General features: G+C 55.0%; 48 protein-coding genes and 2 tRNA genes (1 of these 50 running past the window's edge). 24 read left to right on the top strand and 26 right to left on the bottom strand.

What is annotated here, in order from left to right:
• A protein-coding gene (dapA, locus tag AMR42_RS02560) for a 4-hydroxy-tetrahydrodipicolinate synthase (RefSeq protein WP_099531905.1) crosses the window boundary here: on the top strand, positions 1-825 show its 3' portion. The gene continues 63 nt to the left of window position 1, outside the view; the window shows 825 of its 888 coding nt (coding positions 64-888); its start codon lies beyond the left edge, outside the window; the stop codon is at positions 823-825.
• Between the two features lie 1,529 nt (positions 826-2,354).
• On the top strand, positions 2,355-4,607 hold the full coding sequence (locus AMR42_RS02550) for a ribonuclease J (RefSeq protein WP_234406524.1): 2,253 nt from the start codon (positions 2,355-2,357) through the stop codon (positions 4,605-4,607).
• 296 nt (positions 4,608-4,903) lie between these two features.
• Here AMR42_RS02550 and AMR42_RS02545 read toward each other — a convergent pair whose 3' ends face one another.
• From AMR42_RS02545 to rpaB, 3 genes are all read right to left on the bottom strand, one after another.
• The gene (locus AMR42_RS02545) at positions 4,904-5,524 is read right to left on the bottom strand and encodes a hypothetical protein (protein ID WP_099531903.1); all 621 of its coding nucleotides are present in this window, start codon (positions 5,522-5,524) and stop codon (positions 4,904-4,906) included.
• 177 nt (positions 5,525-5,701) lie between these two features.
• Positions 5,702-6,361: a cofactor assembly of complex C subunit B gene (locus tag AMR42_RS02540; protein ID WP_099531902.1), complete on the bottom strand. Its 660-nt coding sequence runs from the start codon at positions 6,359-6,361 to the stop codon at positions 5,702-5,704.
• Positions 6,362-6,384: 23 nt separating this feature from the next.
• On the bottom strand, positions 6,385-7,113 hold the full coding sequence (gene rpaB, locus AMR42_RS02535; protein ID WP_099531901.1) for a response regulator transcription factor RpaB: 729 nt from the start codon (positions 7,111-7,113) through the stop codon (positions 6,385-6,387).
• Between the two features lie 567 nt (positions 7,114-7,680).
• Between rpaB and radA the strand changes: the two genes are divergently transcribed.
• On the top strand, positions 7,681-9,198 hold the full coding sequence (gene radA, locus AMR42_RS02530; RefSeq protein WP_099531915.1) for a DNA repair protein RadA: 1,518 nt from the start codon (positions 7,681-7,683) through the stop codon (positions 9,196-9,198).
• Between the two features lie 35 nt (positions 9,199-9,233).
• On the opposite strand, the gene AMR42_RS02525 is transcribed toward radA, so the two are convergent.
• Complete coding sequence (locus AMR42_RS02525; protein WP_099531900.1) at positions 9,234-10,295, bottom strand: adenosine deaminase; 1,062 nt, start codon at positions 10,293-10,295, stop codon at positions 9,234-9,236.
• 26 nt (positions 10,296-10,321) lie between these two features.
• Here AMR42_RS02525 and AMR42_RS20155 point away from each other — a divergent pair, with 26 nt between their 5' ends.
• From AMR42_RS20155 to AMR42_RS02500, 6 genes are all read left to right on the top strand, one after another.
• Positions 10,322-10,489, top strand: coding sequence for a hypothetical protein (locus tag AMR42_RS20155; protein ID WP_158234326.1), 168 nt, complete (start codon positions 10,322-10,324; stop codon positions 10,487-10,489).
• A gap of 60 nt (positions 10,490-10,549) precedes the next feature.
• A complete protein-coding gene (locus AMR42_RS02520; protein ID WP_099531899.1) occupies positions 10,550-11,875 on the top strand; it encodes an adenylosuccinate synthase in 1,326 nt (441 codons plus the stop codon).
• A gap of 251 nt (positions 11,876-12,126) precedes the next feature.
• Positions 12,127-12,426, top strand: a complete 300-nt coding sequence (gene rplY / locus AMR42_RS02515; RefSeq protein WP_099531898.1) for a 50S ribosomal protein L25 — start codon at positions 12,127-12,129, stop codon at positions 12,424-12,426.
• A 312-nt stretch (positions 12,427-12,738) separates the two neighbouring features.
• The gene (locus AMR42_RS02510) at positions 12,739-14,283 is read left to right on the top strand and encodes a bifunctional aminoglycoside phosphotransferase/ATP-binding protein (RefSeq protein ID WP_099531897.1); all 1,545 of its coding nucleotides are present in this window, start codon (positions 12,739-12,741) and stop codon (positions 14,281-14,283) included.
• Between the two features lie 169 nt (positions 14,284-14,452).
• Entirely contained in the window at positions 14,453-14,761 is a 309-nt protein-coding gene (locus tag AMR42_RS02505) for a hypothetical protein (protein WP_099531896.1), read from the top strand.
• 171 nt (positions 14,762-14,932) lie between these two features.
• The gene (locus AMR42_RS02500; RefSeq protein WP_099531895.1) at positions 14,933-17,152 is read left to right on the top strand and encodes a CHASE2 domain-containing protein; all 2,220 of its coding nucleotides are present in this window, start codon (positions 14,933-14,935) and stop codon (positions 17,150-17,152) included.
• A 48-nt stretch (positions 17,153-17,200) separates the two neighbouring features.
• Here AMR42_RS02500 and eno read toward each other — a convergent pair whose 3' ends face one another.
• Positions 17,201-18,490 (bottom strand): phosphopyruvate hydratase, encoded by a 1,290-nt coding sequence (gene eno / locus AMR42_RS02495; protein WP_099531894.1) that lies wholly within the window; start codon positions 18,488-18,490, stop codon positions 17,201-17,203.
• A gap of 740 nt (positions 18,491-19,230) precedes the next feature.
• Here eno and AMR42_RS02485 point away from each other — a divergent pair.
• The 6 genes from AMR42_RS02485 to AMR42_RS02460 all read left to right on the top strand — a co-directional run bounded on the left by AMR42_RS02485 (position 19,231) and on the right by AMR42_RS02460 (position 26,309).
• Positions 19,231-20,946: an AarF/ABC1/UbiB kinase family protein gene (locus AMR42_RS02485; RefSeq protein WP_099531892.1), complete on the top strand. Its 1,716-nt coding sequence runs from the start codon at positions 19,231-19,233 to the stop codon at positions 20,944-20,946.
• Positions 20,947-20,948: 2 nt separating this feature from the next.
• Positions 20,949-21,512, top strand: coding sequence for a crossover junction endodeoxyribonuclease RuvC (gene ruvC, locus AMR42_RS02480; RefSeq protein ID WP_099531891.1), 564 nt, complete (start codon positions 20,949-20,951; stop codon positions 21,510-21,512).
• Between the two features lie 177 nt (positions 21,513-21,689).
• Positions 21,690-22,190: a tRNA adenosine(34) deaminase TadA gene (gene tadA, locus AMR42_RS02475; protein ID WP_099531914.1), complete on the top strand. Its 501-nt coding sequence runs from the start codon at positions 21,690-21,692 to the stop codon at positions 22,188-22,190.
• Positions 22,191-23,072: 882 nt separating this feature from the next.
• The gene (locus tag AMR42_RS02470) at positions 23,073-23,603 is read left to right on the top strand and encodes a Rab family GTPase (RefSeq protein WP_099531890.1); all 531 of its coding nucleotides are present in this window, start codon (positions 23,073-23,075) and stop codon (positions 23,601-23,603) included.
• 105 nt (positions 23,604-23,708) lie between these two features.
• A complete protein-coding gene (locus tag AMR42_RS02465; protein WP_099531889.1) occupies positions 23,709-25,784 on the top strand; it encodes an adenylate/guanylate cyclase domain-containing protein in 2,076 nt (691 codons plus the stop codon).
• A gap of 252 nt (positions 25,785-26,036) precedes the next feature.
• The gene (locus AMR42_RS02460; protein WP_099531888.1) at positions 26,037-26,309 is read left to right on the top strand and encodes a DUF3143 domain-containing protein; all 273 of its coding nucleotides are present in this window, start codon (positions 26,037-26,039) and stop codon (positions 26,307-26,309) included.
• Between the two features lie 154 nt (positions 26,310-26,463).
• Here the strand turns inward: AMR42_RS02460 and AMR42_RS02455 are convergent, their stop codons facing one another.
• From AMR42_RS02455 to AMR42_RS20150, 7 genes are all read right to left on the bottom strand, one after another.
• Positions 26,464-27,222, bottom strand: a complete 759-nt coding sequence (locus AMR42_RS02455; RefSeq protein WP_099531887.1) for an isoprenyl transferase — start codon at positions 27,220-27,222, stop codon at positions 26,464-26,466.
• Between the two features lie 288 nt (positions 27,223-27,510).
• Positions 27,511-28,350 (bottom strand): diadenylate cyclase CdaA, encoded by an 840-nt coding sequence (gene cdaA / locus AMR42_RS02450; protein WP_099531886.1) that lies wholly within the window; start codon positions 28,348-28,350, stop codon positions 27,511-27,513.
• Positions 28,351-28,463: 113 nt separating this feature from the next.
• Entirely contained in the window at positions 28,464-29,894 is a 1,431-nt protein-coding gene (lysA, locus tag AMR42_RS02445; protein WP_099531885.1) for a diaminopimelate decarboxylase, read from the bottom strand.
• Between the two features lie 146 nt (positions 29,895-30,040).
• Entirely contained in the window at positions 30,041-30,232 is a 192-nt protein-coding gene (locus AMR42_RS19720; protein ID WP_143472901.1) for a hypothetical protein, read from the bottom strand.
• A 567-nt stretch (positions 30,233-30,799) separates the two neighbouring features.
• Positions 30,800-30,873, bottom strand: a tRNA-Pro gene (locus tag AMR42_RS02430).
• 147 nt (positions 30,874-31,020) lie between these two features.
• Entirely contained in the window at positions 31,021-31,545 is a 525-nt protein-coding gene (locus AMR42_RS02425) for a GNAT family N-acetyltransferase (protein WP_099531882.1), read from the bottom strand.
• Positions 31,546-32,096: 551 nt separating this feature from the next.
• A complete protein-coding gene (locus AMR42_RS20150) occupies positions 32,097-32,234 on the bottom strand; it encodes a hypothetical protein (protein WP_234406518.1) in 138 nt (45 codons plus the stop codon).
• A gap of 147 nt (positions 32,235-32,381) precedes the next feature.
• On the opposite strand from AMR42_RS20150, the gene AMR42_RS02410 reads away from it, so the two are divergent.
• On the top strand, positions 32,382-33,101 hold the full coding sequence (locus tag AMR42_RS02410) for a hypothetical protein (RefSeq protein WP_099531879.1): 720 nt from the start codon (positions 32,382-32,384) through the stop codon (positions 33,099-33,101).
• 330 nt (positions 33,102-33,431) lie between these two features.
• On the top strand, positions 33,432-34,388 hold the full coding sequence (hetR, locus tag AMR42_RS02405; RefSeq protein ID WP_255407481.1) for a heterocyst differentiation master regulator HetR: 957 nt from the start codon (positions 33,432-33,434) through the stop codon (positions 34,386-34,388).
• Between the two features lie 4 nt (positions 34,389-34,392).
• Here hetR and AMR42_RS02400 read toward each other — a convergent pair whose 3' ends face one another.
• A complete protein-coding gene (locus AMR42_RS02400) occupies positions 34,393-35,685 on the bottom strand; it encodes a tetratricopeptide repeat protein (protein ID WP_143472900.1) in 1,293 nt (430 codons plus the stop codon).
• A 327-nt stretch (positions 35,686-36,012) separates the two neighbouring features.
• On the opposite strand from AMR42_RS02400, the gene AMR42_RS02395 reads away from it, so the two are divergent.
• Complete coding sequence (locus tag AMR42_RS02395; protein ID WP_099531912.1) at positions 36,013-36,711, top strand: N-acetylmannosamine-6-phosphate 2-epimerase; 699 nt, start codon at positions 36,013-36,015, stop codon at positions 36,709-36,711.
• Positions 36,712-36,990: 279 nt separating this feature from the next.
• Here the strand turns inward: AMR42_RS02395 and aroF are convergent, their stop codons facing one another.
• The 6 genes from aroF to moaC all read right to left on the bottom strand — a co-directional run bounded on the left by aroF (position 36,991) and on the right by moaC (position 42,743).
• Entirely contained in the window at positions 36,991-38,055 is a 1,065-nt protein-coding gene (aroF, locus tag AMR42_RS02390; protein ID WP_099531877.1) for a 3-deoxy-7-phosphoheptulonate synthase, read from the bottom strand.
• Positions 38,056-38,106: 51 nt separating this feature from the next.
• Entirely contained in the window at positions 38,107-38,247 is a 141-nt protein-coding gene (locus tag AMR42_RS20145; protein ID WP_158234325.1) for a hypothetical protein, read from the bottom strand.
• A 60-nt stretch (positions 38,248-38,307) separates the two neighbouring features.
• Positions 38,308-38,850 (bottom strand): PAM68 family protein, encoded by a 543-nt coding sequence (locus tag AMR42_RS02385; protein WP_099531876.1) that lies wholly within the window; start codon positions 38,848-38,850, stop codon positions 38,308-38,310.
• A 15-nt stretch (positions 38,851-38,865) separates the two neighbouring features.
• Positions 38,866-39,135: a 30S ribosomal protein S15 gene (rpsO, locus tag AMR42_RS02380; protein WP_099531875.1), complete on the bottom strand. Its 270-nt coding sequence runs from the start codon at positions 39,133-39,135 to the stop codon at positions 38,866-38,868.
• Positions 39,136-39,327: 192 nt separating this feature from the next.
• Positions 39,328-41,631, bottom strand: a complete 2,304-nt coding sequence (gene glgB / locus AMR42_RS02375) for a 1,4-alpha-glucan branching enzyme (protein ID WP_199858060.1) — start codon at positions 41,629-41,631, stop codon at positions 39,328-39,330.
• 533 nt (positions 41,632-42,164) lie between these two features.
• Positions 42,165-42,743, bottom strand: a complete 579-nt coding sequence (gene moaC, locus AMR42_RS02370; protein ID WP_099531874.1) for a cyclic pyranopterin monophosphate synthase MoaC — start codon at positions 42,741-42,743, stop codon at positions 42,165-42,167.
• A 59-nt stretch (positions 42,744-42,802) separates the two neighbouring features.
• Here moaC and AMR42_RS02365 point away from each other — a divergent pair.
• A tRNA-Arg gene (locus tag AMR42_RS02365) sits at positions 42,803-42,875 on the top strand.
• 332 nt (positions 42,876-43,207) lie between these two features.
• Here AMR42_RS02365 and AMR42_RS02355 read toward each other — a convergent pair.
• Positions 43,208-43,663, bottom strand: a complete 456-nt coding sequence (locus tag AMR42_RS02355; RefSeq protein WP_099531872.1) for a DUF2996 domain-containing protein — start codon at positions 43,661-43,663, stop codon at positions 43,208-43,210.
• Positions 43,664-44,086: 423 nt separating this feature from the next.
• Between AMR42_RS02355 and AMR42_RS02350 the strand changes: the two genes are divergently transcribed.
• On the top strand, positions 44,087-46,309 hold the full coding sequence (locus AMR42_RS02350; protein ID WP_099531871.1) for a tyrosine-protein kinase domain-containing protein: 2,223 nt from the start codon (positions 44,087-44,089) through the stop codon (positions 46,307-46,309).
• Between the two features lie 208 nt (positions 46,310-46,517).
• Here AMR42_RS02350 and AMR42_RS02345 read toward each other — a convergent pair whose 3' ends face one another.
• The 6 genes from AMR42_RS02345 to AMR42_RS02320 all read right to left on the bottom strand — a co-directional run bounded on the left by AMR42_RS02345 (position 46,518) and on the right by AMR42_RS02320 (position 54,013).
• A complete protein-coding gene (locus tag AMR42_RS02345; protein ID WP_099531870.1) occupies positions 46,518-46,718 on the bottom strand; it encodes a hypothetical protein in 201 nt (66 codons plus the stop codon).
• Positions 46,719-47,261: 543 nt separating this feature from the next.
• Entirely contained in the window at positions 47,262-48,068 is an 807-nt protein-coding gene (locus tag AMR42_RS02340) for a type 1 glutamine amidotransferase (RefSeq protein ID WP_190356168.1), read from the bottom strand.
• A 43-nt stretch (positions 48,069-48,111) separates the two neighbouring features.
• Entirely contained in the window at positions 48,112-49,755 is a 1,644-nt protein-coding gene (locus AMR42_RS02335; protein ID WP_099531869.1) for a tetratricopeptide repeat protein, read from the bottom strand.
• A gap of 60 nt (positions 49,756-49,815) precedes the next feature.
• Entirely contained in the window at positions 49,816-51,411 is a 1,596-nt protein-coding gene (locus AMR42_RS02330; RefSeq protein WP_099531868.1) for a tetratricopeptide repeat protein, read from the bottom strand.
• Between the two features lie 169 nt (positions 51,412-51,580).
• A complete protein-coding gene (locus AMR42_RS02325; protein WP_099531867.1) occupies positions 51,581-52,942 on the bottom strand; it encodes a Mur ligase family protein in 1,362 nt (453 codons plus the stop codon).
• Positions 52,943-53,098: 156 nt separating this feature from the next.
• Complete coding sequence (locus AMR42_RS02320; protein ID WP_099531866.1) at positions 53,099-54,013, bottom strand: GUN4 domain-containing protein; 915 nt, start codon at positions 54,011-54,013, stop codon at positions 53,099-53,101.
• Between the two features lie 222 nt (positions 54,014-54,235).
• On the opposite strand from AMR42_RS02320, the gene AMR42_RS02315 reads away from it, so the two are divergent.
• The 4 genes from AMR42_RS02315 (at position 54,236) to psbQ (ending at position 57,560) form a co-directional block, all read left to right on the top strand.
• Positions 54,236-55,135 carry a pentapeptide repeat-containing protein gene (locus AMR42_RS02315; RefSeq protein WP_099531865.1) on the top strand — a complete coding sequence of 300 codons (900 nt, stop codon included), beginning with the start codon at positions 54,236-54,238 and terminating at the stop codon, positions 55,133-55,135.
• Positions 55,136-55,203: 68 nt separating this feature from the next.
• Positions 55,204-56,025, top strand: a complete 822-nt coding sequence (locus AMR42_RS02310; protein WP_143472899.1) for a hypothetical protein — start codon at positions 55,204-55,206, stop codon at positions 56,023-56,025.
• A 130-nt stretch (positions 56,026-56,155) separates the two neighbouring features.
• On the top strand, positions 56,156-57,010 hold the full coding sequence (locus AMR42_RS02305) for an alpha/beta fold hydrolase (RefSeq protein ID WP_099531863.1): 855 nt from the start codon (positions 56,156-56,158) through the stop codon (positions 57,008-57,010).
• A gap of 109 nt (positions 57,011-57,119) precedes the next feature.
• Positions 57,120-57,560 carry a photosystem II protein PsbQ gene (gene psbQ / locus AMR42_RS02300; RefSeq protein ID WP_099531862.1) on the top strand — a complete coding sequence of 147 codons (441 nt, stop codon included), beginning with the start codon at positions 57,120-57,122 and terminating at the stop codon, positions 57,558-57,560.
• Positions 57,561-57,671 lie beyond the last annotated feature (111 nt).

Below are 57,671 nucleotides of genomic sequence, written 5' to 3'. Positions count from 1 at the left end.
AACTACACGATCGTCGAGCAACTGACGCGCAATCTCGTGGCGCACGGAACCGACACGCTGGTGGTGTGCGGCACGACCGGTGAATCGCCAACCTTAACCTGGGACGAAGAATACGAACTGTTTCGCGTCGTTAAGCAAGCGGCGGGCAGTGCCAAGGTGATGGCCGGCACGGGATCCAACTCAACCCGCGAGGCGATCGCCGCCACCGAAAAGGCCGCTAAGCTCGGTCTGGACGGTTCGTTGCAAGTGGTTCCCTACTACAACAAACCGCCCCAAGAGGGACTCGCCGCCCATTTCCGGGCGATCGCCGCCGCCGTGCCCGAGTTCCCCCTCATGCTGTACAACATTCCGGGACGCACGGGCCAAAACCTGCTGCCGGAAACGGTGGCCCAACTGGCGGAATTGCCAAATATTGTGGCGATCAAAGAAGCCAGCGGTAACCTTGACCAAGTGAGCGCCGTCCGCCGTCTGACTCCGCCCACCTTCAAGATCTATTCTGGAGACGATTCCCTGACCTTGCCGATGTTGGCGGTGGGGGCCTCGGGGGTGGTCAGCGTGGCCAGCCATCTCGTGGGCGATCGAATTCAAAGCATGATTCGCGCCTTTGAAGCGGGCCAGGTCAACGATGCATTGACAGAACATTTGGCTTTGTTACCCTTGTTTAAAGCCTTGTTCTTGACCACGAATCCAATTCCCGTCAAAGCAGCGCTAGAACTGTTAGGCTGGGAAGTGGGGGAACCGCGCCTGCCGTTGATCCCTTGCCCGGATCCTGTTCGCCAAGCCTTGAAACAGGCAATGGGGGAGTTAGACCTGCTGCCACAGTGAACTAGCAACAGTCGCTGACAACCAACGGGCGAGCGATCAGTGATTATTGGGTCACTGATGGGCAATTAGCGGGCGATGAACCCAGTGCGCGATCGACCCTTTCCCGATCGCCCCAAGCCAACAGGCGAAGGACAGCCCTAGGGCGATAACTGCACAAGCTATTGGGTCAAAGATTGAGCAAAATACTAGGTAGAAAGTACTGAGTAGAGTGTTGATCAACGACTGTTAACTTTGCTCAAAATCAGCAACACCAATCCGAAAAATTGCAAATTTGTTGCTTTGATGAATTTTTGAGTTAGTTTCAGATTGCTGATAGTTGAGTCACGGACTCTTGGACAAAATAAACTGCCCGATCGCTCCAGTCATTCACTCACCATCATCCCGATCGAGTGGCATAGGATTAAATCATCCAAATTAAGTCATCCAAATTCCAGAACTTGGATTAGACTGAGAGCAAATTGGCACTGCCCAGCCCTGCAACACTTGAAGGCAGCTTAAAATTAAAGAACTAGATTCCGGATTAACTAAAAGTTCTGACTAAAAATTTTGAATCAGCCGTTTGCTTAAGCAATGCAGTCCAGCAATGCAGTTCAGCCGGTTCATGAAACAGTCCCATTAAAAAAATCCCCTAAGCGGCTCAACTAAAATCTCGCTCAAAACCAATTGAAAAACCCAATTAACCCATTAAACAAGCCCATTGCCGTTAACCATGTTAAAAAACGCCCGATCGCTCAGCATGACTCAATTACCGTTTTCTGGACGACCTGTGAAATCCGCAAAATTTTCAACGGCTCATCGCGAGCAGGGAGCTGCAAGCTAATCATGAATCCGGAATATCCAACAGTGGCTTGTTTAATAAAGATGGGAGTCCTCGCATTTGATTGCTCTTAGGCCGGTTGAGGGGTTCGATTTTTTGAACAATCTTTTGAACGCTCTAAATCATCCTCATTTGGAATCCCCATTTGGAATCCTAATTTTGAGAGCAACCATTGTGTTGAATTTAGATTGATTGGCGGTGGTGAATTGGATCGATCGAACGGATCCACCGACTGATCTTGAAGCAAGTTTTTTCCCAGATGGTTACTCCTTGATGCAATCCATGAGTTTGGTGAATGTGTTGAGCCTAGAAAATTCGGCACAGCATTCCACAGAATTTTGCCCCGCAGATTTGCCCCGCAGAATTTTGTACGGCAGGATTTTGCGCCGCTTTTCAGAAAGCGTTTTCTTGAAGAATTTTTGAAAAACCTTCAAGAAGGTTCTGCCAGCTTCGGGCCCCAATCCCGACCCAAGTTTCCCGCAGCAGCAACCCACCGCCGATCGCGTGATTCGGCTGGGGACGACGGGTTGATTGAGACAACCAGCTCAATCGTTTAACAGGCTGAGTACCGCCCATCACTAACCATCACGAATCAGGTTTGCTCCTTTCCCGACGAGAGGACATGACGGTACTCCCCAATTCGTTGCTAACAGTCTGGTGACCGATTCCAACGCCAAGTAGTGCAATTTTTGAGTGAAATTTCTGGAGGCAAATGACTCAAGTCAGAAAGCGAATTCGTCAGCAAACAGATTCCGAATCTTCCGTGGCTAACGGTGGCGAGCTGGCCAGCGAGTTGGCCCGTGGAGTGAATCCCGAAGTTTCCGCAACCCCGATCGCCCCTGGAAGTAAAAACGTGGCAGCAAAAGACGTGAAAGATAGCTCCCGTGATGATGTTCGGCGCTCTGCCCCTAGCGTAATTCGCAAGCGAAATTCCAACTCCCAAGCCACTCCCAAGAAATTGTTGCAAGCAGATCATGCTGCGACCTTGGATCAATCGTTTGCTCAATCAACCGATCGCACCTTTTCCCCCTCTATCCCTATGAGTCAAAACCTCGTGACTGCTTCCCCCAGAACTAACTTTTCGGCCGCTCAACCTTCAACCCAATTCATCAGTAACGGCAAGCCCGGAACGCTGAAAATTATTCCCCTGGGTGGCTTGCACGAAATTGGTAAGAACACCTGCATCTTCGAGTATGAAGATGAAATCATGATGCTGGATGCTGGGCTGGCGTTCCCCACCGATGGAATGCACGGCATTCAAATTGTGCTGCCGGATATGACTTATCTGCGGGACAATCGCGAAAAAATTAAGGGCATGATTGTCACCCACGGTCACGAAGACCACATTGGCGGCATTGCCTTTCACCTGAAGCAAGTGGATATTCCGGTGATCTATGGGCCGCGGCTGGCGATGGCGCTGCTGTCGGACAAGTTGGAAGAGGCCGGCGTGAGCGATCGCACGGAAATTCGCACCGTGGGCCCGCGCGAATTTGTGCGGGTGGGAACCAAGTTTCTGGTGGAATTTATCCGCAATACCCACTCGATGGCCGATAGCTTTTCGGTGGCGATTCACACGCCGTTGGGTGTGGTGATTCACACGGGTGATTTCAAGTTTGATCACACGCCCGTTGATGGTGAATATTTCGATCTTCAGCGGTTGGCGGAATACGGTGAAAAGGGCGTTTTGTGCCTGATTAGTGATTCAACCAACGCCGAAATTCCTGGCTTCACCCCTTCGGAAAAATCGGTTTATCCGAACTTGGAACGGGCCTTTGCGAAAGCGCCGGGTCGCCTGTTGGTGACCACCTTTGCATCGTCGGTGCATCGGGTGAACATGATTTTGGACATTGCCCACAAGCAAGGCCGGGTGGTGTCGGTGTTGGGTCGATCGATGCTGAACACGATCGCCCATGCCCGCAATTTGGGCTATGTGAAATGCCCGGATGATCTGTTCGTGCCGATTCATGAGCTGCAAAATTACCCCGATCACAAGGTGGTGATTTTGACTACTGGTTCCCAGGGCGAGCCGCTGTCGGCCCTGACGCGAATTTCCAAGGGCGAACATCGCCAAATCAAAATTCGCAATGGCGATACGGTGGTGCTGTCGGCGAATCCGATTCCCGGTAACACGATCGCGGTGGTGAACACGATCGACCGGCTGATGATGCTGGGGGCGAATGTGGTCTATGGGCGCGACAAGGGCATTCACGTTTCCGGTCACGGCTCCCAGGAAGATCACAAGCTGATGATTAGCCTGACGCGGCCCAAGTTCTTCATGCCGGTGCATGGTGAGCACCGGATGTTGGTGAAGCACGCGGAAATTGCCCAGAGCTTGGGCATTCCGGCGGACAATATGGTGATCATCGAAAATGGCGATGTGGTGGAACTGACCCAGGATTCGATCAAGATTGGCGATCGGGTTCCTTCGGGGATTGAACTGGTGGATGCGTCTCGATCGGGCGTGGTGAGCGATCGGGCCCTGCGCGAACGGCAACAGTTGGCCAACGAAGGCCTGGTGACCGTTGCCGCCAGCATCTACAGCACGGGTCAGTTGGCCTGCGATCCTCAGGTGCATATGAGCGGTGTGGTCAGCAGCATTGACCCATCCAAGCTGACTGGGGCGATCGGGGCGACCTTGAAAAACTTCCTCAGCAACCGGTTTGAGCGTTTTGTCACCAACCCGGCTCGCCGCAGCGATGACGATATCGATTGGGGCGGTCTGAAGGTGGAACTGGAGCGCGAGTTCCAGCGGCTGTTGCGTCGTGACTTTGTGGGTACGCCTCAAGTGGTGGTGTTGGTACAGCCGATCGCGGCTCCGATTTCTGTGCGGCGCGATCGCCCGGCTCCGGCCGCTCCGACGGGCAACACTGCCGTTGCCGCTGCCACCGACTCGATCGCCCCTGAGTCTCCCGCCGCGCCTTCGGGTCGCCGCCGCCGCCGCACCGCTGCCAGTGTCGCCTCCTAAGGCCAACACCTGAAATCCGCTGATCGATTGCAATTGGTTGAAAGTTACTTGTTGAAAGTTGCTGATCGATCGCGGCAATTTCTAATTTCCTAATCTCCAGTAGCACAGCAAGCTTCAGTGGCTGAGTTCAAAAATCCTCCAATCCTTGATCAATGTTGGTTGAGAAATGGGATGAGCCAGCCCCCAAAGACTGCTGTGCTACTGCATTGATGAATCGGTTATGAATTTTTTATGAGCTTGTGTCAGTACCCCAAAGCACTTCTCAAATATCCAAATATCCTTTCAGGGGCTTCCATTTAGGGGGCTTTGCCAGTCACGCAGAACGTCAAAATTCCAAGAATTCGATCGAGCTGGTTGAGGTAATACTCATCTAAATCAATTTCTAAAATTAGTCTGCTGTCGCGATCATGTAGCCCTAAAAACTTCCAAGTGGTTCCAGTGGTCACCACTCCATAAACCGAGAAAATGGGATCATTGGCCTGCTGATTGAATCGCCAAGCTGCGACCATTTCAGCCACACATTGCCCCAAACCACTATTGATGTTTTCGCGCTTGGCTTCTACCAATATCGTCACAGGTGATTTCAGGAGCAATAGTTCGGGCGATCGTGCCACTAAAAAATCGCAACGGCCGTTCAATCCACAGCTCGGATCAATATCAAAATCAATCCCAGAAAACAGGCTAATTTGCCCTGCCAGTTGTCGCCGCAGCTCCACCAAGATAGGCGCAATAATCCATTCTGATCGGGCCTTTTCCGTATTACTGGCTAGGGCCAAAGGAACATTTTCTTGCAGCAGTTCCCGCAGGCGATCGCTCGGATGAATCGGCGGCACGGGCGCAAAATGATGAGGTCGATCGTAGAGATCCAGGGAAAATTGGTCGATCGCCTGAGCCAAACTAAAGTCGCTGTATGCCATAACCCGCTCTCGATCGATGAGGTATTACCGGCCGTAAGGGATTAGTTCCATCGCTCGTGCTGCCCCATGTGGGCTAGTTCTTTAATAGGGCATGGTTCCGATCGTACAGCGCTTCCCCATGGTTGCGAGCCACCGTTGATCGCGAGTCATTGCTATGCCTCAAGTCATTGCTATGCCTCACAAAGTTGCGGCTTCGATCGAGTTGGCGAGCTTGTCCGCAATGCCCGCAATCCAGCGCTCGTCTTGGTTGGTGTAACTGCGGGGGGCGTTGGCTCCCAAAATCAACACGCCCCGATCGCCCAAAGGCTGCACAATCACGCCCTGGGTATTTTCGGGTAAATAGTCAAACTCAATGCGGCCGGGATAAACCTTCAAATCCACGAGATAGATCGGTTGTTGTTTATCGATCGCCCGCTGGACGATCGGCCCCGGCTTGACGATCGCTTGCGGGCCCAAAACACCGCGCCGAAGCAACGTTTGCCCAGCCGTGCGATCGCCCCGGTAAACCACCACCGATCGGGTCACCGTGTTGGTTAGCAACAGGTGGGAAGCCCAAGCCAGTTCCACCTGCAACGGGCGATCGAGATCGGGCGCTAGCTCAAACCCTTCCGGCCCCGTTAGCTCCACCGCGTCCGGCAACTTGGGTTGCACCCGCTGCCAGAGCAACCCCGTCAAAATTAAGAAAGCACAGGCGATCGTCCCGGCCACGTCCGATCTCGCCTGCCACTCACTGATTTGAGGAGTCCAGAGCCGATTCACAAACAGCCCCACCCCGATCGCCATGCCCACCGCGATCGGCAAATTTTGCAGCCAACGATTGGTTTGCGATCGCGCCATAGCTGCCGAGGGCTGCCGGGCCCCTAAACCTCGTTTGCGTCCAGAATGCGTTGGAACAGGTAACCCGTGCCCCGCGCCGTCAGGATTAGTTCTGGATTGCTGGGGTCTTCCTCCAGCTTGGCCCGCAGTCGAGAAATATGCACATCCACCACGCGGGTGTCCACATGGCGTTCGGGTGTGTAGCCCCAAACTTCCTGCAAAATTTCTGCCCGCGAGAACGGTTCGCCCGATCGCGACACCAACAGCTCCAACAGGCTAAACTCCATTCCCGTCAGCCGAATTCGTTCATCGCCCTTGTAAACCTGGCGCTTGTTGGTGTCAATGCGGATGTTGGCCACCTGAATCACGCCAGAGCTGGGAATTCCAGAGGCGTGGTTTTTGTCCACTCGCCGCAACACCGAGCGAATCCGAGCTTCCAACTCCTTGGGCGAAAAGGGCTTCACCACATAATCATCGGCCCCCAATTCCAGACCCGTGATTCGATCGGCCACATCGCCCAGCGCCGTGAGCATAATGATCGGAATATCCGATTCCTTGCGGAGTTCCTGGCACACGCCATAGCCATCCAGCTTCGGCATCATCACATCCAACACCACCAGATCCGGCCCCGCCTTCCGAAACACGTCCAAGGCTTCTTCGCCATCGGCAGCCGTGACCACCTCATAGCCAATCATGGACAGGCGGGTTTCTAGAATGCGGCGAATGCTGGCTTCGTCGTCAACAACCAGGATTTTTTCTTTGTGACTATCCAAGGAGAGGCCTCCTCCAATGGCTTTAACTTCTGCGTGAACTTTTGCGTGTTTTTGAATCGCTATCTTTCGGCTTTTATCGCTTTATTGTACCGAGGACATTTAAAGAGGCAATTCTAACCGCCGTTTCTCTTCCGTTTTGGAGATTATCAGTCGATCGCGGCGCAGGTTGAGGGCTGATTTCGTCAAAATGGATTGACAAATTACCCGCTCTGATGTGCGATGGGAGCGCATTTGACCCCAGTTCTTTGGAGTCGGGAATTGTAACTGATTGGGAACGCACCCTTTATTAAAAACAAGCGGGGTGTTTGTCGCAATGTTGCAACGAAATTGAAACAATTGCAGAAATTTCTTAATTTGTTGCGCTTTTGTGGATTCTCCTTTCGGGGGTTGCCATTCTAGGGGTTGCCATCCTAGGGCAGAGGCTAATTAACGGCAATCGAGGGCTGGGAGCACTGAATTGAACCAGCACCAATTGGGGTGGAAAACGGCAGTCAAGGACTGGATCAACCAGGGCTGGATCAACCAGGGCCGAATCAAGAAGGGCCGGATCAAAGGGGAGACGATCGAATGGCGAAGGTAAAAACCCGCTACGTTTGCAGCGCCTGCGGAGGCGTGGAGGCCCAAATGTTCGGGCGCTGTCCCAGTTGTGGCCAGTGGGGCACTTTGGTGGAAGAGGTGTTGGCTGCGGAACCCAGCACCACGGGCCGGGCCGCCGTGGCCGCCACGACCCGATCGCGCAAGGGATCTCGCCCCCAAGAGCCGGCCAGCCCGATCGCGGCTCGCACCTTGGCCGAAATTCGCGATCGCCCCCGATCTCGCTGGGCTTCGGGGTTTCGAGAACTCGATCGAGTCTTGGGCGGGGGGATTGTGCCCGGCTCCTTGGTGTTAATTGGCGGCGATCCGGGCATTGGTAAATCAACCCTGCTGTTGCAAACGGCTAACCAACTGGCTCGATCGCGCCGGGTACTCTACGTTTGTGCCGAAGAATCGGGACAGCAGGTGAAACTGCGGGCCCAGCGATTGGGGGTACAGGCTCCGGCGGCGGAACCGATCTCGGGCCAACTCCCGGAGGAATCGCCGGACGATCGCGCCGATCTGTACCTGCTGCCGGAAACGGATTTAGAGCCAATTTTGGCGGAAATTGAAAGCTTGCGACCGGCCATCGCCATCATTGACAGTGTGCAGGCGATTTATCTGCCCGCGCTGGCTTCTGCGCCGGGATCCGTGGCCCAGGTGCGGGAATGTACTTCGGCCCTGATGCGCCTGGCCAAGCGGCAGGATGTGGCCATGTTGCTGGTGGGCCATGTGACCAAGGAGGGGGCGATCGCCGGGCCCAAGGTGCTGGAGCATTTGGTGGATACGGTGCTCTATTTTGAGGGCGATCGATTTGCCAGTTTTCGCCTGTTGCGATCGGTTAAAAATCGTTTCGGCGCTACTCAGGAATTGGGGGTGTTTGAAATGGTCGATCGGGGGCTGTTGGAAGTCGCAAACCCCTCCGCTCTCTTTTTGGGTAACCGAGATGAGCGCGTGCCGGGCACAGCGACCATTGTGGCCTGCGAAGGAACCCGCCCGATCGTGGCGGAACTGCAAGCCCTCGTCAGCCCCACGAGCTATTCCTCGCCGCGCCGCGTCACCACGGGCATGGAATATAACCGGCTGCTGCAAATTTTGGCGGTGCTCGAAAAACGGGTGGGCGTGCCCCTCTCTCGGCTCGATGCCTACGTGTCCACCTCCGGCGGCCTGAGCGTGGAGGAACCGGCGGCGGACTTGGGTGTGGCCGTGGCCTTGGTGGCCAGTTTCCGCGATCGCATTGTTGATCCGGGCACGGTGCTGATCGGCGAGGTGGGTTTGGGCGGCCAAGTGCGTCCCGTTTCCCAACTGGAATTACGGCTCAAGGAAGCCGCGAAATTGGGATTTAAACGGGCGATCGTGCCCAAGGGTTCCGATGTACGAATTCGGGGAATGGAACTGATTCCCGTGGGGCGGTTGGTGGATGCGATCGGGGCGGCCATGGCGCGATCGATCGCCGCCGATGCCGCCCCCGATCCGGAAACCAGTGATCCCAGTGAGCAGCCAGTGGGTTAACCCAAGCTGCTAACCCGAGCTGTTAACCCGAGCTGTTAACCCAAAGCGCCTAGGAGTTGGTTGCTGACCCGATCGCACGGAATTTTGCGATCGAACAAACTGCCCAAAACGGCCGCCGGGCGAGCACTGTGGGGCCAAGCAAACGCATGGCGAAATGCTGCTTCTTGGCAGGCTTCCAGTTGCTCAAAATCAATCACATCCAAGGTCAGCAGGGTTTCGTATTCAAAGGGCAACCGCACATTATGCAAACCCGCATTGTCGGTGCAAATAGCAATCTCAACCCCCGCCTCAAAGCAGCGATCGAACACGGTTTTCAGTTCCCGTAAATCGCTCATGGTTCCCGTTTTGAGATAGGTGGTGGGACATACTTCCAAACATTGTCCCCGGCGGGCCAAATCGGGCAGCAGCTCGGGATATTGCAAGGGAATTTGAATCCCATGGCCAATTCGCATCAACAGCGGTAAAAGGTCGGGACATTGCCCCATGGGAGTTTCGTAAACATGGCCCGTGGTTTTGAGACCCAGCGATCGCGCCAATTCGTATAGCTCAATCCACTCATGCAATCGATCGCCATACAAATTGTCACCGCCCGCCAGGTCGATCGCGCAAACATAGTCCCGCGACTGAGCTGCTAACTCCACGATCGCCCGATTCACCTCATAGGGCAACTTGACATGCATACATAAAATTTGGCTGGTGACGATCGGGCAATCCACCACCTGGCTGGCCTGGCCTACCGTTTGCACAATGTCAGCCATCCGATCGATCCGCTCTCCCATTGGCAAATGCTCAGGGGTGCGCAGATAGGGCGTGTAGCGCAACTCCAAATAGGCCAAATTTTCGAAAATGTAGGCCCCCCGAATCAGGCGATAGATGAAATAGGGCAACATTTCCTGGGTCTGCACACTTTCCACCAATGAGTGCAGCTCCAAATACTCCGCCAGGGTTTTGCGAGGACGGGTGTAGAAATCCTCAAATGCCCCATAGTCTGGAAATTGGGTCGTTAAGTCCGATCGATGCCGTTCAAAATAGCGCCACAGCACCCGAGGCACGACCGAACCACCCAAATGCCGATGCAGTTCTGCATGTAATGCCATAGAAGCGTCCCCGAGAGTACTGAGTCTTGCGAGCGATCGCGATCGAGGCTGGAAATCGTCCCGATCGGGCCCAAGCACCGACGATCATTTCGATATTTTTATTGTTGCTTAAGAAAATTAAATCGGGCGCGATCGCCCGAGCCTATATCCCCCCGAGCGATTTCACCCAGTCACCGCCTCGATCGCCCGGTTGACACCTTTACACCTCGATCCTGATAATCGTCGTTTGTGTAAACTCAAACACCGCTAAACCGTTGGCTAACGTCGTTGTAATTGGGGCCCAGTGGGGCGACGAGGGCAAAGGCAAAATTACAGATCTCCTCAGTCGGTCGGCCGACGTGGTAGTTCGCTACCAAGGGGGGGTCAATGCCGGACACACGGTCGTTGTTCAAGACCAAGTGTTCAAGCTGCACCTCATTCCGTCTGGCATTTTGTATCCCGAAACCGAGTGCATCATTGGCTCGGGCACGGTCATTGATCCGCAAGTGCTGATTGAAGAACTCGATCAGCTTGTGGCGTTGGGCATTTCAACGGACAACCTGTTGATTGCGGAAACGGCCCACGTGACCATGCCCTATCACCGGCTGATTGATCGCGCGGCGGAGGAAAAACGCGGTAACTACAAGATTGGGACGACAGGGCGCGGCATTGGCCCGACCTACGCCGACAAATCCGAGCGTACCGGCATCCGGGTCATGGATTTGATCGATCGCGAGGCGCTGCCAGACTTGCTGCGTTGGACGATCGCCCAAAAGAACGTCATTCTCGAAAAGCTCTACGACCTGCCGCCGCTGAACGCGGAAGCGGTGATTGAAGAGTATTTGGCCTATGGCGATCGACTGCGGCCCCATGTGATCGACGCATCGCTCAAAATTGCCGACGCGGTGAAGCAAAAACGGAACGTTCTGTTTGAAGGGGCCCAGGGAACCCTGTTGGACTTGGATCACGGGACTTATCCCTATGTCACCTCTTCCAATCCGGTGGCTGGGGGAGCCTGCATTGGGGCAGGCGTGGGCCCCACAATCATCGATCGGGTGATTGGCGTGGCCAAGGCTTACACCACCCGCGTTGGCGAAGGCCCCTTCCCCACGGAAGCCCTGGACGAAACCGGAGAACATTTGGGCGAACGGGGGGCCGAGTTTGGCACCACCACGGGCCGCAAGCGCCGTTGCGGTTGGTTTGATGCGGTGATTGGCCGCTATGCCGCCCGGATCAACGGCCTGGATTGCTTGGCCATCACCAAGTTGGACGTGTTGGATGAGCTGGCGGAAATCAAAGTTTGCGTGGCCTACGAAATTGACGGCCAACGCTGCGAAAATTTCCCCGCCGGGTCGCACCAATTCGCCAAGTGCCAGCCGATTTACGAAACCCTGCCCGGTTGGCAAACTTCCACCAGCGGTTGCCGCGACCTGGAAGATTTGCCCAAGCAGGCGCTGGACTACCTGAAGTTTTTGGCGGAGTTGATGGACGTGCCGATCGCGATTGTTTCCCTGGGAGCCAGCCGCGACCAAACGATCATCATCGAAGACCCCATTCACGGCCCCAAACGCGCCTTGCTGTACGAAAACGGCCAGGGTTAGCCCTAAGAACCAGCGGCCACAATCATCCCCATCAGGGTTAGTCGCAATTCGTTAACCCTGGGGGGTGTCTGGCTACGGGCCCTTGCCTGAAAATGCTCTGATTGTTCAGGCTCCCTTTCAACGGCTCAAGCCTGGGGAATGGGGTTGAATTTCTGTTAATATTCTTTGGCTTTCTACGCCGACGATAGCTCGATCGCCCGCCGATTCTTGCTTGACTGAGTGCGATCGATCCCACAATAGGAGAACCATCCATGAGCCTTACTTTTGAAGCCCAAGTCCGTCCCGAAGGCAGCAAGCCCGGTGCTCTGCGTCGCGAAGGTTTGATTCCGGCGAACCTCTATGGTCACGACGGCGCAAACTCGGTGTTGCTGACGATCAACGCCCGGGATTTGGGTTATATGCTGCGATCGGTTAAGGTGGGCGAAACTCCGGTTGAACTCACGATCGCTGATTTGAACTGGAAGGGTTCCGTGGTGCTGCAAGAAGTGCAAAAGCACCCCTGGAAGTCAACCATGGTCTATCACGTCAGCTTCCTGGCCGCGAAGGGCTAAATCGCCTAGCAATCTAACTGGATGCTTGATGAAGCGAGAGTAGGGCAATTGAGTTTCGATTGCCCTACTTTGTGTTTTGAACATATTTGGAGCGCATTTGGAACGTATCTGGAACGTATCTGGAACGTATTTTGGAACCCATCTTGAATTGGGAGTCCTAGGCGTTCAATTCGGCTGATTGAGGATGTGTTGAAAGCTTGTTAAGAGCTTGTTGAGCGCTTGTATTGAAAATTTGTTGCATTGCATTCGCTGCACTGAACCTGTTGAATGCAAGCAGCGAGATTGAGCCAGTCCCCCTCAGGAGTTTTGTGCATGGATTCGACGCTGCCGCCCTTGGTGCAACAGATGCTTCAGCCGGAATTCTATCCCCATCCGGTGCAGGAGCCGATCGCCCTGATTCAAACCCACGTTTCCTTTGTGTTTATTACGGGAGACTGGGTTTATAAACTCAAAAAGCCGGTGAACTTTGGCTTTTTGGACTATTCCACCCTGGAGCGGCGTAAGGAATTTTGCGCTCAAGAAATTGCGCTCAACCAACGCAGTGCAGCGGAACTCTATGTGGGCGTAGTTCCCATTATTCAAACGGGCGATCGCTACCAATTGGCGGAAGTGGGCGAAGCTGAAGCCAGTAATGGGGCGGTGGAATATGCCGTCAAAATGCATCAATTTCCTCAGGAAAATTTGATGAGCGCCCGGTTCGATCGCGGCGAAATCACCGAAGCGGACATCATTGAGTTGGCCCGGGTGGTGGCGGAATTTCACCGCACCGCTCCCACCAGCGATTACATCAATACCTTTGGGGAAATCCCGCAAATTAAAGTTTCCTTTGATGAAAACTTTCAACAAACCACGGGTTACATTGGCGGGCCCCAAACCCAAGCGCAATTTGACCTGACCCAAAGTTGGACAGAAGCTTTTTTTGCGGAAAATGGGGAGCTATTCCAAAGTCGTGTGACCGGCGGGTTCATTCGCAATGGCCATGGCGATTTGCACCTGGGCAATATCTGTTGGCTGAACGATCGCCCGCTGTTGTTTGACTGCATTGAGTTCAACGAACCTTTCCGGTTTGTGGACACAATTTACGATGTGGCTTTTTTGGCCATGGACTTGGAAGCTCGGGGCCGCATTGATTTGGCCAATGCCTTTGTCAATGAATATGCGGAGCGATCGGGCGATTGGGCTGGTTTGGCCCTGCTGCCGCTGTATCTGAGCCGCCAATCCTACGTGCGGGCCAAGGTCACCTCCTTTTTGCTGAATGACCCGGCGATTCCGGAGGCCGATCGAGCCGCTGCCCACGATCGGGCCACCGCCTACTATCGCCAAGCGGCCAGCTATGCCCAACCTCGATCGGGTCAGGTAATTTTGATGTGTGGCCTGTCGGGATCGGGCAAATCAACCGTGGCTCGGAAATTGGCTCGCCAAACCAACGGGATTCAGATTCGATCGGACGCGGTGCGCAAACACTTGGGCGCTGTGCCCCTGGACCAAAAAGGGCCGCAATCCCTTTACAGTGCCGAAATGACCGCCAAAACCTACGATCACCTGCTGCAATTGGGGCTGGATCTGGCCAGTCGGGGCGAAACGGTGATTCTCGATGCCAAGTACGATCGCCAAGCCTTGCGCCAAACGGTGATTGCCGCCACCCAAGAACGGGAATTGGATTTGGAAATTGTCCATTGCCAAGCCCCGATCGAGGTGCTGCGCGATCGACTCAATCAGCGAACCGGTGACATTGCCGATGCCACGGCTGATCTGTTGGCGGCTCAAGTGGCGGCCTTCGAGGCCTTCAGCAACGAGGAACGCCTTTGGGTGCGCGAGGTAGACACAGCCCGGGGGGGCGATTTAAAGTTGCAGTAGCTGATTTTCCCGGTGGCGGCTGTTGGCCCTGCGCAAGTTGCCTGCGGTCATTGGTGCTGAGTAAATTGGTGCTGAGTAAATCGGCGCTGAGTAATTTGGTTCCCAATTCGCACTCAGTACTTGGCAAATTTGGGCAACGGCCGCCCCGATCGCGACAATCCCCAGACCCGTGAGCTATCTGTATCAAGGCTTAGTTTGGTTCTTGCTGTTTTGGCTTGCCCTGGTGGGGGTGGGCTACAGCACACTGTCAGCTTTGGTGCTGGCGATTTTTGGTGGCGCTGCTGGATCAATTATTTCCGTGTGGTGGCAGCAGCCGGCCGCCGATCCGGTGGTGACGCGGCGAACGTTCGATCGGGTGGAGCGTGCGCCGCGTCCCTATCCTTACGAAACCCTGGAATCTTCGCGCCTCAAGCGCCAGGGCCGTCGCCGTCGCCAAATTGGCTGGCTAGATCAGTGGTTGCGGGTGCGGCCTCGCTAGGGTCGAATAACGGCTGATCGGTATTACCCTAGCGGCAGGAAATTTTTTTCAGGGTAAGTGCCTTGTTTTCAGGGTAAGTGCATTGTCTTAACCCAAGTGCTCTGACTGAGAGCTGACCGTTGTTACGGAGTTCAACAGTCGGCAGCACCCACCGAAGAGGAAACAAGCACCGTGTGGCAATGGGGTCAATGGCGCGATCAACGCCTGCCTTGGCAAACGCGCCAGGTCGCTGATGTTTTGTTGGTGGCGGCGGTGGCCGGTGGCTTGCTGTTGGCTCGCTCTTGGGGCTGGCTCCAGCAGGCGGAATTGGTGGCCTATGACTGGCTGATTCGGGCCCGATCGACCCCGCCTCTGCGCGATCGGGTGGTGATTGTGGGAGTGGATGAACCGGATATTCAATTTTTGAGGGTTTGGCCCGCCCGCGATCGAGACTTAGCCAAACTGTTGGAAACACTCGTGGCGGCTCGTCCCGTGGCGATCGGGCTGGATATTTACCGAGATTTGCCCCTACCCCCTGGTCAGGAACACCTAGAGGAAATTTTTCAGAACAGTCCTGTCCCGATCGTCGGCATTCGGCTGATGCCCGACTCGGAAAAAAAAGGAATCCTACCTGCAGCGTCCCTGGCTCGCTATCAGCAAATTGGGTTTAACAACATCATCATCGATCCCGATCGGCTGGTGCGCCGCCATATTCTCTATTGGTGGCATACGGATCCAAAAACGCGCCAACGCCAAATGCATCAGAGCTTTGCCTTTGTGTTGGCCCAACTGTATTTGCAACAGCGCCAAGTGACCCTGACCAAAACCGAAGATCCCAAACAACTGCAACTGGGGCGGCTGCGGTTGTCCCCGATCGACCCCAACAGTGGCGGCTACCAGGGCATTGATGCCGGTGGTTACCAAATTCTGGCCGATTGGCGGGGCCCCTCCAGAACCGTGCCGGTGGTTTGGTGGCGGGACGTGGTGCAGGGGAAGGTGTCGCCCGCGCAACTCAGTGGGCGAATTGTGGTCATTGGGGCCATGACTGAAAGCCTGAAGGACTACGCCTACACGCCCTACAGCAACCAAGGACGGGATTCGGCCCAACCCATCTTTGGGGTGGAATTGCAGGCCCAGGCGATCGAGCAACTGTTGGAATCCGCGATCGAGGGGCGGCCGCCCATTCGCACTTGGCCCGACTGGGTGGAACAGGTTTGGATTTTGCTGTGGACTGCGGCCGGGGCGATCGCCGTGAAGCGATCTCGCTCCATGGGCCAGGCGGCTTTTCACCTGGCCTTGGCCCTGTTGGGCATTGGCAGTTTCACCAGCCTGAGCCTGGGGTGGGGGTGGTGGATTCCGATCGTGCCGGTGGCCATGGGCACGCTGGCCAGCGCCGGGGGGCTGTGGCTGCTGGCCTTTCAGCGGCAACAGGAACAGACCCGATCGACCCTCTTTTTTCAGCAAGTTTTGGCCGCCATTCCCGAGCCACTGTTTGTGAAAGACCAAAATCGGCGCTGGATTGCCGTGAATCCTGCCTTTTGCAACTTCACGGGGCTAACCACCACCGATCTGTTGGGTAAAAGGGCAGAGGATGTGTTTTCTGCTGAGTTGGCCGCTGCCCTCTCGGCGGAAGATCAACGGGCGATCGACCAGTTGGGGCCCGCCGAAACCCAATTCGCCTGGCCCGATCCCTTTGGTCGAGAACGAATGGTGAGCACCAAGCGCACCCTCCACCGCGATCGAGCCGGGAATCAGTTCCTGGTGGGGGTGATGCGCGATATTACCGAGCAGTGCCGAGCCGAAGCGGAATTACGCCGCACCGCCGCCGAACTGCGGGACTATACCCAGCAACTGGAGCTAGCCCACGATGTGTTGCAATACCAAGCCCGCCACGATGGCCTCACGGGATTGGTGAACCGTAAATATTTCTATGAGCGCTTGGATGTGGCGCTGCAGCAAGCCCGCCAGGATCGGTTCATGAGCGCGGTTTTATATCTGGATTTGGATGGGTTCAAGGCCGTGAACGACACCTTGGGCCATCGGGCCGGCGATCTGTTGCTGATTGAATGTGCCCAACGCCTGACCCAAAACCTGCGAGGCAGTGACACGATCGCCCGATTTGGCGGTGATGAATTTGTGGCGTTGTTGCCGGCCATTCCCCAAGGGGACGTGGCGGCCAGGGTGGCCGAAAAACTCCTAGCCGCCGTCAGCAAGCCCTATCGCGTTGAGGGCTGTGATTGCCAAATTACGGTCAGCATTGGTGTGGCCCTGTTTCCCGACGATGCGGAAACGGCCGATCAGCTCATTGAATATGCTGATTCCGCCATGTTTGCGGCCAAGGGGATGGGAAAAAATGCGTTTTGTCTCTATGGCGAGCTGCCAGCCGAGCCTGATCGGGTTCTGAGAGGCTAGGCACAGCCTGAACCGATCGGCCAGGCTGCACCAGCTTTCAGGAGAGGCCTAGCTCGAGAACTTCGGGCCCAAGCCGATCGCCCCGGCATAAACCGCCCGATCGCCCAGTTGATCCTCAATTCGCAGCAGGCGGTTATATTTCGCCACCCGTTCGCTCCGACAGAGAGAACCGGTTTTGATTTGACCGGCGCGCGTGGCCACGGCCAAATCGGCGATCGTCGTGTCTTCCGTTTCGCCGGAACGGTGGCTAATCACCGAGCGCAGGCCGCTGCGGGTGGCCAGGTCGATCGCCTCCAGGGTTTCCGTCAGCGTCCCGATTTGGTTCAGCTTAATCAAAATGGCATTGGCCGCCTTCAGCTCAATCCCCTTTTGCAAGCGCGTTGGATTGGTCACAAACAGATCGTCGCCCACCAGTTGGGTGCGGCTGCCCAGGCTGGCATTCATCGCCGCCCAGTTGTCCCAATCGTCTTCGCTCAGGCCGTCCTCGATCGACACGATCGGGTACTGGCTCGCCAACTTGTCCAAATAGGCGATCGTCTCCGCCGGGCTGTGGGTTGCCCCATCAAAGGCATAATTCCCACCCTTGTACAACTCCGTCGAAGCCACATCCAGGGCCAGCGCCACTTGCTCGCCCGGTTTGTAGCCGGCCTTCTCGATCGCCGCAATCAGCAAATCGAGCGCCTCTTGGTTGGAACCCAAGTTCGGCGCAAAGCCGCCCTCATCGCCCACGCCCGTCAGCAGGTTTTTATCCTTCAGCACCTTGCTCAGGGCTGCAAACACTTCCGCCCCCCAGCGCAGGGCCTCCGCAAAGCTGCTGGCCCCGTGGGGCACAATCATGAATTCTTGGATGTCCACATTGTTGTCCGCGTGGGCCCCGCCGTTAATCACGTTCATGAGGGGCACGGGCAACACGTTCGACAAGGGGCCGCCCAGGTAGCGATAGAGGGGCAACCCGGCGGTGGCGGCGGCGGCCTTCGCCGTGGCCAGCGACACGGCCAAAATGGCATTCGCACCGATTTTGGACTTGTTGGGCGTGCCATCCAGCTCAATCATGGCCAGGTCAATGCTGGCCTGATCAAGCGCATCCATGCCGTAGAGTTCCGGCGAAATTTGCTCTTCAATATTTTCAACGGCTTTCAGCACGCCCTTGCCACCATAGCGGCCGGGGTCGTCATCCCGCAGTTCGTGTGCTTCAAAAGTGCCGGTGGATGCGCCGCTGGGAACCTGAGCCAGGCCGGTTACCCCCGATTCGAGGGTGACTTCGGCTTCGACGGTGGGACGACCCCGCGAATCCAAAATTTCTCGCGCGTGAATTTCGACGATCCCCGTGTCGGTCATTTCCATGCGTTTTCTCCAAATCCAAAAGCGAACTCGATGCGGGCCGTTGGGATGGGCATTGTGCCCCGCGATCGGGTGGCCAAGTGCGATCGCCCCATCCAGCGGTCAATTGCCAGAATCAGAATAAGTCTTCATGGGTCGTTTGCGCGGGTTTTGCGCGTGAGATCCCGTGAACCTGCTGTGATGCTGCTAGGCGGCTCTGGTGCTTTGATGGCAGCGAGCTTTGGGGTTTGGACTTGGACAGATCAAGGCCGGAGCACTTGAATCCCAAACTTAAACCTCAAAAGTCGGAACTCTCAAAACCTCAGCTCCGAGGTCTGAACACTGAAGCTGGCCATTGTTGACCTTGGGTGATCTGTTCTGCTGCATCAACCATTACGGCTTGGGCAGCCAATTGGGGTCTGAAATGGGCCTTGGTGGCACTTCCGTCAGTTAATTGAGTTAGTTGAGCGGTATCGGACTGATTCTGGCTCTGTCGTAACCGTAAGGTTGGCCGATCGCCCCAAAACTTTAGGGATCGATCGGGAGCTGATGCCCCGATCATCCTGATCGCCCCGATCGATCCAATTCCTCCCAATTCCTCCAGCCGTGACCTGCGTTAGTGCATGAACTGAGATTAGGGCTTGGATTAGGGCTTGCTGGAATTAATTGGCTGGAATTAATTGGCTGGAATTAGTTGGCTGAGACTGGCTTCGCCAAAATCCCCTACACTGAGACTGCTACTTTGCTCGATCGCTCGAATGCTGGTTAAAGCCAAGCCCCAGCCCCTAGCCCCCCGTTGGCAAAAACCCCGATATTCCAGTTGGGAACGGCAGAAGGACGTGACGATCGCAATCGGGCGATTTGTCTCGGCCCTGTGGTGGGATCGTGTTCGCAAACAAAACAGCAGTGAGCAACGCAGTCGCCGGGCCCAGTGGCTAGCCCAAACCCTGGTGAACTTGGGGCCCGCGTTTATCAAAGTGGGACAGGCTCTGTCCACCCGCCCCGATCTGTTGCCGGGGGAATATATCACCGCCCTCAGCCGATTGCAGGATGCCGTGCCGCCCTTCAGCACGGATCTGGCGATCGCCACGATCGAAGCGGAGCTGGGCCAATCTGTTCAAGAACTCTTTCTGGAATTTGAACCGGAGCCGATCGCGGCGGCCAGTTTGGGGCAAGTTCACCGGGCTGTGCTGCCTGGGGGCGATCGGGTCGTGGTCAAAGTTCAGCGCCCGGGTCTAGAGCCGCTGTTTGATCTGGATTTCAAAGTTCTGCGGCGTTTAATTCACTGGAGCGAGCTGCTCTTTCCTTGGACTCAGCAATACGATTTGGAGTCCATTTATCAAGAATTTTTTCGGATTCTTTATCAAGAAATTGACTACGTTCACGAGGCCCACAACGCCGATCACTTTCGCCAAAACTTTCAGGAATTCCAAAACGTCCGAGTTCCCAAAATCCATTGGCCCTACACCACTTCCCGCGTGTTGGTGATGGAATATCTGCCGGGAATTAAGGTGGATGACTGCGAAGCGCTGGTGTCCTGCGGCATTGACACCAAAAAGCTGAATCAGTTGGGCGTTTGTTGCTACCTAAAACAGCTTTTGCAAGATGGTTTCTTTCAGGCAGATCCCCACCCGGGAAACCTGGCAGTGACCCAAGATGGATCGCTGATTTTCTATGACTTTGGCATGTTTGTGGAAGTGAAATCCCTGGCCAAAGAACAGATGCTGCAAACCCTGTTTGCGGTTCTGAAAAAAGATAGTGAATCGGTGTTGGAATCCCTAATTTCCATGGGATTAATTGAGCCGGTTTCGGATATGCGACCGGTGCGGAAACTGCTGCAATTTACCCTGGAACGGTTTGCGGAGCGGCCGGTGGATGTGAATGCATTCACGGAAATGCGCCGGGAAATTGCCACTTTATTTGAGCAGCAACCGTTCCGACTGCCGGCCCAAATGACTTACATTTTGAAGTCGATTACAACGCTGGATGGCATTGCACGGCGACTGGATCCGGAATATAACCTGATTGCGCTGGCCAAACCCTTTGTGAAGCAGTTTGCGGGCATTGATCCCAATCGATCGCTCGCGGAAGGGCCAGGAGCCAACAAAACCCAAAAATGGCTTGGCTTGGCTAAGTTGGCTCTGGATACGGTGCAAGCGCAACTGAGCAAGCCGAATCCAACGGTGCTGGCAATTCAGCGGCTGGAGCAACGAATCGAACGGGGTGAGCTGGAGTTGCGGGTGCGATCGACGGAAACCGATCGGGCCCTGAAACGCCTGAACCTGTCGATCGAATGTTTGATGTACACCTGCTTGGCGGGCTGTTTGTTAATTAGCGGGGCGGTTTTGGTGACGGGGCCCTTGGCCCACTGGGCGGCCTTTGTGTTTGCGGGGTCGGGAGTGGCGGTGGTGTTGCTGGTGCGGGCGTTGGTGCGGCTGTCGGTGCGCAAGCGGCTCGATCGATTCATGGAGTAGCTATGGCCGATCGGGAACGGATTCTGGGTCTTGATCCGGGGCTAGCCATTTTAGGATTCGGGGCAATTAGCGTTCCCGCCGTTGGGGATCCGGTTTTGGGGGGTGATGGTTCGTTGGGTTGGCGATCGAGCGACCCGGTGGCGATCGATCCGGTGGCGATCGAATTGATCGACTTTGGCATCATTGCCACCCCTGCCGGCCAGCCCATTGGCGATCGGTTGGTGACCCTTCACGACGATTTGCACGCGGTCATTGACCAAATTGAGCCGGATCGGGTGGCGATCGAAAAACTCTTTTTTTATCGGATGGGCAACACGATCGCCGTAGCCCAAGCCCGTGGGGTGGTGTTGCTGGTTTTGGCTCAACGGCAACTTCCTTGGGTGGAATTCACACCGGCCCAAATTAAGCAAGCCCTCACCGGCTACGGCAACGCCAAGAAGCCCGAAGTGCAAGCCGCCGTGGCCCGGGAACTGAATTTGGCCACCTTGCCCAAGCCGGACGATGCGGCCGATGCGTTGGCCGTGGCGATCGCCGCTTGGGGGGCGGAAGCTGCTAATCGCGGCTAGGGGCCAAGCGGCTCACGGGTAGCGTTAATTGGCTAGAAACCAGTTGGTAGCAGGTTGTTGGAGTTGCAAAGTTGCAGGGCGAGAGCGATGTTGCGAATCAGTCAGGGGCTGGAAACACCACAACTGATCACCTCGGGAAACGCCGCTCGCAAAAGCTGCCAAATCGATCGCACGCTCCTGGAGCCGGAACACCCCCAACATCAACATTGGATGGGTCACGCCTTGCAATTGGCCGCCGCTGCCGGGGCCGCTGGGGATGTGCCCGTGGGGGCGATCGTGGTGGATGGACAAGGCCAGGCGATCGCGCAGGCCGAAAACCGCAAGCAACGGGACGGCGATCCCACGGGTCATGCGGAAATTTTGGCGCTTCAACGGGCCGGGCGATCGCGCCAAAATTGGCATCTAAACGATTGCGTTCTTTACGTCACCCTGGAGCCTTGCCCCATGTGTGCGGGGGCAATTATTAACGCTAGACTTGGGTTGCTTGTTTTTGGGGCGATCGATCCCAAAGCGGGAGCCATTTGTTCTGTGCTTAATTTGCCCGCCAGTGCCGCTTCTAATCACCGATTGCCGGTTATTGGCGGTGTCTTGGGCCAAGACTGTCAGCAACAATTACAAGCCTGGTTTCAACAGAAGCGTCCCGATCGATTCTGTACCCAGCCTTCGGAAAGTACCTGAATAGTATCTTGGAGTACTTGCCAAACACCAGTTGTTGTGAAATTAAAAACCGCAGCCTCTTATTTTTACTGCTAGATTCGTTGATTTATAAACTTTTGATATGTCAATTTTGATTTTTCAAATATCCCTATTAACACTATTGTCTCATTCATTTTAAAAATCTCCAAATTCATCATTTGATGAATAATTCAATCAATTAATTATCAATTAAACAAGTTAATTCCTCGGATCAATCTTTTAAATGAATGTTTAGGATTTATGTTTAAATCCAGAACTAGAAATTACATCTAAACCGATTATCGCGTTACATGACAAATGCCATCAAGCAGTTAGTTGGTATGCAATGATCACCCTCCTGATTATTGAATCTGAAACTCATTCAAGTCAAAATCAAAGGAATCTAATTTTCACTCATCCAGGCTATATCTTCCTTCACTAATTAACTCTGAGAAACCTGAAGGGCTGATCAGGGAAGAACAAAATTGAAAGAGATAGAAAGCTGCTGTTGGATGATCGTAACTACTTGTGAAGAGATTAAGTGCTTTTAAGAAAACCTTATTCTGAAAATAATAAAATTATTGTTCACTGCTGAAATGGCGAAAGTTTGATGATGGCTGCCGCAAATCCCCCAACCTGTGATCAACGATGCAGAGATGATCGACGCATAGTTGATCGATCGCCAGCCATCTCCCCAACCTCTGAGGCATCGGAACTTCAACCGTTTGCAGGCCCCCACCCGATCATCAACAGTGCCAGACAAAGCCTGAGCACCGACCCCGACAAGCCAAAAACTATAGGCTAAAAACTAAAAGATGCCTGGAATCCTTCCTGGAATCCTTCAAGGTATAATTTGACTTCGCTGAGACTTGTGTTGGGGGCAAAATGGCAACTATTTCTAAGAAAATTTGTCTGGTTGGCGATTTTAGTGTTGGCAAAACCAGTCTAATTCGTAGGTTTGTTGATCGTCAATTTAGTGATCAATATTTGTCAACCGTTGGCGTTAAGATCTCCAAAAAACTAATTGATGCTACTAGCCTTAAGCTGCCAGAAGGCGACAAGTTTCAATTAATGGTCTGGGATATTGAAGGACGCACAGATTACAAGCCGATCGATGTGTCCTATCTCCGTGGTGCGAGTGGAATCATTATTGTTTCTGACAGTAGCCGCATGGAAACGGTAGAAAACCTCGATCGTCACCTACAAATGTTTCAGCAAGTTAATCCTAAGGGATCCGTCGTGATTGCCTTTAATAAGGCAGATCTCATTGAACCAACAATGCTGACTAAGGTTATGGGGTTGCATAGCTTTGCCCATGAGTCTCAGGTGGTGGCGACCTATGCCACTTCCGCCAAAACGGGCGATAATGTTGACAAGATGTTCCTAGAGCTATCGCAATCGATGCTCAATGGGTAACCGAAGGAGAGCTATAGTCTTCAAGATCTTCATGGATGCAATAGTTGGCATCCACAGTGGGTAATTTAAAGTCAACTTTGCTGTTGCTGCGGCCTCTTGAGCAGAATGAAATTATCCTTGCCTCAGCATATCCAATTGATTGTTGTGAACGAAGCCTTCCAGGTGGTTTCGGTTCAGGGCAATGTGGCTCCTTTGATCGACTCAGGATTGCTGGAGATGTTGGTGGAGTCTGCGGAGGCGGGAGCGATCGCCCCGATCGAGGCCCCAACGGATGGGGCTGTGGATCACTCCCCAGGCCACTTGGCACCCACTGCCCCGGGTCTCAGTCCTGAGCAACTGGCTGCGCAATTGCTGGGGCTGGAGATTTATGAACTGTTCCCAGAACTCTTTGGGATTGATGAAATTTTGGTGGAGGTGGCAGCGGGCGATCGCCCAGAATTCAACATCAAGGGCATTGGCCGTGTCACCGCCCATGGCTCCCCAATCTATTTTGATATTCATATCACGGCGCACCCCAGCCCCACTGCTGAACACTATTTAATTTTTTTCCTAGAAGATGTAACCGATCGCATGAGCTTGGAACAAGTGTTGGTTCAAGCGACTAATGAAAAACATCTGTTGATTCGGAATTTAGAGGAAACCAAGCAACAGATTGATCAAATTATTTCAGCTATGAGTGAAATGCTGCTTTTGGTTTCAGAAGCAGGGTTAATTCGGATGGTGAATCCGGCCACTCGTCATCTGTTGGGTTACGAAGCTGAGGAGTTAATTGGTCAGCCCATGTCGGCAATTTTGGCGCGCCGAGATGCCCCATCGGCTCCAGAGCCAGGACACCTGTTGGCGGCGGAGGAAGGGGAAGCGGTTTGCCAAACTAAGACCGGCGCAATTTTGGTGATTGCCTTTTCCCGATCGCGCCTCACCAACACCCTAACAGGACAATTGGGGCGTGCAGAAACGGTTCAAGATTTTCTGTATGTGGGGCGCGATGTTACGGAGGAAAAACGCCGCCAACGATATCAATCGGTTCAACATTTAATTACGCGAATTATTTCTGAGTCGAATATTGCCACCCAAGCTCTGTCGGCAGTGGTTCGAGCTTTGTGCCAAGAATTTGATTGGCAATTGGGCGAATTTTGGTTAATCGATCGCACAGACGTTGGCAGCGGAAATCCATCTGCCCATTGCATTGATCACTGGCTGTCTCCCATGCTGGAAATTAGCCACGATTGGAAGCCAGTGCGTTGCCTGCGCTTGAATGAAGATCACAGTTTCCTCTCGCAGGTTTGGCAAGCAACGAAGGCTAAATGGCAACAAGATCTCCCGGATCAAGCGGTTCCGGCGGGAACTTTGGAAATTCAGAATCTAAACTTCAAAACGGGGTTTGGATTTCCGATTAAAACCGGCGATCAAGTGTTGGGAATTTTGCTGTTTTTCAAGCAAGCCTCTCAACTCGTGAGTCCTGATCTGTTGAATTTGGGCGAAAGTTTGGGCAGCCAGTTGGGGCAATATGTGGAACGTCGCAAGGCCGAAGAAGCCCTGTTGCTAGAGCAAGAAAAATCTGAGCGCTTGCTGTTAAATATTCTGCCGGAAACGATCGCCCATTGTCTGAAGCGCAATGCCAGAACGATCGCAGAACAGTTTGCCGCCGTCACTGTCTTGTTTGCGGATATTGTCGGTTTTACGGAAATCGCTTCAAATTTGAGTGCGATCGAGCTGGTGGAATTATTGAATGAAATTTTCTCGGAATTTGATCAGCTCACGGAAATCCATGGCCTAGAAAAAATTAAAACGATTGGCGATTCCTATATGGTGGTGGCGGGTTTGCCCACCCCGCGCGCCGACCACGCCCAGGCGATCGCGAATATGGCTCTGGATATGCAGTTAGTCATGGGTCGGTTTAACGACAGGCAAAAACGTGATTTTCAAATTCGCATCGGGATTCATAGTGGCTCCGTGGTGGCAGGCGTGATTGGCCTGAAGAAATTTATTTATGACCTTTGGGGGGATACGGTCAACACCGCCTCGCGGATGGAATCGCATGGCATTCCAGGGAGAATTCAAACCTCAGCCGCCACCTATGCCCTGCTCAAAAATTCTTACCAATTTGAGCATCGTGGCTTAGTTCACATCAAAGGGAAAGGCGATATGGATACCTATTTTCTGTTGGGTCATATGCCCTAAATCATGATTCGTGATAGTGATTGGTTATGTTGATCAAGTCGATCGGCAACTTGATCAACATAACCCTAAAAACGATGGGTGTTGATAATGCAAGCCGGTATTGTTGGCTAGCCGCTTCCACCGAATTCCTTTACAATGCAGGGCGGCCCTCAATTTTGATTGAATCTCCCAAAATCAGAATATTCAATCACTGCTACCGATTATTGCGATTAACAATCGCTTGATTTTCAGTCCCCGATCTCTGCTGTTGTTATGACCCTGCCCTCAGAAGACTCGCCTCTTTATAACCATCCTTTGCCACAAATCGAAGCGTGGCTGCTATCCCAAGGTTGCACCCAAGATCGCGAAGCATTGCATTGTTGGCACATCCAAAAGGATGCTTGGCAGGCAAAGCTATATCTAGAAGAAGATCGCCTGACGGTTTACTACTTGGATGCGGATGGATCTGGAGAGTCTACCCAGCGATCGTTTAAGTATTCCTTGAGTCGGCGGGATATTGAAGATGCAATCTTCTCGGGGCCTTGAAGCAGAGTCCTGCGCTGGAATCTTGATCCGAAATTTTGCGCGAAAGCCTTGAGTGAAATTCTTGAAAATCGCTAGCGAGCTTGAGGTTCAACCCGTCATTATTGGGGTGCAAACTTTATTTGCGAACTTTATTCGCGAACTTTGAGCGTGAACTTTATTTGGTGCGCACTTTGCCGTAGCGTCGATCGCGCTTTTGATAGCTCATGAGGGCTTGATGGAAAGCGGCGCGATCGAACTCTGGCCACAGGGTTTCGGTGACGTAAAGCTCTGCGTAGGCAATTTGCCACAACAAAAAATTGCTGACTCGCATTTCGCCGCTGGTGCGAATGATCAAGTCGGGATCGGTGAGTTCGCGCGTGTACAGGTGTTGTTCAAAGAGCTGTTCATCAATGGCCTCGATCGCCAGGTCACCGCTTTTGACCTGAGCGGCGATCGCCCGACAGGCCTGCAAAATTTCTTGTCGTCCGCCGTAGTTGGTGGCTACGGTGAAATTCAGAGCATTGTTGTGGCGCGTAAGGTCTGAAGCATGGGCAATTTCTGCTTGCAAAGAATCGGGGAGCGCATGGATATTGCCCACAAATCGAATGCGCACCAACTCTTCAATTAATTCTTGAAGTTCTCGCCGCAGAACTTTCTCAAAAAGCATCATCAAAAAGTCTACTTCTTCGGCGGGGCGACCCCAATTTTCTGTCGAAAAAGCGTAGACCGTGAGGGCTTGAATGCCCCAATCTTTGCAGCAGCGAATTAAGTCTTTAAGGGTATCAACTCCCCGGCGATGGCCCATGATGCGTGGGAGGCCGCGCTGCTTTGCCCAGCGGCCATTGCCATCCATAATCACAGCAACATGGCGAGGCAACAGTGCTCGATCGAGATCGGCGGGCAATTCACGCGATAGGAGTTGTTTTGCGGTCATATGAATCGACGCAAGATAAAGTCTTCACCCCCTCTGCGAATGGAGAACGCAATGGGAGGTGAATTTGAGAGCAGTTGTGCAGGAAGTCTCGTTCAGATTAGCGCGTGTCAACAAAAATTGCTGGCTTGCTTCCCATGAGCATACCCGAACGATCGCAACTCGACGCTCTCCCCGGGCGGCCCCACGGGGTAGGGGCGTTGGCCGGCGAATCTAGGGGTTGGTTGGGCCGTTTGAATTGAGGGCCGAAATGGTTGGGCGAGGGGCAGAACTTGCACCGGGTACGGGCATCTATCGCCGTTTGCGCCACAGGCCCGTGAAGAATAGCAACTGTCGCCGCAACTGTCGCAGGGACGTGACTCGCTGTTCCCGATCGCTGGGCGAGGCAAGCTTGGTTTTCAGAATTTCCCGCAGGCGACTGCTGGCGATCGGGCGTTCCAGTTGGCCGCGCTCCGCCACGGAAATCGACCCGGTTTCTTCGGAAACGACGATGCAAAGACAGTTGGCCATCCGTTCCGTCACGCCCATGGCGGCCCGGTGGCGAGTTCCAAGCTGGCGAGAGGCTTGGCGATCGGACAGGGGCAAAATGGCTCCCGCTGAAGTGACCCGATCGCCCTGAATAAAAACCGCTCCGTCGTGCAACAGGGTGGCGGTTTGGAAAATGGTTTGCAGCAGCTCTTTCGAGACTTCCGCATCCAAACGCACCCCGGGCACGGAAAAATCGCGCTCATCGATCGTGCCGCTGGTTTCCAAGACCAACAGGGCCCCTGTGCGGTTTTGGGACAGTTCCCGCACCGCGTCTACCAGTTCATCGATCGTGTTGTCGGTGCCTGGGGCCGTGTCGGGCGATCGGGACAACAACTCCCCCACTTGGCCCCGGCCCAACTTTTCCAACAAGCGCCGAAACTCCGACTGCAACATAACGGCCATGGCCACGGCCGCCCCAACCGTCAAGTTGCCCAGGAAAAAACTCAAGAGCGACAGCCCCCAACGCTGGGCCACCGCCGCCGCCAACATCAGTACGACGAACCCGCGCACCATCCACAGGGTTCGCCGTTCGCCGACGACGGCCAACAGGGCATACGTCAGGAGCAAAACTAGGCCGATATCGATCGCTTGCAGCAGCAACAGCGGGTCTCGGACAACTCAAGAATCGATCTACGAAATGGCGCAGGCCCCCAATGCGCAGGCCCCCAGTGGACAACCGTTGATGAACCCTGGGGGCAAAACGGGGGGCGGAAGGTCTAGCTCAGCCCTTGCAGCCGATCGGGCAGGCGATCGAACCGCAGCAAGTCTTCATCCGTTTCCCGTTCCAGAATCAGATCGGCCTGACCATTGCACACCAAAACCGCCGCCGGTCGAGGCACGCGGTTATAGTTCGAGGCCATGCTGGCGTTATAGGCCCCCGTGGCCAACACCACCAACACATCCCCCGTTTCCAGGGCCGGCAATTGAGCATCCCGAATCAGCACATCGCCCGATTCACAGTGCTTACCGGCTACGGTAACCGTTTCCGTGCAAGGGGCGCTCATTCGGTTCGCCACCACCGATCGATACAAGGATTGGTACGTGATCGGTCGGGGATTATCGGACATGCCGCCATCCACGGAAACGTAGGTGCGGATGCTGGGAACCGTTTTTTGGCTGCCAACCCGATAGGCCGTGAGGCAAGAAGACCCCACCAGCGATCGACCCGGTTCGCACAGCAACTTGGGCAGGGGCAATCCCGTCCGATCGCAGGCTGCCGTGATCCCTTGGGCGATCGTTTGCACCCACTGCTCAATGCTCGGCGGGTCATCGGATTCCGTGTAGCGAATGCCCAAACCACCGCCCACATTCAACTCCGCCACCGGCAGCCCCAACTGCTGGGCCTTAACGAACCACTGCACCAGGGTATCGGTCAAATCGCTGTGGGGTTGCAGCTCAAAGATTTGAGAGCCGATGTGGGCATGTAGCCCAATGCAGTGTAAGTGGGGTTGCTGGGCCAAAAACTCCAGCACTTCATCTACTTGGGTTGGATCAAAGCCAAACTTGCTGTCAATGTGGCCCGTGCGGATGTATTCGTGGGTGTGGCATTCAATGCCGGGCGTGATCCGCACCATCACCCGAATTGGCTCCGAGACGGAGAAGCTGGCCAAGGTGTGCAGGTCAAGCCAGTTGTCGGTGATGATGTTGCAGCCCGATCGCACGGCCAATTCCAGCTCAGCCCGGGATTTGTTGTTGCCGTGCAAATAAATCTTGGCGGCCGGCGTGCCCGCTCGTAGGGCCGTGAGGATTTCGCCCGCCGACACCACATCCACGCCCAAGCCTTCCGACTGGGCGATCGCGCAAATCGCCAAACAGCTCCAGGCCTTGGAAGCGTAGAGCACCTGGGATTCTCCCGCATAAAACTGCTTGAATGAGTCTCGGTATTGGCGACAGGCCGCCCGCAGTCCTTCCTCATCCAGGATGTATAGAGGCGAGCCAAACTGTTCCAGCAGCTCCACCACATCGCAACCGCCCACTTCCAAATGGTCGCGATCGTTCACGCGAGCCGTGAGGGGCATCAACAGTTGGTTGGGCGATGGCTCAGGGCCGCCTTCGGATTGGGGGTGAAGATATTGCAGGCTGGAGGTTTGGGAATCCGTCTGATCAGCGTGATTGGTTTGGGGGCGAGCAGCGGGCGTAGCAACCATCGGTTTGTAGCAGTGCGGGTTGGGTGGTTATGGGGAATTGGCAAACGTTGGCAACCATTGGCAACCACAGAACCGGCGATCTCCATTAGATGCGCTTCCGATGATCCTCTGATGCTCCGATGGGCGATCGATCCAGTGTGATCGATCTAGGGCGATCGGGACACAACCCGATCGATCACCAACCTACCGACACCGAATCTACCGAGCTGACGAATATGAACATCAATCCAGAGCCGATGATCATGGTTGCCAACGTTGCAAAACTCGCGATCGAGACCAGAGGCAAACCAGCGGCCAACCACAGCATCTGAAGGAGCGATCGCCGTGGATCTAACCATTTCGGCCCCCTGGCCTATCCGGTTAGTTTACTATTGCGCGGCCTGGCCTGCGTGGCTCCCCAGGGTCTCAATTGATCGAGTATTGTTGAAATCAACGAGCCGATCGAACCCCCAACACAAGATCCCCACCTCTGATCATGATTTCTTTGGAAACCTATCCCGGCCTCTATCTGTTTCAGTTGCTGTTTGTGCTGTCCTTCACGGGCGTGATGATTTGGCAGGCGATCGAGTCCATCAAAACGATTGATCAATAATCAGAGCCGATCACCAGAGTCGATCACCAAAATCAATCAGTCGATCGTTAATCATCATTGATCAACATCATCGATCAATGGGATCAATGGTTTAGGGAATCGATCAAGCAATCCTAAACAGACCAAAGACAAGGGGTTTAAACCCCTTGCCCCGATGATTTGCCTGGAGATGGTGGTGGATCCGGTTCGATCGACTTTGATCAATACTTTGATCAATATCGATTTCGATCAAAGTTGATCGAACCCGCAGATTGCGATCGCCAACGGCGGCCCAAGTCAGAACTTGGGTTCCGGCGTTTTTGAAATTGCTGAATCGGGATGACAGGATTTGAACCTGCGGCATCCTGCTCCCAAAGCAGGCGCGCTACCAAGCTGCGCTACATCCCGGTGTTGACGGCCAACGTTGATGGCCGGCGCTGGTGGCTTGCACGGGAGAAAGTTCGCCCACAGCCACAGACAAGGCCATCATATCACAGACGCTGTGAATGCTGAGGCGGAACAGGCGCAGGGACTCCAACCACCGCCCGCTTAGCCCTAATCTGGATACCAAAACATGCCCTTAATCCCTTCCGGATCGGGCATGAACCCCAGACCCTTGTAGAAATCCACCACGTGGGGATCGGCAAAGAGCGTAATGTTGCTGATGTCTTCGCGGCGTAACTGCTCGATCGTTTGGCGCATCAACGCCTTGCCAAACCCTCGGCCCTGAAAATCTGGATGCACCACCACATCCCACACGGTGGCGTTGAAAGCATGATCCGACGTGGCCCGCGAAAAGCCAATCAGTCGCCGCTTTGCGCCCCGCTGCTCCCACATGGACAGCACCAAGAAGCTGTGTTGAATCGCTTTTTTCACCTTGCGCAGGGGCCGACGGGCCCAGCCCACCGCATCGCAAAGCTCTTCAAGGTCGTACAGATCAATATCGCGATCGGTACTAAAGAAAACCCGAATCTCACCCGTTTGCGGATCTCGCTCCAGGGGTTGATAGCCGGGAACCGCCTCGACCGTTGCGGCCGGGCGATCGCCCTGTGTTCCAAATAAGCTCTTCCAAAACCCCATGTGAGCCTACACGATCTGTCTTAACACTTGCCAGCGACAGCCAGTACCCGAGACCAATTCGCCACAACGACGATGCAGCCATGGGGCTAATCACTCAACCGGCAAGGGGCGCGATCGCTCTGCACCGTGCGGTGATTACCACGCCATGGTTGGTTGAGGTTGGTTTAGAAAACGCTGTGATTGCGCTCTATTGTGCCATGGGTTGCGCGAAACTTGGATCATTCCCGGCAACTGGCAACCCAAGACTGAAAAGAAGCCGCCGCAACCCCGAATTCCGACCCAAATTCAGGAGCCGTTGATGAACCTCAGCGATCGATTCAGCGGTTTCGCCACTGCTCGGCCAGCCCAGCCATGTGCCGGTTTGGCGCTTCTGTGGTTCAAGGGGCGGGGTTGCCCACCGAGCCGCCAATTTCTATGCCAATATAGGTTTTAATGGGAACCATAAGCCAAGTCCCTTGGCCTGCCATCGATTGAGATCATCAGGCCATCTAAAAAAGTCCCGCTAAAGAAAGTCCCGTTAAAGTCGCGTTGCGGAACCGGCGATCGCGCCGTCACCCTTGCTTGTTCTGAGGCTGGCTGGCAAAGCTGGCTGGCTCTGAAGGGTGCTCCCCATCGCGATCGCCCACCGTGGTTATGACGCGAAAGGCGGCCGGTTGGGTTGTGTCAGCCTGTAGAGCGGATGAAGCCAACTTCACCGCCACCCAACAGGATGTTTCCCGATTGCGGCATTTGTTAGCAAATTGCGGCAATTGTTAGTGAAATAGTGACGGAATGTCAAGATGGATTCAAAGCGCTATCAGCGGTAAAACACGGTGGCAGGTGCGGTTTCATCCGGTATGAGTTCGGGTCTCAAGCCCTCAACGCTCGACTTGCTCAAGCGCTTCAACCGGGCCTTTCCGCAATTTTATGAGCAGTTTGTCAGCAGTGAAATTCAACTGCAAAATCTGCGCTTGGCCTATCAACTCTACAAAACTCGCCAAGCGGTCATTGAACTGAAGCCGGAAGGGGGCAAAAGCGCACTGCATTTTGCCTATCGCAACCAATCCTTTCTGCTCAGTGACATTTTTGGGGTGCTGGCGGCCTATGGCCTGACGATCCACAGCTTGAGCCTTTACGGGCAAATCCACCCGCCGATGCTGGTGTTCATCAAGTTGGTGGTGTCTCGGGGCAGCAAGGCTCTGACGGAGAAGACTTCGGAAAATGTTTGCCGCGCCATTCGTGAAGCGCTGGCTGGCCACTTTGAGGTGGAAGAGATGCTGGCGGTGGAATTCAACCTGGATGCGGGGTTGGAGCAGGTGGAAACGGAGTTCTATGTGGATCCGGTGTTCCATTTGCCCGCTCTGTTGATTGAGGCGGATAACCAGCCGGGGTTGTTCTACAAGGTGATGTATGCCATCTGGCAAGAGGATTTGCTGGTGGTGAATGCCAATTTGCTGGTGTGGCGGGGACGAACAAGGCTGATTTTGTATCTACTGGGCCCCAATGAGAGCTTGATTCCAGAATATCTGGGTCAACGAATTGCGGAAGGGGTTCGTCAACGTCTGATGGGGTGCTAAGTTGGAAGCCCAAGGGGAATCACCCATCCGGGTATTTCCCCCCCAATCTCTGACGATCGCCCTTGGCCGTCTCAGAGTACCAATGGCACAATGGGGCGATTATTAGAAATTTCCTTCCTGAAGGGGAAATGGGGGCGTTCAGGCGGCGCTGGCGGTTGACTGTCCCGGTTTTTTGGGCCGGTGGGTCTGTGCAGGTTGCTTTGAAGGTCAGTTGCTCGATCGGGTGGCGTTTTTGGCGCGATCGCGATCGGTGATTGTTCCGCGTTTGCCCATGAAAGCGCTCCCGTGAAAGTTCTATTGAAGCTGGTCTGATATTGAGGGTTAGCTGTTTTGGGTTCAGGATCTCACCGCGTGCTGGAAGAGTCGCAACTGAGCGATCGCGATCTCATTGAGCGCATTAGCGCCGGAGCGATGGATCGCATCCTGTTGTTTTTGGCCTTTAGTGCCATGCGAACCGGTGGCCACCGCCACGGGGCATTTTTGGATGCGGCGGCTACGGCGGCAAAATGCGCCATTTACCTGACTTATTTGGAACAGGGGCAAAACCTACGCCATACGGGCTATTTGCACCACATTGAGCCAAAGCGGGTGAAGGCGATTGTGGAGGAGGTGCGCGAGGCCTTGACGGAAGGCAAGCTGCTGCGGATGTTGGGATCCCAGGAGCCGCGCTACCTGATTCAGTTGCCGGCGGTTTGGATGGAGCGGTTTCCCTGGAAGCCGGGTCAGCCTCGCATTCCGGGGACGAGCCTAACCGGTGAAGAAAAGCATTATTTGGAACGGAAGCTGCCGGATCAGTTGCCCGATGCTCAGGTTTTGAACTCGTTCCAGTTCATGGAGCTAATTGAGTTTTTGCATCGCCGATCGCAGGAGCCATTCCCGATCGAACAGCAAATGCCCCTGAGCGAAGCCCTGACGGAACATATCAAGCGGCGATTGTTGCACTCGGGAACGGTGTCGCGGCTGGACTCGCCTTGGGGAATGCCGTTCTATGCCTTGGTGCGAGCTTCCTACTGGACTCCGAAGGATTCCGAAGCCCGCAGCTACACGGCGGTGGAGGATACGGCGACCTATTTCCGATTGCTGCGGGAATGGGCGGCGAATCCGGAGAAACAACAGGCCATGCGGGCGATCGAGGAGTTGGATATTGCGCCCGATCGTCTGGGAGAAGCGATGGCGGATTTGGATCGGGTGCTGCGGGAATGGGCCGATCGACACCATACGGAAGGTGGCCAGCCGATCGTGGTGCAACTGGCAGCGGGCGATCGGATTGACCACCTAGATCCCTAGATCTCTAAGACACAGATGAGCCTTTCAGGGGCTTAATTCGGCCATTGGCATCGGGCTTGACCGGCTCAAATAGTTGGTGGGCGGTGGCGAAGGAACCGTAGCGATCGGGGTTGGCCGCAATTGCCGCTTGCAAACAACTGGCGGCGCGATCGAGAGCCGTTTGGCGTTCCCAGTCACTGCAATCCGATCGCTGGGTTTGCAGCAGGTAGCAACAGGCCTGGCAAAATTGCAACTCCGGTAATGATAGGCCGCGTTCGGCTGCCTTCAAGTAGCTCATCAGGGCCGCTTCCGGTTGCCGCAGCCGGAGTTGTGCCAGGCCGCGGTTATACCAAGGGGTGGGCTTGGTGGGATCGCGCTTGATCGTTTCGTCGTAGCTTTTAATCGCCGCTTGTAATTGCCCGATCGAGAAGAGGGCATTGCCCCGATCGTACCAAGCATTAGGTTGTTCAGGGTTTAGGGTCAAGGAGAGGTCATAGCTGGCGATCGCTTCCCGAATGCGCCCCAACTGCCGCATCAGGCGGCCGCGATAGTACCAGGTATCCGCATCGGCCGCGTCAAAGGTAATGGCCTTTTGGTAGCTTTCGAGGGCCCCTGCCAAATCACCTGCCCAACGCAGGGAAATCGCGCGATTATGCCAAATATTGTGGTCGCCATCCCGCAAGCCGAGGGCCTTGTCATAGCTGGCAATGGCTTCATCATGGCGCTTGAGATTGTCTAGGACGATCCCGCGCTGATACCAAGTGGCGGCGCTGGCGGGTTCCAATTCCAGCGATCGCTCATAGCAGGTGAGCGCCTCGCTGTCTCGATTGAGCTTGCGTAAAACCACGCCGCGATTGTGCCAGGCGCGGGGACAGGTGGGATTCAGTTCGATCGACCGACTATAGTTATGGGCGGCCGCTTCCCAATGGCCCAGCCGGAAGTGGGTTACGCCCAAATTATTCCAAAGACGATGATCGAGTGGTGCAAAGTTCAGCGCCTTTTGATAACTGGCTAAGGCTCCCTCCAATTGCCCAGCGCCATCAAGGGCCGTGCCCCGGTTATACCAATAGTGGGGATTTTGCGGCTCCAGCACCAACGCCCGATCGTAATAGGTGATGGCATCCTGAAGGCAGCCGGTGCGAGCCAGGGCATTGCCGCAGTCATTCCACAGGGCACTGCAATTGGGAGCGAGGCTAATCGCCTGGCCAAACAGCTCGATCGCCTCTGTCCATTGCCCCGATCGACAAAGCCCTAGGGCCAAGGTGTAGGATTCCAGGGCAGCAGGCTGAAGAGCAGTGGTGGCATCGGGGGAATTCACAGGATTGTTTCCATCCCAAAAGCGCGTTGAGGGCAGCTTGGAGCAGGGGGGAGCGTGGCCAACCCCCGTAGGCTGGCTAAGGTATTCTGTGGCCCTTGGGGGCAATCCAAACAGAAAATTAGCTTCATTCTACGTGGGCATTTTACGTGGGATCTCGGAGGGGCGCTTGTTCGTGCAACGGAATTTCACAGCCATCACCCCTAGCTTGGGTTAGGTTGCCTTGGGGCTGGTGCGCCCAGCAACCGAAGATTTCGGATCGAGACGGCCGGCCGGTTCAGTCGGCTAGTTCGTCTATTGTTTCAACTGTTTCAACGATTGATAATGTTCATGTTAGGGGTTGAGCCGGTGATAACACAATTGCGTGGTGGTTTGGTGGTGTCTTGCCAGGCCCCGATCGATTCCCCCCTGCGGGATCCTCAGATCATTGCCACCATGGCCCAAGCGGCTGTGTTGCGGGGGGCGGTGGGTATCCGTTTAGACAGTCCCGAGCATGTGATGGCAACCCGATCTCGCTTGGGGGCCGATGTACCAATTATTGGCCTTTGGAAGCAGGTGCTACCCGGCTCCTCGGTTTACATCACGCCACGCTTTGCCGATGCCGCCGCGATCGCCGCCGCCGGAGCCGACATCATCGCCATTGATGCCACCCTGCGATCGCGCCCCGAAGGGGACACCGCCGCCCAACTGATCGATCGCATCCATCAGGAATTGGGGAAACCGGTAATGGCCGACATTGACACCTGGGAAGCGGCCGAAGCCGCCGCCCAAGCGGGAGCTGACTTGGTGGGTACAACGCTATATGGCTACACGGAAGCGACCCAAGATCAGACCCCGCCGGGATGGGATCTGTTAACGCAAATGGTCACGCGCCTGACAGTACCTTGCATTTGTGAAGGGGGCATTGCTTCGCCGGCCATGGCCCGGGCTGCGATCGATCGGGGAGCCTTTGCCGTGGTTGTGGGAACTGCCATCACGGGGATCGATCTGCAAGTGCAAGCCTATCAACGGGCGATCGCCCTGGAATAGTCTGAACAGTTTGTTGGGGCTGAGCTGGATTGTTTCGATTGCCTCGATTGCCTCCGAAATTCACGGCGGGATCTCAGTTCCAGTCGCTTGCGGATCCCCAAGATTCCATCCCTAAGAGTAATGGGGCGATCGAACAGATCGCCCCATTACTTCACAACTGAATTTCAGGCAAAGAGTTCATCACACCCGATTCAACGGGATTGAACCCGATCGGGCTGGGCTGGACTCGGTTGAACCCAAATCACCGCCCGGCCCGACTCATCACATGGCAACGGTTAGCTACACCAACGCAGGCACAGCCGCCGGAGTGGGCCACCGCTTCAGGGCCCGGCCAAATTCCGCCAACTCCACCATCAACGCATCGAACTGATCCGGAGTCAGGGATTGGGGCCCATCCGACAGGGCCTTCTTCGGATTCGGGTGGACTTCAATCATCAGCGAATCACAGCCCACGGCCATCGATCCCTTGGCCATCGTGGGTACGAAGTGGGCCCAGCCCGTGCCGTGGCTAGGATCCACCATAATCGGCAAGTGGGTGAGGCGGCGCAGTACCGGCACAGCGGCCAGATCCAGATGGTTGCGGGTGTATTGGCGATCGAACGTGCGAATGCCGCGCTCGCAGAGGATCACGTTCGGGTTGCCCGCCGCCATGATGTATTCCGCGGCCATCAACCATTCCTCGATCGTGGCAGACATCCCCCGCTTCAGCAGCACCGGCTTATCTTGGGCCCCAATCTGCTTCAGCAGCGAGAAGTTCTGCATATTGCGGGCCCCCACTTGCAGCACATCTGCCACTTCGTAGATCTTTTCAATGTCGGCCGTGTCCATCACCTCCGTGATGATCCCCAATCCGGACGCATCCCGAGCCGCCGCCAACAGTTCCAAGGCACTTTCACCATGGCCCTGGAACGCATAGGGCGAAGTCCGAGGCTTGAAGGCCCCACCCCGCAGGAATTGGGCCCCGGCCGCCTTGACTCGCAGGGCCGTTTCCACAATCATTTCCTCGTTTTCCACGGAGCAAGGGCCCGCCACCACCGCGATCGGGTGGTTTTCGCCAATGGTTACCGGGCCGTTGGGGGTAGGAATCGTAACCTCGCTGGCTTCCCCGTGGCGATATTCCCGGCTAGCCCGCTTGAACGGCTGTTCCACCCGCAGCACCTGTTCAATCCAGGGGCTAATTTCTTCCATCCGTTCGGGATCCATGCTGGCCGTGTCGCCCACCAGACCCAGCACCACCTTATGTTTCCCGACGATTTTTTCGGGATCCAAGCCCCAGCTCTTGAACTCGTCCGCAACGCGATCGATCTCTTCAGCGGGTGCGCCCGCACGCATCACAATGATCATGATTGAAGCCTCTGTTGATGGGATTTTGAGCGTTTTAGGAGTGTAGCCAGGCTAGCTGGCAGACCAAAGCCGCGATCGAAACGCCGCCAGGCCCCCCACGCGCTTGCCCAAGCCCCGCCGTCGAACTGATAACACCACCTGCGTTCCTGACACCCTTGCCCCCGCTAACCCGTTACGGATTGGATCCCACATCCCTAAAGCGCGCGGAGCCGCCAGGTATCCTGGCAGCCCCGTTCGTCCTCTCTAGTGTAATTAAGATTTTTCTTTGTTTCGGGCTGACTGGGCTGCTCGCCAACCTTCAACCATTCGGCCAAAGTTCACCCGAAACTCCCCGATTCCCCACAAGCTGCCTGGCGCTGTTTCATCCCATGACGAAGACAACACCCCATAGCTCAAACCCAACACCCCCAGCACCAAGAATCCCAAACTGGACGAAAAAACCAGCACATTGGGTAAATGGACTTCTGTTTGCGTGTTGACAAAGTAGGCCCCGATGAAGCTGGCAAAGCTCAAGACCGTCGGGACACCACAAAACACCGTCATCCGTTTGGCCATCCGCTTGCTCACCGAATCGGGAATTGCCATTTCCGATCGCGTGTAGACCCGTTTGGGAGCGGAGTCCGGCTGGGTGGTTTGGGCGGGCTTGGCTTTGGTGGAGGGAGGCAGCGGGTTCAGCTTGCGCGGAGCCGGAGTCGTCGCAGGGGTTGGCTCGGATTCAGCCTTGGCCTTGCGGCGTTTTCCCGGTTCAAAGGGCAAGCGATCGCGCGGCGATGGAGAGGGAGGCTCGCCTGACACGATGGATAGCGCTCCCTAACCGCGAATGCCGAGTTTCTTGATCAGCGCTTGGTAACGCTCACGATCCTGCTTCAGGATGTAAGCCAGCAGGCGCTTACGGCGACCAATGATTTGCAGCAGACCACGACGAGAGGCGTGATCTTTCTTGTTCTTTTTCAGGTGTTCGCTGAGTTGCTCGACGCGCGCCGTCAACAACGCCACTTGCACATCCGCCGAGCCGGTATCGGTGCCGTGGGTTTGGAAGTCATTGATGACGGTTTGTTTGCGCTCTTGTTGCAGGGGCATGACGAATTTGCTTGGGTGTTGCTAAGTACAGACAGCAGCTCTCTAGAATATCACGCTCAGACCGGAGTGCAAGGGGACGATCGCTCGATTGCGATCGCCCCCGGGTTCACAGCGGCCGGGAAGCCCAAAGCCGCCCGGAAGTTGCCTCAAAAACCCCTACAAAACCCCCTAGACCGTGACTTGGGAGACTCCCTAAAAGTCACCTTCGGCGCTGGCTGCGGCCGTGGCCGCATGATCCAACTTGAGCACCAACACGCCCAACGGAGGCAAGCAGAGGTCGATCGAGTAGGGGCGATCGTGGAACCACCATTCCTCCGCCCATTTGCCCCCTAAATTGCCCATGTTGCTGCCGCCATATTTGCGCGAATCGCTATTGAGCACTTCGCGATAGAAGCCCAACTTGGGAACCCCCACGCGGTAATGGGAATGGGGTTGCGGCGTGAAATTACAAACCACCACCACAAAATCCTTGTAGTCCTTATCCCAGCGCACAAATGAAACCACACTGTGGTTGTTGTCGCTGCAATCAATCCACTCAAACCCTTCCTGACGGCAATCTTGGGTATAAAGGCAAGGCTCGTTGCGATAAAGCTGATTCAAATCAGTCACAAACTGCTTCAGCTTCTGATGGGGTTCGTATTGCAGCAAATGCCACTCCAAATCACCCCAAACATTCCACTCACTCCATTGGCCAAACTCCATGCTCATGAAGAGCGTTTTCTTGCCTGGGTGCGTGAACATGTAGGCATAAAGACAGCGCAAGTTGGCGAATTTTTGCCACTCATCACCGGGCACTTTTCCGAGCATATTGCTCTTGCCATGGACAATTTCATCGTGGGACAGAGCCAGCATGAAATTCTCGCTAAAGGCGTACCAAATGCTGAAGGTGACGTTGTTTTGGTGGAATTGGCGGAACCAGGGATCCATCGAGAAATAGTCGAGGATGTCGTGCATCCAGCCCATGTTCCACTTCAAATTGAAGCCCAAGCCTCCCACATAGGTTGGCCAAGAAACCATCGGCCAAGCAGTGGACTCTTCCGCGATCGAGAGTACGCCAGGATAGTAGCTGAACAACAGATGGTTGGTTTGCCGCAGAAAATCAGCCGCTTCAATGTTTTCTCGACCACCGTATTGGTTGGGCAACCATTCCCCATCCTTGCGGCAATAATCCAGATACAACATTGAGGCCACCGCATCCACGCGGATGCCATCAATGTGATATTTGTCGAACCAGAAAAGGGCATTAGCAACTAGGAAATTCCGCACTTCATTGCGGCCATAGTTGAAAATCAAAGTGCCCCATTCCTTGTGTTCGCCCTTGCGGGGATCGGCATGTTCATAAAGGCAAGTGCCGTCAAACCCTGCCAAACCATGGCCATCTTTCGGGAAGTGACCGGGCACCCAATCGACAATCACACCAATGCCGTTTTGGTGGCATTGATCGACAAAATACATGAAGTCTTGAGGCGTGCCATAACGCGAGGTGACGGCGTAATAACCAATGACTTGGTAACCCCAAGATCCATCAAAGGGGTGCTCTGCTACGGGCAACAATTCCACATGGGTGAAGCCCATCTCTTTGACGTAGGGAATCAGGCGATCGGCCAGTTCTTTATAGGTCAAAAACCGAGTGCCGGGCTTCAGTTCCGCCACTGAAACCGATTCGGCCGGCGTGCCGTCGTAGTGGGTTCCGGGAAATGCAAAGTTTTCATGCAACCAGGAGCCGAGATGGACTTCATAAACCGAAACCGGCTGTTCTAGGGGCGCGGTGTGGCGGCGCTTGTCCATCCAATCGTTGTCGCTCCACTGGTAGTGATCCAGGTTGGCCACGATCGAGGCGGTTTTGGGGCGCACTTCCTGCTGGAATCCGTAGGGATCGCTCTTTTCGTAAATGTGCCCTTCCCAGTTTTTGATCTCGAATTTGTAGGGATCTCCTGCTTTCACGCCGGGGATGAACAAATCCCAAACGCCGCCGTCCATTTTCCGCATTTGGTGCTTGCGGCCGTCCCAGTAGTTGAAATCGCCCAAGACGGAAACATTACGCGCGTTGGGGGCCCAAACGGCGAAGTAAACACCGCTGACTCCTTCAATTTCCGTGAGGTGGGCCCCCAGTTTTTCGTAAATGCGGTGGTGATTGCCTTCGCAAAAGAGGTGAACGTCAAAATCGGTGACCAGGGGCGATCGAAAAGCGTAGGGGTCATAGAGTACCCGCTCATGCTCTCCTTCTTGGATCCGCAGTTGGTAGTTGGCGATTTCGTGACGGGTGATGGTGCACTCAAAAAAGTGCGGGTGATGCACAGAGACCATCGGCACTTCAAGACGTTCTTCGGGAAAGATCGCCCAAGCGGCGCTGGCGCTGGGCAAATAGGCCCGAATTGCCCAGGTTGTTTCACCATCTTGCTGAAGCACCAGGTGGGGGCCAAGGACTTCAAAGGGATTGTGATGATGGTTGTGAACAATCCGATCGACTTGATCTTGGGCAATGGTAGGAATCATAGGGCGATCTTTTAAAACAACAGTCGAAAACAGTGGTCGAAAACAACAGTCGAAAAAACAGCGGTGACGAACAAAAGGGCGCAGACGAAAACAGCAAACAGCCATTTAGCCTGGGGGGCCACCGAGAGCCGTTTGGGGGCCGAAACTTGGGCGATCGCGCGCCCAGTGCCAGCGGCCACCATTCACCTTCAGGAGCATCTGCGGAATGGCTGAGACCTGCACAGTAACTGGGTTAGGGTTACCAAAAGCGTTTAACAAGGGGCTATTAGCAGGGGGCTTTCAATGGTTGGTTTCCGAGGGAAAATCTCAGCTTTTTCGAGGTTAATTCTCGGGGTTAATTCTTGGGATTAATTCCTGGGGTTAGTTTTCAGGGCTAATTCTCGGGGTTAATTTTCAGGAGGAAGTTTCAAGGGAGCTGGTCAAAAACGCTTGATCAAAAGGGGTATTCATTGCGATCGATGAGTGTTTGTCAACCATTAGCAACAGAAATTTGCACAGGGTTGCACAGACCATAGCAAATGGCTGCTGTTGTCTCAAGGGCGATCGGGGGCCTGGTAGTCGCCAGATTTGCCGCCAGTTTTGGTAATCAGCCGCACGGCCTCAATTTGCATTGACTTTTCTAGCGCCTTTGCCATGTCGTAAAGGGTCAAGGCGGCTACCGATGCGGCCGTGAGCGCTTCCATCTCTACGCCCGTTTCGGCTTTGGTTTTCACGTTGGCTTGGATGATGTAGCCCGGAAGGGCGCGATCGGGCGTGAGGGTGACCTGCACCTTGCTCAGGGGCAAGGGATGACAAAGGGGAATGAGGTTAGCCGTTTGTTTTGCGGCCATGATTCCGGCAATGCGAGCCGTCCCCAGCACGTCTCCTTTGGGGGCATTGCCAGACTCGATCGCCGCGAGGGTGGCGGGCAGCATTCGGACACGCGCTTCGGCCAGGGCTTCCCGCGTGGTGGCCGTCTTGGCGGAAATGTCCACCATTCTGGCTTCACCGCTGCCGTCCAGGTGGGTGAGCGAAGGGGCGGCCACGGCTCGATCGCCCCCCCCAGCGGCCAAATCAACGGCAGTGGCTGGGTTTGGCCCTCGCTCCAAAAAATTTTGGTCGAGACTTGTCATGCTCCGGATAACCTGTGCTATGATTGTTCGGCGCTAAACGGTTAACCGCCGTCGAGCTAGGGCGTGTAGCTCAGTGGATAGAGCACGTGACTACGGATCACGGTGTCGGGGGTTCGAATCCCTCCTCGCCCGTTTCAAGAAAACAATACGCTAAAAAGCTCTGATTCTAAGAACTTTTGCAGTTTTGAGTTTCGGGGTTCTCGCGATCCCGCTGAAATCGGTTGGATCAGTCAGGCTGAGTTGCTGACGAGATAGACCGAGCCTCAGCAAGTCGAGCACCTGAGTTTTGGTTGGGCTGTTCCTTGGCTCGATCCAGGAACCGAACCAGCGCACAGCGGCATTCCCAGCCCAATGGATCAGAGATAATTTAAAATCCCTGATCGCAAAGGACTGGATTGGATCCCATTCCCGAGCCAAGGTTGGGCGATCGGGATGCTGGAGCCATGCAAAGCGCCGAAGTTAGCCTAGTTGCGTTCGATCCACTTTTGGGCCCGCAACCGAAGGGCTACGGCATTCACCAACAGGTCTAAGCTCGCCTTCCGCTCATCGATCAAGAAGGGTTCGAGGGTGCTGTGGGGGCCGCCTTTTTCCGTGTAGGAAAATCCCTTGGTGGCGTTGATGTCGTCCTTGGGGAAATAAACCCGAAATTCCCGATCGCCCCAACTACCAATCACCTGAGAGCACTGGTTGTCTTCCAGCCCTTTGATGGGAACGGTGGCATTCACAAACTGCAACGCCAAGCCGGCCACACCGCGATCGACCAGGGCCTTTTGCAGGGCGGGCAAATATTCGGTTTCAATAAATTCGCCAAAGGGCTTGTCTTCCGGTTTGGGGGCTTTTTCTTTGGCTGGGGCAGCTTTTGGGGCCGCAGCGGGGGCCTTCGCTTGTACTTCCGCTTTCACTTCCGGATTGTCAGCCATGATGGTTCAGCAAATATGGTGCAGAAAATAGCGGGGCGATCGGGTTGCCTAGGTTCAACCACCACTGCCGGGACGTGACCCACAACGGGCGATCGGCAATGTGGGGGTTCTTGCGGGTCTCGAAACCTAAGCAACTGAAATCTAAACAAGTATTGTACGGAGCGGCGGGAAGTTCCGGCTAGCTTTGGACTTTTGGGCTGATTATCAAACCGATTGGCCACTGCCTAACAGCCCAGTCGATCCAGTCGATCGGGTGCGGTCGATCGGCTGTGGAATGAGCGATCGGCCAATGAATCAAGGCCCAGCGATCGGCTGCCATCAGCCCAAACCAGTTCTTGATCTGTTTTCGTCGTCCCTGATCTGTTTTCGTCGCCCTTGAATAGGTTTGCTATCGTTGGATCACCCTTTGCTCATTCCTGAATCATGGCCTCGCCCCTGGTTAAGCGGTTTTCCCTAGCCCTCAAGCGCTATTTGTGGATCCTGCCCGTGGGCCCAATTTTGGGGGCCGGCGTTGGTGCGGGACTGTCGTTGTTACCCGTGCCGCCCCCGCGCTATAGCATTTTGGGGGTTTTGTCATACCAACGGGCGGGGGTGTCGTTTTCGGAAACGGGAGCGGCGATTGTGGAGCAAGGGCAAACCCTATCGCCAGACATTTTGACCGCACCGGACATCATCGCGCCCGTGGCCAAGGAATTTCGGATGGATCCGGAGTTGTTGCTCAAAAGCCTGCGGGTGCGCGATCCCAACGCTGGTGACGAAAAGGAAAAGAAAAAAGAAAGCGGCCCGCCAACCTTGGAAGTGCGCTTCACGGATGAGAAAGGGGAGCGGGGCGAAAAGATTACAAACACCCTCATGAAGTTGATGGTGGAGAAAAGCCGGCAACTGAATGCTGCGCGGGTGAAGGGAATTATTGACGCGATTCGGGCCCGGCTGCCGCAGGTGATTGGAGAACTGCGGGCGGCGGAGCGCAATTTGGAACGATACGATCGGGTGGAAGGGGCGGCAATTTTGGCGGCCCAAAATGGGGCCCTGATTGAGTCGATCGCCACGATCGGGAATCAGCAGCGCCAACTGCAACTGCAACTGGAAGGCGTGACCGCCCAGGTGCGCTCCCTGGAACAGCGGCTGGGCCTGTCGGTGGACGATGCCTATGTGTCTTCGGCTCTCAGTTCCGATCCGATGCTGGCTCAGTTGCGGGTGCAGCTTCAGCAGGTGGAGGCGGAACGGCTGCTCCAAAGCCAACGCCTGCGGCCGGAGCATCCCCAAATGCAATTGTTGATGCAGCGGCAACAGTCCCTAGAGACCCTGTTGAATCGTCGGGCCCAAGAGGTGGTTGGCGGCAGCATGGCGGGGGCAAAACCGTTGGCGGCCACCAGTCGGATTCGATCGAGCAGCAGCCTGGATCCGGCGCGGCAACAGTTAGCCAACAGTTTGGTTTCCCTGAAAACCCAGCAGGAAACCCTGCAACGCCAACTCACCCTGTCCTTGAAGGCGGAACGGGAACTGCGTCAGGAATATGCAGGCGTGCCCAACAAACAGCTAGAGCGCGATCGCCTGGCTCAGCAGGTGGCCTTGAAAAAAGCGCTCTACGATCGAATGCAGGCCAAATTAGTCGATTCGGAAGCAGCCGAGGCGGAAACCGTCAGCAGCTTGACGATCGCCCAACCGGCCGCCATCCGCTCCGAGGAAATTGCGCAAAAGCTCTCCATGCGCTTGACCCTGCCGGCCGGGTTTGCGGGCGGTTTGGTCTTGAGCGGGGCGTTGTTGCTGGTGTTGGGAATGCTCGATCGCCGCTACCAGGCCGACAGCGAAATTCGCAGCGCCTTGGCCGAGCGGGATATCAAACTGCTGGGCATTTTGCCGGAATTGGCTGCCCGTGCGCCGGGCCTGTTGCCGGTGTTGGTGGAACCCTCGCCCTCAGGGGAAGCCTATGAACAATTTCGCAGCAACTTGCGCCGCCTGGATAGCAGCCTGAAAGTGCTGTTGATGAGCAGTGTGGACGTGGGCGAAGGAAAATCGGTGGTGGCCTATAACTTGGCGATCGCAGCGGCGCGATCGGGTAAACGCACCCTGTTGATTGAACTGGATTTGCGCGCTCCCTCCGCTGCCAAGGCCCTGCGCGTGGCTCCGGATCCGGATGCGGTTCGTGAACCGTTCCACTACTACAGCAGTTTGAACAACTGTGCGCGGATGGTTCCCGAGGTGGAAAATCTCTACATTGCCCCCAGTCCCGGCCCCCAGAATGATTGCGCGGCGATTTTGGAATCTAGCGAAATTCGGCAACTCCTGCTGGATGCCCGCAGTCGCTTTGATTACGTGATTGTGGAAGCAACGACCCTCAACAATGCCAACGATGCCTTGCTGTTGGAGTCCCAAACGGACGGGTTGATCTTAGTGGCTCGCCCTGGCCACACCGACAAAACCGCCTTCACTCAGCGGCTGGATGAGTTGACCGATGAGGAAACCAGCACCATTCGCTTAATTGGTGTTGCCATTGACAGTGCCGATTCGCCCTTTGAGCTGTTGGAAGAAGAACTCCTGCTGGAAGAGGATGCCGAGGCGATCGATCCGATGGCGGCGGTGGATGAATGGTCGATCGTGCGGCCGTCTTCCAATTCCGTGGCCGCGCGATCGAAACAACGCTAGGCACAGCCGGGCGATCGCCCCGATGCACCGTCCTAACGAGCTACCCAAACCAAAGCACCCGAGAGATCCCCCTGTTGGGTTGGTCTCTCGGGTGCTTATTTGAGCTTATTTGAATCAACTACGCTGGAAGCGATCGTTTAATTCTGGAAACGTTCAATTCTGGAAACGTTGAATCCTGGAAAAAACCTGGAAAAAACCTGAGCTAGACCTAGTAAGCAAGGGTTTCCAAGGTCTCACGCAGATAGCGACGCACCAGCAAATCCGTGACCGTGGGTTGATTGGGCGTGCTGGGTTGTTGTTCCAGCCAGCGTTCAAAACCGGAGCTAGAGGCGATCGCTTGCACCAAGCTTTCCCAAACGGCGGCGCGATCGGGTAAGGAAGCAGTCGAAGACGCGAGTGAAGGGGCCATGAAAACCTCCTAACGAGTGAAGCAATGCAGCAAATCCACTGCCATTGAGCAATTTTGAGAGAGCTAAACCCACCCGAAGGGCGGCGCTAAGGCTCAATTGAGGGGGCAATTGCAATCACGCCAGGTTGAAGGTGGGCGATCGCGATATCAGAGACTAGCGAAGTTGACATCTTCCCCTGCCTGAGGTCATTGTGACCGTGATGGGTCACGAAATCTGTCAACCATGAACCTTGCCACCGACCCATGATTTACCAGTGATTTACCAGCGATCCACCAGGTCATTGCCCCCTGACTCTCTTACTTGTAACGCAAGATTGCAAGGAAGACAGTGCTGGCCATCACTCCCCATCTTTAAATCCGGAAGCTGACGATGGCCCCATGAGCCGGCCATTCGTCGCTTCAGCCCATTTCCCAGCATTTTTGAACCGATTGATTGAAAAAGTGGATGATTGCCCCTGTCGATTGGCGGTTGGGGTTTTCAATCCTGAAATGGAGCCTTGCGAAAGAGACGGTTTAACGCGGAAAATTTGCGACGATTTACCCCTACCCCACACTGAGGCGCTGGAGCATGACCGATCGCGCCCGATCGGCCAGAGAGTCGTCCAGGCGGTTCAATGCACAGGGTTCTCCTGTTCGCCGGGCAATCGCCGTTTGGATCATCCAATCAGCCAAAAAGGGATTTTTCGGCAACAGGGGCCCATGGGAATAGGTGGCGATCGCGTTGCAGTGAAATGCGCCTTCGGTTTGGTCTTCGCCGTTATTGCCCAAGCCGCGCACCACCCGGGCCAGCGGCTCCACTGATCCCAGCTTGGTGCGGCCCCCGTGGTTTTCAAAACCGATCAGGTAAGGCACATCCCCCAACATCAGCCGCAACTCCCGCGCCAGCCGTTCGGCGGTCACCTCCAGCACCAGATTGCCGATGCAGCGGGGCGCGTCGGGGCCCGGATGCACAGTCACCAAATCCAACACGCCCAGCCCTTGGATGCGCTGACCTAAACCGGGTTCGTAATAATGGCCGAGCAACTGCGGTGCGCCACAGGTGAACACGCCGGGCACGCCGGCCTCGATCGCCCCTTTCAGGGCTGCGGCCTTGGCCCCTTGCAGATCTCGCATCACGATTTCCTGTTGGCGATCCTGTGCGCCGCCGCCCACAATCAAGTCCACCTGGGTGAACTGGCTGGGGTCTGTGTCTCGATCGAGCGCTTGAATTCGCACCGGGATGCCGCGCCATTCACAGCGCCGCTGCAAACAGGTCACATTCCCCCGATCGCCATAGGTGCTCATTAGCTTGGGATAGAGCCAGCCAATCACCAGGGGTTCAGAGAGGGTGGGCAAGGCGGAAAGACTCACGGGCAGAAAACCTGGGCAAGGTTGCGGAAGAATCGGAGCCAGTCTATCGCGATTGGCGAGATGCTGGGTTCGATCGAGAGGGTTCAGCGCCCGATCGCACCCAACCCTCCAGCGCCGATCGCACCCGATCGAGGGGTTCCGCCCAACTGCCGGGCCGCGACTGCCGAAACAGACGCATGGTTGGATACCAGGGCGTATCGGGGCGATCGCGTAACCAGCGCCAATCGGCCGCATAGGGCAGCAGCGTCCAAACCGGTTTACCCATGGCTCCGGCCAGGTGACAAATGGCCGTATCAACCGTGACGAGCAAATCGATTTGCGCCAGATCGGCCGCCGTGTCGGCAAAATCCTTGATTTGGGGCGCGAGGTCAACAATTCCCTGGGCCGCCAGACGCTCGGCTTCGGCCTCGGAGCGATCAACCTGGAAGCTGTAGAGCTGGACACCGGGACATTGCAGGGCGATCGCCAAAGGATCCAGTGCCATACACTTGCGGGCCGCGTCTTTCATGTGCGGGCCGCTTTGCCACACAATTCCCACCGCCAAGGCTTGGGAGGTTTGGCGCGGGAGCGGGCGCTGATTCACCAACGGGGCGATCGGCCGCAGGTAAGGAATCGGGGCGGGAATTTGCTCAACGGTGGTTCTCGCCAACCGAGGCAAGCTCAACAGCGACACATGGGCACGGTAAGGAATGTGGCAATCGTCACCCGCGAAGACCTGATCAACCCCAGCCACCGTTTCCATGAGCCGCACCAGCGATTGGGGACACCAAAGCACCACCCGATCGCACCGTTGCCGGGCCCAAGCCAGATAGCGGCTAAATTGCAGCGTATCCCCCAAGCCCTGTTCCGTCAGCACCAGCAACGTGCCCTTTAAGGGCTGCCCATCCCATTCGGGGCCCGCCGCTTGCACCCAAGGATTTTGATCCGAATACCGCCGCCATTCGTAGGCCCGCCAACCCTCATTCCATCGCCCTAGGGAGAGTAAGCAAAGGGCATGGTTGAGTCGCAGGTGCGGATCTTCCGGCAGATGCATCAGGGCCTGTTCTGTGATGGCCAAGGCTTCTTCAAAACGGTTGTCGTGAGCGAGGAGTTGCCCCAGTTGAGCGGCAGCATTGCCCAATTCGGGATTCCAGGTGAGGGCTTGCCGAAAGCATTGCTCTGCCCGCCCAGGATCAGTGTCATTCCAGGCCAGTCCTTGCCAAAAGGCGATCGCGGCCTGTTGTTTGGGAGCCAGTTGCTGAATGGTTTTCGGGAGTGGGTGTTGGCGTAACCAGGCGAGCCAAGGTTCTAGGCCTGCTTGCTCTGTCCAAACTTCTCCAAGGGTGGGATAGGTTTCAGGGAGTTCCGGATCCTGGGCGAGGGCCGTTTGCAACGATCGCAGGGCCGTTTCCCGATCGCCCTGATCGAGCGCCAGCAGTCCGGCGTAGTAATGGGCGATTCCCAGTTGTGGATCCAGGCGCAAAGCCAAGTCGAGGGCCCGTTCCGCTGGTTGAGTGGCTTGGGTGGCTCGATAGGTGGCGCAAAGGTTCACGTATAGACCCGCCCAATGGGGATCCTGCTGAATGCCTTGCCGGTAGTGATGACGGGCGGTTGACCATTGCTCAGCCCCTTGGGCCGCCAAGCCGGCCTGAAGCTGGGCGATCGCCTCGGGAGAATGGGCCAAAAGATGGCTGTGCGAGGATTGCATAGTTGCCAAAATTGAGAGCTTCCCAGATGCGGAGTCTCCAAAATTCAGAGTCTCCAAGCTTTAGAACTGTTCGGCCAGCAGGGCCGATCGCACCTGCTGTAAGGGTTCCGACCAGTCACCAGGCTCGGTCTGCCGAAAGAGCCGCATGGTGGGATACCAAGGTGTATCGGGGCGATCGAGCAGCCAGCGCCAATCGGCTGCAAAACAGAGCAACGTCCAAACCGGTTTGCCCATCGCTCCGGCCAAGTGACAGATGGCCGTGTCCACCGTGATCAGCAGGTCGAGCTGGGCCAAATAGGCGGCCGTGTCGGCAAAGTCCTTGATCTGCGGAGCCAAGTCAATGATTCCAAATTGAGCCAGGTGAGCCACGTCCGCATCGGAGCGATCGACCTGCAAGCTGTAGAGCTGCACACCGGGCAAATTGAGGGCCGCCGCTAACTCCGGGAGACTGCTGGATTTTTGGCGGTGGACGGCTTCTAGGCGATCGCCCGATCGAAACCCACTGGCCCAAACAATCCCGACCCGGCGTTGATCCGGTTTCGACACCGGTTTCGGCAGTGGGAGCGGCTCGGTGGTGGTGGGAAACAGGTAAGGAATCGGAGCCGGGACGCGATCGACCGTGGTTTGGGTCAAGCGGGGCAGACTGGACAGGGGTAAATGGGTGTTGAAATGGAGGGTTTCACAAACACCATCGGTGACATATCCCGCCCCTGGAGCCGATCGCATCACCCGTACCAGCGCTTTCGGGCACAGCAGAATCACCGTTTGGCAGCGATCGGCAACCCACTGAAGGTAGCGGGCCCATTGCAGTGAGTCCCCAAAACCTTGGTCAGCCCAAATCAGAATCGTGCGATCGGGAATTGGGGTTCCGTCCCATTCCTGACCGGGCAAGTCCTGCTTGGTCATTTGTCCCGATCGCCACTGCCACTCATTTTCCAAAAACCCCTCCGTCCAGCGCCCCAGGGTGAGCAAACAGAGGGCCCGGTTGTGGCGCAACGTGCCATGATCCGGCCAGCGAGCACAGGCGGCATCCAAAACGGCTAAGGCTTCCGTCAGGCGGCGCTGCTCCGCCAGGATCAGGCTGAGTTGAATGTGGGGCGGTTGGTAGGTCACCTCATCGGCGATCGCCTGTTGCAACCAAGTTTCTGCCGTGGCCAAATCTCCATCAAAGTAATGTTTGAGTCCTTGCCAATAGCCGATCGCCGCGCGATCGAAGGAGGGTAAATTGCGCCAAGTATCAGGCAGGGGGCGCGATCGCACCCAATCCATCAACTCGGGAAACTGATCTTGATTGTTTAACCGATGGGCAGCGGCTACGTAGAGGGCTGCGGACTCAGGAATTTGATCCAAAAGATGGTGGCAGGCTTGAATCGCCTGGGTTCGATCGGCCCAATCCAACAGGGCTAACCAATTACGCACCCCGATGGCGCTGTGCGGATCCAGACGCAACGCTTGGGCGCAGGCCTGGCGAGCGGCGGCCATCTTGCCCAATCCCTTCAGGGCTGCCGCCAGGTTGATATAAATACCGGGAATTGCTGGATCCAACCGGAGGGCCGCCCGATAGCCTGCCAGGGCGATCGACCAGTCTGCTGCCGCCAGGGCTTGGTTCGCTTGTTGGGCCAGGGCGATCGCCTGATCTTGGACGCTGCCTTTCACCGCTGTGGTCTCCTGATCTGTGGTCTCCTGATCTGTGGTCTCCTGATCTTTGATCTCCCGATCTGTGGCGCAATGGATGGCGCGGTCTGTAGCGCGATTTGTATTGAAGCGAAAATTCCTAAACAATGAAGTCCCTAAAGACTTTCTCAAAACTTAACTTTCTCAAGACTTAAAGAATGCCGCGACCCGTGAGAATTTCCCGAACTTCCAGCATGGCGGAATAGGTGGGCAGGACGTAGAGGGTTTCGCCGTCGGGCAGTCGATCGAGGGCGTTTTGAATCGCTGCCTTGAGGTTGGTTTCCACCGACAGGGTGGCGGGCCCGGCGGGGCGATCGGGATCGCTGTAGGCCAGCCGCAGGGCCATGTCATAGGCTCGATCGCCACTGACCACCAGCGTGGCCCCCGTCGCCACCAGCCCTTCCGTGTCCGCATCCCAAATCCAAGACACATCGGTTCCGTCCGGTGTGCGATCGTTCAGCACCAGCAACACCGTGGGCGAAAAGGGGCGATCGCGCGTCAGTTCCACCACCGTTCGTAGGGTTTCGTTGGTTCCCACCGGGTTTTTGGAGAGCAAAATTTGCACCGATTTTCCCTGCACCGTCAGGGATTCCGCCCGGCCAAAAGCCGCTTGAAAATTGCGAATGGCCGCTTGAATGGGTGCTTCCCCAATGCCCAGGGCTTGGGCGGTGGTGGCGGCGGCCATGGCGTTGTATTGGTTATAGATGCCCACCAATAATTGCGGCCAGTCGCGGCTATTCAGCAACGGGCGCGATCGCGCAAAACCGCAACTGGGGCAGTGATAATCGCCCAAATGGGATAGATAAACGCCCTCATAGGTCAAAGAGTGACCACAGTTGGGGCAATAAATGGAATCAACGGCGTGGGGAATTTCCGGTAAAAAGCGCTCCGGTTCACTGAGGCCAAAGTAGCGAACTCGGGCTAGATCTTCCCACTGGGCTTCCAGTTGTTGTCCAAAGTGGCAGAGGGTGGGGTCATCGGCGCTCAACACGGCGATCGTGTGGGAGAGCGGGGCGATCGCCCGTTCCCAGCGGCGAGCAATCGTGTCCACCTCGCCGTAGCGATCGAGCTGGTCACGAAACAAATTCATCGCCAACAAGATCCGCGGCCGAATTTGCGGTAGCACCTTGGGCAGGACATTTTCATCCACTTCCAAGATCGCAAAGTCCCGATCGAGCCGCCCCAGCCAATTCGCATCCGCCAGCAAAGCCGCCGTCAGACCATTTTCCAGGTTGGCCCCTGTGGCGTTGTGGGTCACCCGATAGCCCTGGTTTTCTAAAATGCTTCGCAGCAGCAGGGCCGTGGTGGTTTTGCCGTTGGTTCCGGCCACCAAAATCGCGCCCTGTTTCACTTGAGCTGCTAACAGAGCCAAGGCATTGGGCTGAATCTTGCGGGCAATGCTGCCGGGCAACACACTCCCGGCCCCGCGCCGCAGCAACCGCACGGCTAGGGCGATCGCCCGGGCGGCCATCACTGCCGCTGCTAGTCGCAAATTGTCGATTGCGCCCGCCATGAACCCCTGTCCGCAAAACCCCCGCTATCCTACCACCCGGCGGCTGGGCCCCCGCGCGGGAGACTGTGAACCTGAGACGATGTTTGAAAAGCCACAATTGAGACACCACTTGCCCCAACGATCAATGCAAACAAACGATCAATGCAAACAAAGGTCTTAAGCCTCTTGCCCCCCAAGACTATTGGGGTCTGACCAGGGCTGCAAGATACTTTTCAAACAGTCTTTTAGGAAATCGTGACCAAAGAACGAGTCTTGGCTCCAGGTGTAGTAGTAGCGACCAAACCCATAAAACCCCATTGTTGATTCGGTGTCGGGGCGATCGTACTCGGATTGAGACTCACCCCCACCGAGGGCAAAGGTACTGGGTAAGTGACCGATCGGGGCGCTGAGATCGTAGGGAATCTTAGTTCGCCGCTTAAAGTCGTAGTCCGGCACATGCCACCCATCATAGGTTTCGACTTGCCAGCCCACAGCATCCCCAAAGCAGTGACATAAATCCTGGCGGGAATAATTGAAAGGCTTACAGGTTTCTGCTGTGCAAGCATTCCATAATTGGGCTTGGATGGAAAACCCAAAGCGATCGCGACTGTAGATCCGCCAGAGGCGATCAATCGCGACCAAACTACTCTGCGGAAAATTCTGAAGATCACTTTTTCGCAACCAGAGATTAGATCGATCGGCGATCGCCTTCATTAGAGCAATCGTTAAATCATCTGCCGCCTGCCATTGTTGCTTGGCCAGTAAGCTTTGCAACTCGTAATAGCGATCGCGATCGCTCAAGTCAGGTAATTGGAAATGCTGCCATAAGCCTTCCAAGGCGATCGCTTCAGTGCAACCCAAGAGTTGCTCGATCGCCGCTTGTTGCACTAATGGATTGGGCGATTTCAAAGCACGAACCACTAAAGCAATTCCTTCTAGACCCCGCTGCATGGCAATGGTTACGGCGGAGAGTTGATTGGCTTCTGAACCACTGACAAAGCATTGCAATAGCTCTGGCAAGCCAAATAGGACGATCGCACTAGAAGCCTGGTAATCCGATTGATGTTCACTCAAAATATCACCCGCTTTCATTGAACAACTTCGCAATGATTGATCACTTTGTCGAACTCAAATAGAGATTTTATTTTGATCTTTTTAAGAAAGATTCATAAACAGAACATGAATAAAAAACTAATTTCAATGAATGGGAGTACACAATTGGCCATTTTCTGAAAATATTGGCTATGCTGAGATCAGGCTAGCACAGATCATCTAGTAACCTTCCAAAATTCTGTAGCCTGCCGCAGTCAGACCATGGGCAAAATCATGAATTACGATGATTCCAGACCAGATCAAGTCTGGCCAGATTCTCCCCAGTCAGTCAATAGCTATCGAAATCAAAACCTGAAAAATTTTTCCTTTCGAGGCAAAAACCTGGCTAATACAGATTTCAGTTACTCAGACCTCAGAGGATGTGACTTTTCCGATGCAGACCTAAGCAATGCTAATTTTACAGGGGTCATCACGGGCCAAACCAGTCGCCAACTGCTACGGCAACTGGGTTGTGCAGTCCTGGGGGCGATCGTTCTAATTATCATTGCTTTTGCCTGTGCTCACCTGGCGGAGGCCCTTGGTCTTGATCAAGTAGGATTTGAGCGATTAATAGGTTTTTTCTCGTTGCTCTTTTGGATATTTTCACAATCAATTCGCAACGCTGTTGAAGTTCGTTGGCCAGGCCTAACGCTAATCCTCAATATGGCAGCCGTCAGCCTTCTGATTATGATGGGGTTGCTATTCAGCCTATTTAGCCTTTCATTTACGCTAACCGGCAATGCTCTTGGGCCTTTGTCAGGGTTCACAGGATGGGCAGTTATGGGGGTTATTGCTCCATTACTCATTGCAGTCATTGCAGCGTTCTGGCTCCATCGTCTGATGCAGGAAATACCGGGTACTCTTTTTCGATCGACCAACTTAACTGGAGCCAACTTCAGCAATGCCCAGTTACAAAATGCGAATTTTTTGCGCGCAACCCTAACTGGAATTTGTGTGTTTAACTGGCAGTTAGGTTCCCAAAATTGCTGGACAGATAGTGCCTGTGAGTATCTTTTTTTAGGTGAAAATTACAGCGATCGGGAGCCAGAGCGTGCCCAGTTTACTCCCATAGCTTGGAGTCAGCACTGCGATCGCCTTGCCAAACCACATCAATCAACCTAATGACTTCTGATGTAATTCTGAATCGAGATCGCAACTCAAGATAGCCCCAAAATTCATCATCCCTAGCCATGATCGAAATTGTAGATCAAACACCCAATCGGTTACAGTTGCGCGATCGCGATTGGAATTGGCTGGGTTTAGGATTATTGGGGCTTCCTTTTGTCACCGTCGGCTTGATTGTGGGACTGGCCGTCAGCAATCGAACCACGCTCAATTGTCAGCGATTGGCAACTAATCCAAAATCAATGGTCTGTCAACGAATAATTGATGGCTACTTGGGACAAAATACCCTAATAATTCGTGAACCCTTGATGCGTGCATCCGTTCGCAGAACCAGCGGCGTTGGTGTAGTTCTATATTTTTCTAAAACACCCGAACTAGAATTAGTTAACCATCGAATTATTGTTAGTTACAAACAAGAAATTATTGCCAATAAAATCAATAACTTCATTCAGAACTCTCAGATCAAAATACTCAGCGTTGTTCAAGATGATTATCTTGAAGGGTTAATGAGTGGCTTAATGTTTCTGCTCCCTGGACTATTTTTGATAATTCAAGGAGTGACTACCCCAATGCTGATTACTTGCGCATTTGACAAAACCAGCGATCGAGTCACGATCTTCAAACAATACCTATTCAAGATTTCTAAGACTATTGAAGCGCCTCTTAGCCAAATTTCTGAAATCAAGCTCCAAGAATCATCACTCTTTACCAAGAAGCCTTGTTTTTATCTAAGTCTCCATGATCACTCCAATGAAAATCTAAACGCTCGCATTCAGTTCCCGACTCAACTCAAGCGCTCACCAATTATTATCTCTGGCTTGCATATCAATCAACACCATCTGTTAACTGTTCGTCGAACCATTCAGCAATTTCTCAATAATTCATAGCCCAGTCTGTGATCAGAATCCATAGCCACATGATTAGGCATTGAGTCGCGCGATCGCGTCGAGCACCCTGCTGGATTTTGCAAGATTTAGTGTTTGATAGACGGAACCCAACTTGCTGTGTGAGGACGTGATGGCAAAACGCATTCCAGAACAAACGGTGAAAGCCGGTGACTACACCTGGGTCTATCGCGAGGTTGTGCCCGAGTCGCCCAACGATCGCCCGCCTGTGTTGCTGCTCCATGGGTTGGTGGCCTTTGGCTATAGCTGGCGAAAGGTGTTACCCGCCTTGGCGGAACAGGGCTTCCGGGCGATCGCCCCGGACTTTCCCGGCTTTGGTGCGTCCGATCGCCCCGAGCGGCTGGATTTTGCCTACACGCCCGATGCGCTGATTGGGTTGCTGGAGCAGTTTTTGGATGCGATGAATCTCGATCGCGTCTCGATCGTGGCCCAGGGATTTTTTGGCTCCCTGGGGATTCAGTACGCCTTGCGGAATCCTGATCGCGTCGAGCGGCTGGCGATCATTAACGGGCCGATTTTCCCCGATGCCAAGCTGCCCTGGAAAATTTCCCAAATGGCGATTCCGCTGGTAGGCGACATGATGACCCAAGATCCGCTGCTGGTCGATCGCCTGTTAGAAGGTGGCGGCCCCTACCAAGTGGATGATGCGGATTTGGATGTGTATCGCCGGCCGTTCCTGACCAGTTCCGGAGCGGGGCGGGCGCTGCTGGCGGTGTTGCAAAACCTGCGGTTGAAACAGACTGTGCAAGAAATTACCGAAGGCCTGACCCGCTGGGAAAAACCGACCTTGGTAGCCTGGGGCACGAGCGATCCTTGGTTGCCGGTGGAAGCCGCCAAGGCCGCCGCCAAAACCATTGCCGACTGCGAGTTTGTGGAGATGAGCGAAACGGGTCACTACGCCCAAGAGGACTGGCCAGAAAAGGTGTCAGAGGCGTTGATTCCCTTTCTCCGGCGAATGGCGACTTGACAGGCGGGTGGGATGTCGATACATATCGTTACAATTCAGTGATCCAACGAATGGGCCACAAGCCTGTTCATCATTCGATTTTTCCCGCACTTTTTTTAACGAGAACCCCATGATTCGACTTCGTTCGGCCCTGTTGGCCCTGGTGATGGCGGCGGCGATCGCCCTCACCAGCTTGGGCTTTGCCCCCGTTGCCCAAGCAGAAACCTACTCCAGCGCCCAAAAATCGCAAATTGAAATTTTCGTGCCCGGCGTGCAAGACATGCGCGATCGGCTGCCGGAACTGGAAAGCTACATCGAAGGCAAGCGCTGGCGCGAAATCCAAACCTTTGTCCATGGCCCCTTGGGCGAGTTGCGCGAACGGTTGAGCCGAGTCAGCCGCCGCTTGAAGGGCAGCGATCGCGCCACCGCCGAAGCTGCCGCCAAGGATCTGTTTAAACACCTAGTGGCAATGGATGAATTTGCGGGTCAGTTTGACTACAAACGCGCTGGCAATGAATATTTGGCGGCTGTCAAAGCCTTCGATCAATTCCTGAGCGTTGTACCGCAATAGTTCGTTTTCGTAAACGATTCCTCAGTCAGCCCTTCGATCTAATCGGTGCGATCGAAGGGCTATCTCAGAGCAATGAAAGCATCATCTAAGTTAACGTCAGTTCGGGATAAG

The sequence above is a fragment of the Limnothrix sp. PR1529 genome (genome assembly GCF_002742025.1).
Lineage (GTDB): Bacteria > Cyanobacteriota > Cyanobacteriia > CACIAM-69d > CACIAM-69d > CACIAM-69d.
The sequence above is the reverse complement of the archived record's forward strand: the minus strand, read 5'-3'. Positions and strand labels throughout refer to the sequence as shown.

What these genes read in the sequence shown, in the direction of transcription:
- AMR42_RS02550 (WP_234406524.1), top strand. Translation starts at nt 2,355, where the DNA reads ATGACTCAAGTCAGAAAGCGAATTCGTCAGCAAACAGATTCCGAATCT.
- AMR42_RS02545 (WP_099531903.1), bottom strand. Translation starts at nt 5,524, where the DNA reads ATGGCATACAGCGACTTTAGTTTGGCTCAGGCGATCGACCAATTTTCC.
- AMR42_RS02540 (WP_099531902.1), bottom strand. Translation starts at nt 6,361, where the DNA reads ATGGCGCGATCGCAAACCAATCGTTGGCTGCAAAATTTGCCGATCGCG.
- radA (WP_099531915.1), top strand. Translation starts at nt 7,681, where the DNA reads ATGGCGAAGGTAAAAACCCGCTACGTTTGCAGCGCCTGCGGAGGCGTG.
- AMR42_RS02525 (WP_099531900.1), bottom strand. Translation starts at nt 10,295, where the DNA reads ATGGCATTACATGCAGAACTGCATCGGCATTTGGGTGGTTCGGTCGTG.
- rplY (WP_099531898.1), top strand. Translation starts at nt 12,127, where the DNA reads ATGAGCCTTACTTTTGAAGCCCAAGTCCGTCCCGAAGGCAGCAAGCCC.
- AMR42_RS02510 (WP_099531897.1), top strand. Translation starts at nt 12,739, where the DNA reads ATGGATTCGACGCTGCCGCCCTTGGTGCAACAGATGCTTCAGCCGGAA.
- eno (WP_099531894.1), bottom strand. Translation starts at nt 18,490, where the DNA reads ATGACCGACACGGGGATCGTCGAAATTCACGCGCGAGAAATTTTGGAT.
- AMR42_RS02485 (WP_099531892.1), top strand. Translation starts at nt 19,231, where the DNA reads ATGCTGGTTAAAGCCAAGCCCCAGCCCCTAGCCCCCCGTTGGCAAAAA.
- ruvC (WP_099531891.1), top strand. Translation starts at nt 20,949, where the DNA reads ATGGCCGATCGGGAACGGATTCTGGGTCTTGATCCGGGGCTAGCCATT.
- AMR42_RS02470 (WP_099531890.1), top strand. Translation starts at nt 23,073, where the DNA reads ATGGCAACTATTTCTAAGAAAATTTGTCTGGTTGGCGATTTTAGTGTT.
- AMR42_RS02465 (WP_099531889.1), top strand. Translation starts at nt 23,709, where the DNA reads ATGAAATTATCCTTGCCTCAGCATATCCAATTGATTGTTGTGAACGAA.
- AMR42_RS02460 (WP_099531888.1), top strand. Translation starts at nt 26,037, where the DNA reads ATGACCCTGCCCTCAGAAGACTCGCCTCTTTATAACCATCCTTTGCCA.
- AMR42_RS02455 (WP_099531887.1), bottom strand. Translation starts at nt 27,222, where the DNA reads ATGACCGCAAAACAACTCCTATCGCGTGAATTGCCCGCCGATCTCGAT.
- lysA (WP_099531885.1), bottom strand. Translation starts at nt 29,894, where the DNA reads ATGGTTGCTACGCCCGCTGCTCGCCCCCAAACCAATCACGCTGATCAG.
- AMR42_RS19720 (WP_143472901.1), bottom strand. Translation starts at nt 30,232, where the DNA reads ATGGTTAGATCCACGGCGATCGCTCCTTCAGATGCTGTGGTTGGCCGC.
- AMR42_RS02425 (WP_099531882.1), bottom strand. Translation starts at nt 31,545, where the DNA reads ATGGGGTTTTGGAAGAGCTTATTTGGAACACAGGGCGATCGCCCGGCC.
- AMR42_RS02410 (WP_099531879.1), top strand. Translation starts at nt 32,382, where the DNA reads ATGAGTTCGGGTCTCAAGCCCTCAACGCTCGACTTGCTCAAGCGCTTC.
- AMR42_RS02395 (WP_099531912.1), top strand. Translation starts at nt 36,013, where the DNA reads ATGTTAGGGGTTGAGCCGGTGATAACACAATTGCGTGGTGGTTTGGTG.
- aroF (WP_099531877.1), bottom strand. Translation starts at nt 38,055, where the DNA reads ATGATCATTGTGATGCGTGCGGGCGCACCCGCTGAAGAGATCGATCGC.
- AMR42_RS20145 (WP_158234325.1), bottom strand. Translation starts at nt 38,247, where the DNA reads ATGTGGGATCCAATCCGTAACGGGTTAGCGGGGGCAAGGGTGTCAGGA.
- rpsO (WP_099531875.1), bottom strand. Translation starts at nt 39,135, where the DNA reads ATGCCCCTGCAACAAGAGCGCAAACAAACCGTCATCAATGACTTCCAA.
- glgB (WP_199858060.1), bottom strand. Translation starts at nt 41,631, where the DNA reads ATGATTCCTACCATTGCCCAAGATCAAGTCGATCGGATTGTTCACAAC.
- moaC (WP_099531874.1), bottom strand. Translation starts at nt 42,743, where the DNA reads ATGACAAGTCTCGACCAAAATTTTTTGGAGCGAGGGCCAAACCCAGCC.
- AMR42_RS02355 (WP_099531872.1), bottom strand. Translation starts at nt 43,663, where the DNA reads ATGGCTGACAATCCGGAAGTGAAAGCGGAAGTACAAGCGAAGGCCCCC.
- AMR42_RS02350 (WP_099531871.1), top strand. Translation starts at nt 44,087, where the DNA reads ATGGCCTCGCCCCTGGTTAAGCGGTTTTCCCTAGCCCTCAAGCGCTAT.
- AMR42_RS02345 (WP_099531870.1), bottom strand. Translation starts at nt 46,718, where the DNA reads ATGGCCCCTTCACTCGCGTCTTCGACTGCTTCCTTACCCGATCGCGCC.
- AMR42_RS02335 (WP_099531869.1), bottom strand. Translation starts at nt 49,755, where the DNA reads ATGCAATCCTCGCACAGCCATCTTTTGGCCCATTCTCCCGAGGCGATC.
- AMR42_RS02325 (WP_099531867.1), bottom strand. Translation starts at nt 52,942, where the DNA reads ATGGCGGGCGCAATCGACAATTTGCGACTAGCAGCGGCAGTGATGGCC.
- AMR42_RS02320 (WP_099531866.1), bottom strand. Translation starts at nt 54,013, where the DNA reads ATGAAAGCGGGTGATATTTTGAGTGAACATCAATCGGATTACCAGGCT.
- AMR42_RS02315 (WP_099531865.1), top strand. Translation starts at nt 54,236, where the DNA reads ATGGGCAAAATCATGAATTACGATGATTCCAGACCAGATCAAGTCTGG.
- AMR42_RS02310 (WP_143472899.1), top strand. Translation starts at nt 55,204, where the DNA reads ATGATCGAAATTGTAGATCAAACACCCAATCGGTTACAGTTGCGCGAT.
- AMR42_RS02305 (WP_099531863.1), top strand. Translation starts at nt 56,156, where the DNA reads ATGGCAAAACGCATTCCAGAACAAACGGTGAAAGCCGGTGACTACACC.
- psbQ (WP_099531862.1), top strand. Translation starts at nt 57,120, where the DNA reads ATGATTCGACTTCGTTCGGCCCTGTTGGCCCTGGTGATGGCGGCGGCG.